The sequence below is a fragment of the Modestobacter versicolor genome, assembly GCF_041028285.1.
In the GTDB taxonomy this organism is placed as follows: Bacteria; Actinomycetota; Actinomycetes; order Mycobacteriales; family Geodermatophilaceae; genus Modestobacter; species Modestobacter versicolor_A.
Map to the genome: position 1 here is coordinate 622,425 of NZ_JABGDB010000002.1, position 55,094 is coordinate 677,518.

General features: G+C 75.0%; 56 protein-coding genes (2 of these 56 cut by a window edge). 25 read left to right on the top strand and 31 right to left on the bottom strand.

Translation table 11 applies throughout. The features are described from left to right. Positions 1-60, bottom strand: partial view of an FAD-binding oxidoreductase gene (locus HL054_RS09360; RefSeq protein ID WP_369138670.1) — the start only. It extends 1,392 nt beyond the left edge of the window; 60 of the gene's 1,452 nt are visible here — the first part of the coding sequence; it begins with the start codon at positions 58-60; its stop codon lies beyond the left edge, outside the window. A 290-nt stretch (positions 61-350) separates the two neighbouring features. On the opposite strand from HL054_RS09360, the gene HL054_RS09365 reads away from it, so the two are divergent. Continuing rightward, positions 351-1,220, top strand: a complete 870-nt coding sequence (locus tag HL054_RS09365; protein ID WP_369138671.1) for a leucine-rich repeat domain-containing protein — start codon at positions 351-353, stop codon at positions 1,218-1,220. Between the two features lie 33 nt (positions 1,221-1,253). On the opposite strand, the gene HL054_RS09370 is transcribed toward HL054_RS09365, so the two are convergent. Together HL054_RS09370 and HL054_RS09375 are read right to left on the bottom strand one after the other, a co-directional pair. Continuing rightward, positions 1,254-2,465, bottom strand: a complete 1,212-nt coding sequence (locus HL054_RS09370) for a cytochrome P450 (RefSeq protein ID WP_369138672.1) — start codon at positions 2,463-2,465, stop codon at positions 1,254-1,256. A gap of 58 nt (positions 2,466-2,523) precedes the next feature. Further along, positions 2,524-3,498, bottom strand: a complete 975-nt coding sequence (locus tag HL054_RS09375) for a PDR/VanB family oxidoreductase (protein ID WP_369138673.1) — start codon at positions 3,496-3,498, stop codon at positions 2,524-2,526. Between the two features lie 97 nt (positions 3,499-3,595). Here HL054_RS09375 and HL054_RS09380 point away from each other — a divergent pair, with 97 nt between their 5' ends. The 5 genes from HL054_RS09380 (at position 3,596) to HL054_RS22330 (ending at position 8,314) form a co-directional block, all read left to right on the top strand. After that, positions 3,596-4,378, top strand: a complete 783-nt coding sequence (locus tag HL054_RS09380; RefSeq protein ID WP_369138674.1) for an IclR family transcriptional regulator — start codon at positions 3,596-3,598, stop codon at positions 4,376-4,378. A gap of 9 nt (positions 4,379-4,387) precedes the next feature. Next, positions 4,388-5,164: an alpha/beta fold hydrolase gene (locus HL054_RS09385; RefSeq protein ID WP_369138676.1), complete on the top strand. Its 777-nt coding sequence runs from the start codon at positions 4,388-4,390 to the stop codon at positions 5,162-5,164. A gap of 151 nt (positions 5,165-5,315) precedes the next feature. After that, positions 5,316-6,716, top strand: coding sequence for a hemolysin family protein (locus HL054_RS09390; protein ID WP_369138678.1), 1,401 nt, complete (start codon positions 5,316-5,318; stop codon positions 6,714-6,716). After that, positions 6,713-7,729: a hemolysin family protein gene (locus tag HL054_RS09395; protein WP_369138679.1), complete on the top strand. Its 1,017-nt coding sequence runs from the start codon at positions 6,713-6,715 to the stop codon at positions 7,727-7,729. Before HL054_RS09390 ends, HL054_RS09395 begins: the two co-directional genes overlap by 4 nt. Positions 7,730-7,945: 216 nt before the next feature. Further along, entirely contained in the window at positions 7,946-8,314 is a 369-nt protein-coding gene (locus HL054_RS22330) for a helix-turn-helix domain-containing protein (RefSeq protein WP_440347928.1), read from the top strand. Between the two features lie 66 nt (positions 8,315-8,380). Here HL054_RS22330 and HL054_RS09405 read toward each other — a convergent pair whose 3' ends face one another. Continuing rightward, positions 8,381-8,812 (bottom strand): VOC family protein, encoded by a 432-nt coding sequence (locus HL054_RS09405; RefSeq protein WP_369138680.1) that lies wholly within the window; start codon positions 8,810-8,812, stop codon positions 8,381-8,383. Positions 8,813-8,925: 113 nt separating this feature from the next. Here HL054_RS09405 and HL054_RS09410 point away from each other — a divergent pair, with 113 nt between their 5' ends. From HL054_RS09410 to HL054_RS09425, 4 genes are read left to right on the top strand one after another with little or no spacing between them, the layout of a single operon-like run. Next, on the top strand, positions 8,926-9,906 hold the full coding sequence (locus tag HL054_RS09410; protein WP_369138681.1) for a helix-turn-helix transcriptional regulator: 981 nt from the start codon (positions 8,926-8,928) through the stop codon (positions 9,904-9,906). Between the two features lie 26 nt (positions 9,907-9,932). Further along, entirely contained in the window at positions 9,933-11,045 is a 1,113-nt protein-coding gene (locus HL054_RS09415; protein ID WP_369138682.1) for a DUF2332 domain-containing protein, read from the top strand. A 27-nt stretch (positions 11,046-11,072) separates the two neighbouring features. Beyond that, a complete protein-coding gene (locus tag HL054_RS09420; protein ID WP_369138683.1) occupies positions 11,073-11,660 on the top strand; it encodes a TetR/AcrR family transcriptional regulator in 588 nt (195 codons plus the stop codon). A gap of 42 nt (positions 11,661-11,702) precedes the next feature. Continuing rightward, positions 11,703-12,305 carry an NAD(P)H-dependent oxidoreductase gene (locus HL054_RS09425; RefSeq protein WP_369138684.1) on the top strand — a complete coding sequence of 201 codons (603 nt, stop codon included), beginning with the start codon at positions 11,703-11,705 and terminating at the stop codon, positions 12,303-12,305. Here the strand turns inward: HL054_RS09425 and HL054_RS09430 are convergent. Then, entirely contained in the window at positions 12,252-13,067 is an 816-nt protein-coding gene (locus HL054_RS09430; protein WP_369138685.1) for a DeoR/GlpR family DNA-binding transcription regulator, read from the bottom strand. The genes HL054_RS09425 and HL054_RS09430 overlap by 54 nt on opposite strands. Positions 13,068-13,132: 65 nt before the next feature. Here HL054_RS09430 and HL054_RS09435 point away from each other — a divergent pair, with 65 nt between their 5' ends. Together HL054_RS09435 and HL054_RS09440 are read left to right on the top strand one after the other, a co-directional pair. Beyond that, the gene (locus tag HL054_RS09435) at positions 13,133-13,522 is read left to right on the top strand and encodes a DUF4406 domain-containing protein (protein ID WP_369138686.1); all 390 of its coding nucleotides are present in this window, start codon (positions 13,133-13,135) and stop codon (positions 13,520-13,522) included. Further along, positions 13,519-15,036, top strand: a complete 1,518-nt coding sequence (locus HL054_RS09440; protein ID WP_369138687.1) for a phenylalanine--tRNA ligase beta subunit-related protein — start codon at positions 13,519-13,521, stop codon at positions 15,034-15,036. Before HL054_RS09435 ends, HL054_RS09440 begins: the two co-directional genes overlap by 4 nt. Before the next feature lie 35 nt (positions 15,037-15,071). On the opposite strand, the gene HL054_RS09445 is transcribed toward HL054_RS09440, so the two are convergent. The 3 genes from HL054_RS09445 to HL054_RS09455 are packed head-to-tail and all read right to left on the bottom strand — an operon-like array spanning position 15,072 to position 17,988. After that, positions 15,072-15,851, bottom strand: coding sequence for an ABC transporter ATP-binding protein (locus HL054_RS09445; RefSeq protein WP_369138689.1), 780 nt, complete (start codon positions 15,849-15,851; stop codon positions 15,072-15,074). A 17-nt stretch (positions 15,852-15,868) separates the two neighbouring features. Continuing rightward, a complete protein-coding gene (locus HL054_RS09450; protein ID WP_369138690.1) occupies positions 15,869-16,933 on the bottom strand; it encodes a FecCD family ABC transporter permease in 1,065 nt (354 codons plus the stop codon). A 5-nt stretch (positions 16,934-16,938) separates the two neighbouring features. Further along, on the bottom strand, positions 16,939-17,988 hold the full coding sequence (locus HL054_RS09455; RefSeq protein ID WP_369138691.1) for an ABC transporter substrate-binding protein: 1,050 nt from the start codon (positions 17,986-17,988) through the stop codon (positions 16,939-16,941). Positions 17,989-18,182: 194 nt separating this feature from the next. On the opposite strand from HL054_RS09455, the gene HL054_RS09460 reads away from it, so the two are divergent. Further along, positions 18,183-18,827, top strand: a complete 645-nt coding sequence (locus HL054_RS09460) for a dihydrofolate reductase family protein (RefSeq protein ID WP_369138692.1) — start codon at positions 18,183-18,185, stop codon at positions 18,825-18,827. A gap of 10 nt (positions 18,828-18,837) precedes the next feature. Here the strand turns inward: HL054_RS09460 and HL054_RS09465 are convergent, their stop codons facing one another. Continuing rightward, entirely contained in the window at positions 18,838-19,260 is a 423-nt protein-coding gene (locus tag HL054_RS09465; protein ID WP_369138694.1) for a winged helix-turn-helix transcriptional regulator, read from the bottom strand. Positions 19,261-19,298: 38 nt separating this feature from the next. Between HL054_RS09465 and HL054_RS09470 the strand changes: the two genes are divergently transcribed. Together HL054_RS09470 and msrA are read left to right on the top strand one after the other, a co-directional pair. Further along, positions 19,299-20,261 (top strand): oxidoreductase, encoded by a 963-nt coding sequence (locus HL054_RS09470; protein WP_369138695.1) that lies wholly within the window; start codon positions 19,299-19,301, stop codon positions 20,259-20,261. Positions 20,262-20,342: 81 nt separating this feature from the next. Continuing rightward, on the top strand, positions 20,343-20,858 hold the full coding sequence (gene msrA, locus HL054_RS09475) for a peptide-methionine (S)-S-oxide reductase MsrA (protein ID WP_369138696.1): 516 nt from the start codon (positions 20,343-20,345) through the stop codon (positions 20,856-20,858). Positions 20,859-20,913: 55 nt separating this feature from the next. Here the strand turns inward: msrA and HL054_RS09480 are convergent, their stop codons facing one another. The 4 genes from HL054_RS09480 to HL054_RS09495 all read right to left on the bottom strand — a co-directional run bounded on the left by HL054_RS09480 (position 20,914) and on the right by HL054_RS09495 (position 23,535). Continuing rightward, the gene (locus HL054_RS09480) at positions 20,914-21,531 is read right to left on the bottom strand and encodes a dihydrofolate reductase family protein (RefSeq protein WP_369138697.1); all 618 of its coding nucleotides are present in this window, start codon (positions 21,529-21,531) and stop codon (positions 20,914-20,916) included. After that, on the bottom strand, positions 21,531-22,016 hold the full coding sequence (locus HL054_RS09485) for an SRPBCC family protein (protein WP_369138698.1): 486 nt from the start codon (positions 22,014-22,016) through the stop codon (positions 21,531-21,533). Before HL054_RS09485 ends, HL054_RS09480 begins: the two co-directional genes overlap by 1 nt. Further along, complete coding sequence (locus HL054_RS09490) at positions 22,013-22,360, bottom strand: ArsR/SmtB family transcription factor (RefSeq protein WP_369138700.1); 348 nt, start codon at positions 22,358-22,360, stop codon at positions 22,013-22,015. The genes HL054_RS09485 and HL054_RS09490 overlap by 4 nt, the downstream gene beginning before the upstream one ends. A gap of 134 nt (positions 22,361-22,494) precedes the next feature. Further along, on the bottom strand, positions 22,495-23,535 hold the full coding sequence (locus HL054_RS09495) for an NAD(P)-dependent alcohol dehydrogenase (protein ID WP_369138701.1): 1,041 nt from the start codon (positions 23,533-23,535) through the stop codon (positions 22,495-22,497). Between the two features lie 156 nt (positions 23,536-23,691). Here HL054_RS09495 and HL054_RS09500 point away from each other — a divergent pair, with 156 nt between their 5' ends. Then, the gene (locus HL054_RS09500; protein ID WP_369138702.1) at positions 23,692-24,576 is read left to right on the top strand and encodes a helix-turn-helix transcriptional regulator; all 885 of its coding nucleotides are present in this window, start codon (positions 23,692-23,694) and stop codon (positions 24,574-24,576) included. 111 nt (positions 24,577-24,687) lie between these two features. On the opposite strand, the gene HL054_RS09505 is transcribed toward HL054_RS09500, so the two are convergent. The 3 genes from HL054_RS09505 to HL054_RS09515 form a co-directional block, all read right to left on the bottom strand. Beyond that, positions 24,688-25,218: an MFS transporter gene (locus HL054_RS09505; protein ID WP_369138704.1), complete on the bottom strand. Its 531-nt coding sequence runs from the start codon at positions 25,216-25,218 to the stop codon at positions 24,688-24,690. A gap of 83 nt (positions 25,219-25,301) precedes the next feature. Then, positions 25,302-25,520, bottom strand: coding sequence for a hypothetical protein (locus HL054_RS09510; RefSeq protein ID WP_369138705.1), 219 nt, complete (start codon positions 25,518-25,520; stop codon positions 25,302-25,304). 105 nt (positions 25,521-25,625) lie between these two features. Next, positions 25,626-26,564, bottom strand: a complete 939-nt coding sequence (locus HL054_RS09515; protein WP_369138706.1) for a LysR family transcriptional regulator — start codon at positions 26,562-26,564, stop codon at positions 25,626-25,628. A 104-nt stretch (positions 26,565-26,668) separates the two neighbouring features. Here HL054_RS09515 and HL054_RS09520 point away from each other — a divergent pair, with 104 nt between their 5' ends. From HL054_RS09520 to HL054_RS09540, 5 genes are read left to right on the top strand one after another with little or no spacing between them, the layout of a single operon-like run. Next, positions 26,669-27,661, top strand: a complete 993-nt coding sequence (locus HL054_RS09520) for a cyclase family protein (protein ID WP_369138707.1) — start codon at positions 26,669-26,671, stop codon at positions 27,659-27,661. 15 nt (positions 27,662-27,676) lie between these two features. Then, positions 27,677-28,807, top strand: coding sequence for an FAD-dependent oxidoreductase (locus HL054_RS09525; RefSeq protein ID WP_369138708.1), 1,131 nt, complete (start codon positions 27,677-27,679; stop codon positions 28,805-28,807). 18 nt (positions 28,808-28,825) lie between these two features. Next, the gene (locus tag HL054_RS09530) at positions 28,826-29,779 is read left to right on the top strand and encodes a VOC family protein (protein ID WP_369138709.1); all 954 of its coding nucleotides are present in this window, start codon (positions 28,826-28,828) and stop codon (positions 29,777-29,779) included. Positions 29,780-29,792: 13 nt separating this feature from the next. Continuing rightward, on the top strand, positions 29,793-30,767 hold the full coding sequence (locus tag HL054_RS09535; RefSeq protein ID WP_369138710.1) for a fumarylacetoacetate hydrolase family protein: 975 nt from the start codon (positions 29,793-29,795) through the stop codon (positions 30,765-30,767). Positions 30,768-30,787: 20 nt separating this feature from the next. Continuing rightward, positions 30,788-31,963 carry an alpha/beta hydrolase family protein gene (locus tag HL054_RS09540; RefSeq protein ID WP_369138711.1) on the top strand — a complete coding sequence of 392 codons (1,176 nt, stop codon included), beginning with the start codon at positions 30,788-30,790 and terminating at the stop codon, positions 31,961-31,963. Between the two features lie 803 nt (positions 31,964-32,766). Here the strand turns inward: HL054_RS09540 and HL054_RS09545 are convergent. From HL054_RS09545 to HL054_RS09555, 3 genes are all read right to left on the bottom strand, one after another. Beyond that, on the bottom strand, positions 32,767-34,440 hold the full coding sequence (locus tag HL054_RS09545; protein ID WP_369138712.1) for a CocE/NonD family hydrolase: 1,674 nt from the start codon (positions 34,438-34,440) through the stop codon (positions 32,767-32,769). 49 nt (positions 34,441-34,489) lie between these two features. Continuing rightward, positions 34,490-35,887: a hypothetical protein gene (locus HL054_RS09550; protein ID WP_369138713.1), complete on the bottom strand. Its 1,398-nt coding sequence runs from the start codon at positions 35,885-35,887 to the stop codon at positions 34,490-34,492. Between the two features lie 104 nt (positions 35,888-35,991). Further along, positions 35,992-36,819: a PaaX family transcriptional regulator C-terminal domain-containing protein gene (locus HL054_RS09555; RefSeq protein ID WP_369138714.1), complete on the bottom strand. Its 828-nt coding sequence runs from the start codon at positions 36,817-36,819 to the stop codon at positions 35,992-35,994. Positions 36,820-36,958: 139 nt separating this feature from the next. Between HL054_RS09555 and HL054_RS09560 the strand changes: the two genes are divergently transcribed. Next, a complete protein-coding gene (locus HL054_RS09560; RefSeq protein WP_369138715.1) occupies positions 36,959-37,876 on the top strand; it encodes a hypothetical protein in 918 nt (305 codons plus the stop codon). Between the two features lie 43 nt (positions 37,877-37,919). Here the strand turns inward: HL054_RS09560 and HL054_RS09565 are convergent, their stop codons facing one another. The 6 genes from HL054_RS09565 to HL054_RS09590 all read right to left on the bottom strand — a co-directional run bounded on the left by HL054_RS09565 (position 37,920) and on the right by HL054_RS09590 (position 42,958). Next, complete coding sequence (locus HL054_RS09565) at positions 37,920-38,849, bottom strand: NADP-dependent oxidoreductase (RefSeq protein WP_369138716.1); 930 nt, start codon at positions 38,847-38,849, stop codon at positions 37,920-37,922. Positions 38,850-38,914: 65 nt separating this feature from the next. Continuing rightward, positions 38,915-39,769: a helix-turn-helix domain-containing protein gene (locus HL054_RS09570; RefSeq protein ID WP_369138717.1), complete on the bottom strand. Its 855-nt coding sequence runs from the start codon at positions 39,767-39,769 to the stop codon at positions 38,915-38,917. A gap of 74 nt (positions 39,770-39,843) precedes the next feature. Next, on the bottom strand, positions 39,844-40,599 hold the full coding sequence (locus tag HL054_RS09575) for an amino acid ABC transporter ATP-binding protein (RefSeq protein WP_369138718.1): 756 nt from the start codon (positions 40,597-40,599) through the stop codon (positions 39,844-39,846). Further along, the gene (locus HL054_RS09580; protein ID WP_369138719.1) at positions 40,596-41,264 is read right to left on the bottom strand and encodes an amino acid ABC transporter permease; all 669 of its coding nucleotides are present in this window, start codon (positions 41,262-41,264) and stop codon (positions 40,596-40,598) included. Before HL054_RS09580 ends, HL054_RS09575 begins: the two co-directional genes overlap by 4 nt. Continuing rightward, positions 41,261-42,046, bottom strand: coding sequence for an amino acid ABC transporter substrate-binding protein (locus HL054_RS09585; RefSeq protein ID WP_369138720.1), 786 nt, complete (start codon positions 42,044-42,046; stop codon positions 41,261-41,263). Before HL054_RS09585 ends, HL054_RS09580 begins: the two co-directional genes overlap by 4 nt. A gap of 147 nt (positions 42,047-42,193) precedes the next feature. Continuing rightward, entirely contained in the window at positions 42,194-42,958 is a 765-nt protein-coding gene (locus HL054_RS09590) for an SDR family oxidoreductase (RefSeq protein WP_369138721.1), read from the bottom strand. 101 nt (positions 42,959-43,059) lie between these two features. Here HL054_RS09590 and HL054_RS09595 point away from each other — a divergent pair, with 101 nt between their 5' ends. Then, positions 43,060-43,908 carry a helix-turn-helix transcriptional regulator gene (locus HL054_RS09595; RefSeq protein ID WP_369138722.1) on the top strand — a complete coding sequence of 283 codons (849 nt, stop codon included), beginning with the start codon at positions 43,060-43,062 and terminating at the stop codon, positions 43,906-43,908. 69 nt (positions 43,909-43,977) lie between these two features. On the opposite strand, the gene HL054_RS09600 is transcribed toward HL054_RS09595, so the two are convergent. From HL054_RS09600 to HL054_RS09625, 6 genes are all read right to left on the bottom strand, one after another. Next, positions 43,978-44,727 (bottom strand): alpha/beta fold hydrolase, encoded by a 750-nt coding sequence (locus HL054_RS09600; RefSeq protein ID WP_369138723.1) that lies wholly within the window; start codon positions 44,725-44,727, stop codon positions 43,978-43,980. A gap of 133 nt (positions 44,728-44,860) precedes the next feature. After that, the gene (locus tag HL054_RS09605; protein WP_369138725.1) at positions 44,861-47,569 is read right to left on the bottom strand and encodes an ATP-binding protein; all 2,709 of its coding nucleotides are present in this window, start codon (positions 47,567-47,569) and stop codon (positions 44,861-44,863) included. Positions 47,570-47,969: 400 nt separating this feature from the next. Next, positions 47,970-49,463 carry a HAMP domain-containing sensor histidine kinase gene (locus HL054_RS09610; RefSeq protein ID WP_369138726.1) on the bottom strand — a complete coding sequence of 498 codons (1,494 nt, stop codon included), beginning with the start codon at positions 49,461-49,463 and terminating at the stop codon, positions 47,970-47,972. After that, positions 49,460-50,161, bottom strand: a complete 702-nt coding sequence (locus HL054_RS09615) for a response regulator transcription factor (RefSeq protein WP_369138727.1) — start codon at positions 50,159-50,161, stop codon at positions 49,460-49,462. The genes HL054_RS09610 and HL054_RS09615 overlap by 4 nt, the downstream gene beginning before the upstream one ends. Positions 50,162-50,221: 60 nt before the next feature. Further along, a complete protein-coding gene (locus tag HL054_RS09620; protein ID WP_369138728.1) occupies positions 50,222-51,088 on the bottom strand; it encodes a hypothetical protein in 867 nt (288 codons plus the stop codon). Then, the gene (locus HL054_RS09625) at positions 51,085-52,008 is read right to left on the bottom strand and encodes an ATP-binding cassette domain-containing protein (RefSeq protein WP_369138729.1); all 924 of its coding nucleotides are present in this window, start codon (positions 52,006-52,008) and stop codon (positions 51,085-51,087) included. The genes HL054_RS09620 and HL054_RS09625 overlap by 4 nt, the downstream gene beginning before the upstream one ends. A 478-nt stretch (positions 52,009-52,486) precedes the next feature. Here HL054_RS09625 and HL054_RS09630 point away from each other — a divergent pair, with 478 nt between their 5' ends. Together HL054_RS09630 and HL054_RS09635 are read left to right on the top strand one after the other, a co-directional pair. Next, positions 52,487-54,682, top strand: coding sequence for an MMPL family transporter (locus tag HL054_RS09630; RefSeq protein WP_369138730.1), 2,196 nt, complete (start codon positions 52,487-52,489; stop codon positions 54,680-54,682). A gap of 82 nt (positions 54,683-54,764) precedes the next feature. Next, a protein-coding gene (locus tag HL054_RS09635; RefSeq protein ID WP_369138731.1) for a hypothetical protein crosses the window boundary here: on the top strand, positions 54,765-55,094 show its 5' portion. 237 nt of this gene lie beyond the right edge of the window; only the first 330 of its 567 coding nucleotides appear in the window; the start codon lies at positions 54,765-54,767; the stop codon falls past the right edge of the window.

Genomic DNA, 55,094 nt, shown 5'->3' on the forward strand with positions numbered 1-55,094 from the left:
GGCGAGCTCGGCGGCGAGGGCGGCCGGGGTGGTGGCGGTGCGGTGCTGCAGGGCGGTCATGGGTGTCGCGCTCCGTGCGATCGGTGTGCGGTGGGTGTGCCGTGGTCGGTGTCCCGTGGTCGGCGCCCAGCACAGCGGGAGCCGCTGAGAACCCGCTGAGAGACCACCGAGCCCGGCGAGCCGCCGCCCGTCGGCGGCCGGGAGGTGGTGGTCTGGCGGGTAGAGCCCTGCCCACAGGTGTGGGCAGGGCTCTACTCCCGGGACCCCCTGCACCGGGGCGCTCCCGGCCCCGCCGTCCAGGAGGTACGACCATCGCCAGCACCGCCGCCCGGCCCGCCGCCCGCTTGGCCGTGGCCGGCGCCGCCCTGACCCTGCTCACCGCGTGCGGCTCGGCCGGCGACGAACCGGACCGGTCGCTGGCGCAGCTGTTCCCCGACGCCGCCCTGGCCGCGTGCGTGGCCGGCGCCGCCGGCCTGCCCGAGGTCGGTCCGGGCGTCTCCGTGGCGGAGCTCGGGGAGGTCACCGAGCTGCACTGCTCCGGGCAGACCTCGGCGCGCGGACCCGTCCGCTCGCTCGAGGGCCTGCAGGAGCTGCGGTCGCTGACCGTCCTGGACGCGCCGTTCAACGAGATCACCGACCTCACCCCGCTGGCGGGACTCCCCCGGCTCGGCACGCTGACGCTGACGGACAACGCGATCAGCGACCTCACGCCGCTGGCTGGTCTCGAGCTGTTCGACCTCGGCCTGTCGCAGAACCCGGTCACCGACCTGACGCCGCTGGCCGGCACCTCCACACTCCGGGCCCTCGGCGTCGCGGCCGCGCAGCTCACCGACATCGGCCCGCTGGCCGGTCTCGACGCGCTGGGCGAGCTGGACCTCTCCGGCAACGCGATCGTCGACGTCGCGCCGCTGGCCGGGCTGCCCACCCTGGACACCCTGCGGCTGGCGCAGAACCAGGTCGTCGACCCGACCCCGCTCGGGACCGTCCCCACGCTGCTGCGGCTGGACCTCTTCGGCAACCGGATCGCCGACGTGCGCGGGCTGGCCGCCGCGCCGCTGCTGCAGGAGCTGCAGCTGGGGGCCAACCCGGTGACCGACCTGACTCCGCTGCTGCAGGTCCGGTCGCTGGTCAACCTCGGGCTGGACGAGACCGACACCTCCCGGGTGACCGGCATCGACCAGCTGCTGGCCGCCGGCGTCTCCGTCAACGGCCTGGCCTGAGGGCCGGGCGCCCTCGCCGCGCCCGGCCCGGGCTCAGCCGACGGTCAGCCGGACCGGCAGGCTGCCCCAGGCGCGCAGGGTGTTGTTGTGGTGCCGCTGCGCCGGCCCGGCGAGCTCGATGGTGCGCACCCGCCGGGCCAGCGCGGTCAGCACCGCCTCTGCCTCCAGCCGGGCGACGTGCTGGCCGACGCACTGGTGCAGGCCCATGCCGAAGCCGACGTGGCCGGAGGGGTCACGGCCGAGGTCGAACCGGTCCGGGTCGGTCCAGCGCCGGGGGTCGCGGTTCGCCGCGGCCAGGAACATCAGGACCTTCCGACCAGCGGGGACGACGGTGTCGCCGAGCCGCACGTCGGTGGTCGTGGTGCGGAAGAACGTCTGGACCGGCGACTCCCAACGGATCGTCTCGTCGAAGGCCACCCGGGCCAGCGACGGGTCGGCGGTCAGCCTCGCCCACTGGTCGGGGTTGGTGGCCAGGGCGTACAGGATCGCCGAGATGGCGTGCACGGTGGTGTCGACACCGGCGGTGAGCAGCGAGCGGACCACGAGCGGCGCCTGGTTCGGGGTGATCTCCCCGCGGTCGGCAGCCGCCCAGATGGCCGCGCCGAAGCCGTCGTCGGTGAGCGCCTCGCGCAGGCACTGCTGCCCGACCCACGCCGACAGCTCGGCCACCCGCGGGGCACCCTTCGCCACCAGGTCGTTGGCCGGGCCGAAGGCGTTGAACGCGTGGTCGCCGTAGGGCAGCAGGTTCTCCCGCCCGTCCTTGCCGATCCCCACCGCGTCGGGGAAGACCCGCAGCGGGAACGCCTCCGACAGCGTCGGGACGGCGTCGAACTCGGTACCGGCGGCCAGCACCTCGTCGACGAGCTGCTCGGCGTCCTCGGCCCACCCGTCGCGCAGCTGCCGCAGCGCCCGCGGGCCGAGCACCTTGCCCAGCACCCGGCGGGGCGCGTCGTGCCGCGGCGGGTCCGCCTCCAGCAGCAGGCTCGGTGGCCGCCACGGCTCCTCGGTGCGGAAGTTGGACAGGCCGACGCCAGCGCCGGACTCGAACTCCTGCCAGTCGACCAGGGCCGCGTGCACGTCGGCGTACCGGGCGACGGCGAAGACGTCGTACCGGCTCAGGTACACCAGCGGACCCGCCTCCCGGAGCTGCTCGTGCATCGGGAGCGGGTCCTCCAGCACCTCGTGGCTGAACGGGTCCACGTCCAGGACCGGCACATCGGTGAGGGGGCTGGGCGCGAGTGTCATGGTCGGCTCCGGGAGGTCGGCGGTCGAGGGGCGGACGGACGGGGCGGCTTGCACGGGGTCAGAGGTCGAGGACGAGGCGGTCGCTGCAGGAGCGGGAGACGCACGGGTACATGCAGTCGCCGGCGGCCCGCTCCTCGTCGTCCAGCAGCGAGTCGCGGTGGTCGGGCACGCCGGCCAGGACGGTCGTCTCGCAGGTGCCGCAGGTGCCCTGCCGGCAGGAGGACAGCACGTCCACCCCGGCCCCGGCGAGCGCCTCGAGCACCGTGGTGTCCGGCGTGACGGTGACGCTCCGCCCGGAGCGGTGCAGCTCCACCTCGAAGGCGGCGGTGCGCACCGGGGCGCCCTGCTCGGCGGCGACGAACCGCTCGGTGCGGAGCGCGCGGGCCGGCCAGCCGGCGCACGCGGTGCCCATCGCGGTCAGGAGCGGGCCGGGCCCGCAGGCGTAGACCGGCGTCCCCGGCCGCGGGGCGCCGAGGAAGCCGGGCAGGTCGAGCAGCCCGAACTCGTCCTGCGGCCGCACCTGCACCCGGTCGCCGTAGGGCGCCAGCTCGTCCAGGAACGCCATCGAGCTGCGCGTCCGGCCGCCGTAGAGCAGCTTCCAGTCCGCGCCGAGCAGCTCCGCCTGCGCGATCATCGGCAGCACCGGGGTGATGCCGATGCCGCCGGCCACGAAGAGGTAGGACTCCGCCGGCACCAGCGGGAAGTTGTTGCGGGGGCCGCCCAGGCCGACCACGTGCCCGGGCCGGAGCTGCTCGTGCACGTAGCTCGACCCGCCACGGCCGGCCGGCTCCAGCAGCACGCCGACCCGGTAGGACGAGGCGTCCCACCGGTCGCCGCAGAGCGAGTACTGCCGGGTCAGGCCGTTGTCCAGGGTGAGGTCCACGTGCGCGCCCGGCGTCCAGTCCGGCAGCCGGCCGCCGTCCGGGGCGGCGAGCGTCAGCGTCACGACGCCGTCGGCCACCTGCACCTTGTCCTGCACCTGCACCACCGCGCGGTCCGTCCCGCGGGCGCTCCGCTGCTCCACTCCGAGCACGCCGACCTCCTCGTCGTCGGCTCCCAGCGTGCGGTCCGGTCCCGGTCGGGCAGTAGCTCCTTCTCAATGGACGAGAGACCGGTGTCACACTGCTGGCATGGCGCGGACCCCGACCGGCGAGTCGGTGCTGGCCCGCGCCGTCCGGGTGCTGGACGCCTTCACCGCCGACGAGCCGGTGCTCACCGTCGGCGAGGTCGCCCGCCGCAGCGGCCTGCACGTCGCGACCGCCTCCCGGCTGGTCATCGAGCTCGCCGCCCACGGGCTGCTGGAGCGCACCGCGGACCGGCGGGTCCGGGTGGGGGTCCGGCTCTGGGAGCTGGGCGCGCGGGCCTCGCACTCGGTCTCCCTGCGGGACGCCGCGATGCCCTTCCTGGAGGACGTGCACGCCGTCGTCGGCCACCACGTCCAGCTCGGGGTGCGCGACGGCGAGGACGTGCTCTTCCTCGAACGGCTCAGCGCCCGGGACGCCGTCATCAACTTCTCCCGGACCGCCGGCCGGCTGGCGCTGCCCACCTCCTCCTCCGGGCTGGTCCTCCTCGCGCACGCGCCGCCGGAGCTGCAGGAGCGCGTGCTGGCCGCGCCGCTGCGCCCGGTCACCCCCGCCGGGTTCCGCACCGCCGCCCAGCTCCGGACGGCGCTGGCCGAGGTGCGCCGCAGCCACGCCGCCGTGCTGGACGGCCACCAGCACCCCCACGCGACCGGCGTCGCCGTGCCGGTGCGCGACGGCGCCGGCGCGGTGGTCGCCTCGCTGTCGGTGATCGTGCCCAACGACGGCCGGGGCGCCGGCCTGGTCCCGCTGCTGCTGGCCACCGCGCTGGGCATCTCCCGGACGCTGGGGCGACCGGCCGGGACCGTTGTCGGGGCGCCGCCGCGCCGCTAGCGTGCGGCGATGGAGGTCCGGGCGGGTCGGGTGCTGGTGCACTGCGCGGCGCACGGGGCCGGGCGGCCGGTGCTGGTGCTGCACGGCGCCGGCGTCGACCACCGGGAGGCCGAGGCCTGCTTCGAACCGCTGCTGCGCGACGTGCCGGGGTTGCTGCGGGTCTACCCCGACCTCCCCGGCTCCGGCCGCACCGCCGCCCCGCCGACGCTGGGCAGCGCGGACGACGTGCTGGCCACGCTGCTCGCGTTCGCCGACGCGGTCGCCGGCGCCGGCCCCTGCCTGCTGGTCGGGCACTCGGCCGGCGCGTACTTCGCCGCGGCGATGGCGGCGCGGCGCCCGGACCGGGTCGCCGGCCTGGCGCTGGTCTGCCCGCTGCTGCCCGGGGTGCGCGACGTCCCCGAGCACCGCGTCGTCGCGGGACCCGGCGGCCTCGGGGACGACGGGTTCGCCGGCTACTTCGTCGTCCAGACCCCGGAGATGCTGGACCGCTACGAGCGGTTCGTCGCCCCGGCCGCGGCCCTGGTCGACGAGGCGGCGATGGAGCGGATCGGTGCCCGGTGGGAGCTCAGCGGCGACGACCCGCCGTACCCCGGCCCGACCCTGGTCGTGGCGGGACGGCTGGACTCGACGGTCGGGTACGCCGCCGCCGTCGACCTGCTCGGGTCCGCGCCGCACGCCTCGCTGGCCGTGCTGGACGACACCGGCCACGCGCTGCCGCACGAGCAGCCCGAGCTGCTGGGCGCGCTGCTCGCGGAGTGGCTGCGGCGCGTCGAGCGCGCGGGCTGACGCCCCCGCCCCGGAACCGGAGGGCCGGGGAACGCGTTGAGCGGGTCCACGGCCGGGACCTCCGCGCCGCCACCTCGACCAGAAGAGACATGAGCGCAGACCACATAGCCCGGGCCACGCACCTCCGATCCGCCGAGGCGGTGCGTGGCCGATGACGACGCTGCTCTCGCTCCTGCTCGGTGTGCTGGTGGTCCTGCTGATCACCGCCGTCACCGGGTACTTCGTGGCCCAGGAGTTCGCCTACATGGCGGTCGACCGCTCGGCGGTCGGCGCCCGCGCGGCCACCGGCGACGCCGCCGCTGAGCGCACGCTGGCGATCACCCGCCGGACCTCGTTCATGCTCTCCGGTGCCCAGCTGGGGATCACCGTCACCGGGCTGCTGGTCGGCTACGTCGCCGAACCGCTGATCGGCCGGTCGCTGGGCACCCTATTGGGCGGGGTCGGCATCCCGACCGCGGTGGGCGTCGCGGTCGGCGCGGTGCTGGCCCTGCTGTTCTCCACCGTGGTGCAGATGCTGTTCGGCGAGCTGTTCCCGAAGAACCTCGCGATCGCCCGCTCCGAGCCGGTGGCCCGCTGGCTGTCCCGGTCCACGGCGCTGTACCTGACCCTGTTCGGCTGGCTGATCTGGGTGTTCGACCAGTCGTCGAACCTGCTGCTCCGCGCGCTGCGCATCGAGCCGGTGCACGACGTCGAGCACGCCGCCACCGCCGCCGACCTCGAGCACATCGTCGAGGACTCCCGGGCCAGCGGTGACCTGCCGGTCGAGCTGTCGATGATGCTCGACCGGATCCTCGACTTCCCGCGCCGCGACGTCGAGCACGCGATGATCCCCCGCTCCCGGGTGGACACCGTCACCGACACCGACACCCTCGGCCGGGTGCGCGAGCTGATGGCCACCGGGCACTCCCGCTACCCGGTGCTCGCCGCGGACACCCAGGACGTCGTCGGCGTCGTCCAGCTCGCCGACCTGCTCAGCACCACCGAGCCCGACACCGCACCGGTCACCCGCATCGCCCGGCCGCCGCTGGTCGTCTCCCACCTCACCCCGCTGCCCGACGCGCTGCGGCAGCTCGGGCAGAGCAAGAACCAGCTGGCCTGCGTGGTGGACGAGTACGGCGGCTTCGCCGGGGTGATCACCCTGGAGGACTTCGCCGAGGAGCTGGTCGGGGAGATCACCGACGAGCACGACGCGAGCACCCCGGAGTACGTGCCGGTGGAGGGCGACGGGATCTGGGAGATGCCCGGCGACGTGCACGTCGACGAGGTCGAGCGGGCGCTGGGCACCGACCTGCCGCGCGGTGACTACGAGACCGTCGCCGGCCTGGTGATCTCCGCCCACGGCGGGCTGCCGGACGAGGGCACCCACCTGGTGGTCGAGCTGCCGGCCGACCTCGGCGACCTGGCCCACGAGGGCGAGCCGGAGCCGCGGTTCCTGCACGTGGACGTGCTGGCCGTGGAGCGGCACGTGCCCTCCCGGGTCCGCCTCCACCTGCCCGACCACGCCGTCACCGTCGCCACCGGCGGCACCCGTCCCGAGGAGGCGACCCGATGAGCGACCCGTGGGTGGTGCTGGCCGCCACCGTCGCGATCGTGGGCCTGAGCGCGTTCTTCGTGGCCGTCGAGTTCGCGCTGATGGCCGCCAAGCGGCACCGGCTGGAGGACGCCGCGGCCACCAGCCGGTCGGCCCGGGCCGCCCTGCGCAGCTCCTCGGAGCTGACCCTGCTGCTGGCCGGCTCCCAGCTGGGCATCACCGTGTGCACGCTGGCGCTGGGCGCGGTCACCAAGCCCGCGGTGCACCACTGGCTCACCCCGCTGTTCGAGGGCTGGGGGCTGCCGGCGGTCGCCGCCGACGTGGCCGGTTTCGTGCTCGCCCTGGCGGTCGTCACCTTCATCCACCTCGTCGTCGGCGAGATGGCGCCCAAGTCCTGGGCCATCGCGCACCCCGAGCGGTCCGCGACCCTGCTCGCGCTGCCGATGCGCGCGTTCATGACCCTCACCCGCCCGCTGCTGCGCATGCTCAACGGCGCCGCCAACGCGCTGGTCCGCCGGGTGGGGGTGGAGCCGGCCGACCAGGTCGCCGTCGGCCACACCCCTGACGCCCTGCGCCACCTGGTCGAGCACTCGACGAACGTCGGCGCGCTGGACGCCGGCTACTCCGCCCAGCTGTCCGGCGCCCTGGAGATGGAGCACCTGACCGTGCGGGAGATGGTCCGCGCCCGGGCGCTCACCGGCGTCCGGGCCGGCGCCACCGTCGGCGAGGTGCGGCAGGCCACCCGGGACTCCGGCCACCTGCGGATCCTGACCGGCATCGAGGGGTCGCGGCCGACCGGCGTCGTGCACGTGCGCGACACCCTCACCGCCGCCGACGACGTGCCCGCCGCCGGGTTCGCCCGGCCCGTCTTCACCCTGGACGCCGGCAGCACGCTGCACGCGGCGCTCAAGGAGATGCGGGAGACGCGCAACCACCTGGCCGTGGTCACCGACGGGGACGACGTCGTCGGCGTGCTGACGCTGGCCGACGTGCTGCGGCGGCTCTTCCCCCAACCGGCCCCCGCGGTGGCCTGAGCCGCGTCCCGGTACTCGCCTGTCACCTCGGCTTTCCCATCCGGCACGCCACGCGCACGGTCAACATCTGACGAAGCGGACCAGTTCGTCTCGTCTGCCCGTGTACTCGCGTAGCCGTGACCTCCCCGTTACCGTCAGTCGCAACACGAAAGCGCACCGTCCCTGGCCCGCGAGCCGGCCCGGCGCCCCGTGTCCCGCCTTCGAGAGGAACCCACCGTGACCCTGCCCCAGCGCTCCCCCGCTCAGGCCCTCCCCCGCTCGAGCTCGTTCGCCCAGCGCCCCTACGCCCGGCCCGCCGTCCCCGGCCAGCCCGGCCAGCGCCCGCTCGGCGTCCGCCCGGCGGCGCACCCGGCGCCGGCACAGCCGATGGCCGCCCGCCCGGTGCTCGAGCGCCCGGCCCCGCGCCCGGCGGTCAGCTTCCTGACCGTGATGGAGGTGGCGGACATCATGCGCGTGTCGAAGATGACGGTGTACCGCCTGGTCCACGGTGGCGAGCTCGCCGCGGTCCGGGTCGGCCGGTCCTTCCGGGTCCCGGAGACCGCCGTGCGCCAGTACCTGGCCGGCGCCCGCACCGACGTCGCCTGACGCACCGCCCGCCTCTCCGGCGGGCCGGGCCGGGAGCAGCTGAGCCGCCGCCCCCGGCCGGGTGGCTCAGCCGTTGTAGGGCGGCAGGACGTCGAGCACCCAGGTCACACCGAAGCGGTCGGTGACCATGCCGTACAGCGGGGCGTAGCCGGCCGGCCCCAGGGCCGTGCGCACCGTGCCCCCCTCCGCCAGACCCGCCCAGTACCGGGTGAGCTCCGCCGGGTCGTCGCCGCGCACCGAGACGTAGACGGCGTCCGTGCCGGGGTCGTGCGGCCGCCCCGGCGGGACGTCGAACGCCATGACCGAGAACCCACCGGGCGCCCGGACGCCGCCCCACTTGAGCTGCCCGGGCACCGCGCCGTCGGCGGCGTCCTGCTCGTCGCCGCCCTGGGCGAAGGTGAAGGCCATGACCTCGCCGCCGAAGACGGTGGCGTAGTGGTCGAGTGCCGCGCGGGCCTGGCCGCGGAAGTTCAGGTGCGTGGTGGTCGTGACGCTCATGTCGGGCTCCTCGCCTCGGATGTCCTCCCGCCGGCGGTGCTCGCCGGCGGCACGACCCACCCTGACGGGCGAAGCGGACAGGTCCTGTCCGCTTCTGCGAGCATCCTCAGGACATGAGCGGACCATCGTCCCGGTTGCTGGCACTGCTGTCCCTGCTGCAGGCGCGCCGCGACTGGCCGGGGTCGTTGCTGGCCGCCCGCCTCGAGGTCACCCCGCGGACGGTGCGCCGGGACGTCGACCGGCTGCGCGCGCTGGGCTACCCGGTCCGGGCGACCAAGGGCCCCGACGGCGGCTACCGCCTCGACGCCGGCTCCGAGCTGCCTCCGCTGCTCTTCGACGACGAGCAGGCCGTCGCGCTCGCCGTCGCCCTCCAGGCCGCCGCGGCCAGCGGTGCCGCGGTCGGCGACGCCGCGGCCCGCGCCCTGGTCACCGTCCGCCAGGTCATGCCGGCCCGGTTGCGCCACCGCATCGACAGCGTGCAGGTGACCACCGTGCCCGGCCGTGCGAGCGCCACCGCGGTCGACCCGTCGGTGCTGACCGCGCTCACCGCCGCGGTCCGGGCGCGCGAGGTGCTGCGCTTCGACCACGCTGCCGGGCCCGGCGACGGCACGGGCACCGGCGGCCCCACCCCGCCGCGCCGGGTCGAACCGCACGCCACGGTGCTCCGCGCCGGGCGCTGGTACCTCCTCGCCTACGACCTGGACCGGGACGACTGGCGGACGTTCCGCGTCGACCGGATGACCCCGCGGGTCCCCACCGGTCCGCGGTTCACCCCGCGCGACCTGCCCGGCGGGGACGTCGCCGCCTTCGTCGACGCCCGGTTCGCCGGCTCGACCGGCACCGGCACGTGGCCCTGCCGCGGCGTCGTCGAGCTCGACCTGCCCGCCGCCGACGTCGCGCCGTTCGCCCTGGACGGCGTGGTCGAGGCGCTCGGCCCGGACCGCTGCCGGCTCACCCTGGGCAGCTGGTCGTGGGTCGCGCTGGCCGCCACGCTCGGCCGGTTCGACACCCCGGTCCGGGTGCTCGGGCCGCAGCCGCTGCGGGACGCCTTCGGCACCCTCGCCGCCCGGTGCGCCGCGGCGGCGGGCAGCTGACCCACCGGGACGGGCAGGCTGTGCCGGTGGCCCCGACCCGCACGCTCGCCGACGTCTACCGGACGGCCGGGAGCTCGCCGCTGGAGCAGCAGGTCGCCGCGGCGGTGGGCGGCTCCGCCGGGGCGCTGCGCGCGATCGGGTCGATGCCGGCACGCTGCCGGCGTCCGGCCGTCGTCCTCGCCGCGCTGCACGACCTCGCGCTCTCCGGGCGGGCCCCGGCGCTGGCGGCGGCATGCTCCGCGGCGGACGGGCACGCGGCCGCCGCGGCCGCGGTCGACACCCTGGTCCGGCAGGCCGACGAGGTCGCCGCCGTCGCCGGACGCCGTCGGCCGCAGGCCCTCGACGCCGTCCGCTGCGCGGTGCTGTACCCGGCCGTCGCGGAGGCGGCGCACCGGACCGGCGCGACGTCGGTCGGGCTGGTCGACGTGGGCTCGGCAGCGGGGCTGGACACCCAGCTCGACCGGGTGGGCACCCGCTACGACGCGGCGACCGTGCTGGGCGACCCGCGCTCCCCCGTCCAGCTGTCGGCCTCGGTCGTCGGCGGCGTGCCGGTGCCGGCCCGGGCCGTGCCCGAGGTCGTCGCCCGGACCTCGGTGGGCCCCGACCCGGTCGACGTCACGGACCCGGACGACGTCCGCTGGCTGCGCGCGTGCGTGCCGCCGGACCGGCCGGAGCGGACCGCCGCCCTGGACGCGGCGATCGCGCTGGTGGCCGGCGCCCCGCCGCGGCTGGTCCGGGGCGACGTCCTCGACCGGCTGGCCGACGCCGTCCGCGGGGTCCCCGCAGGGGCGCTGCCCGTGGTCACCACCACCTGGGCGCTGTCCCGGCTGCCGGTGGCGCGCCGGCCGGGGTTCCTGCGCCTGCTGGCCGAGGCGGCCGCCGACCGGACGGTCGCGTGGGTGTCGGTGGAGGGCGTCGGCGTCGCGCCGTCGGTGCCGACCCTCGGCGACCGCCCCGCGTCGGGGCACAGCATCGTCGGGCTGACGGTCGCCGACCGGTCGGGGACGCGCGCGGAGGTGCTGGGCCGCTGCTGGTCGCGCGGCCGGACGCTGTCCTGGCTGGTCAGAGCCGAGCCGCCGACCACCGTCTCGCTGCCGGGCACGACCGCCCGCACTGACGCGCCCGGCTACCCTCGGTAGCTCCAGCCACGTGCAGCGGGAGGGGCGATGACCGACCGGCCGACGACCTCCCCGCGCCGTCGCCTCTCCCAGCAGGACCGCCACGCCCAGCTGCTGGCGGTGGCCCGCGAGCTGGTCCGCGACGAGGGCACCGACCTGCTCACGCTCGGCCGGCTGGCCGAGCGCGCCGGGGTCACCAAGCCGGTGGTCTACGACCACTTCGGCAACCGGGCCGGTGTCCTCGCCGAGCTGTACCGCGCCTTCGACGCACGCCAGCACGCGGTGCTCGACGCCGCCCTGGCGGAGACCGAGCAGACGCTGCCGGCGGTGGCAGCGGTCGTCGCCGGGGCCTACGTCGACTGCTGCCTCGCCGAGGGCCGCGAGCTGGCCGACGTCGTCTCGGCGCTGAGCGGTTCGGCGGTGCTCGACCAGCTCCGGCAGGACGCCGAGGACGGCTACCTCGCCAAGTGCAGCGCAGCCCTCGAGCCGTTCGCCGGCCCGGTCGACCCGGCCGGTCTGCGCGCGGTGGTCGGCGCCGGCGACGCCCTCGCCCGGGCCGCGCTCACCGGTCGGATCGACGGCGACCAGGCCCGGCAGACGCTTGCCCGGGTGATCCAGGCCGTCGTCCCGGCGTAACCTACTACCGGTAGCTTGTCGTCGAGCAGTCCGGAGCCGTCGGTGCACACCCTGGTCGTCCTCGCCCATCCCGACCCGTCCTCGCTGACCTCGGCCGTGGCCGGTCAGCTCGAGAACGCGCTGCGACCCTCCTCGGTCGAGGTCGCCGACCTGGCGGCGGAGGGCTTCGACCCCCGCTTCACCCTGGCCGACCGCCGCGCCTACACCGACGGCGCCGACCTCCCGGACGACGTCCGGCGCGAGCAGCGCCGGCTGGACCGGGCGACGGACCTGGTGCTGGTCTTCCCGGCGTTCTGGTGGTCGATGCCCGCGCTGCTCAAGGGGTGGGTCGACCGGGTCTTCGTCAGCGGCTGGGCCTTCGACCACTCGCCCCGCGACCCGGGCGCCGGCCTGCAGCCGAGGTTGCAGCGGCTCACCACGCACCTGCTGCCGGTCGCCGGCGCCGACGCCGGCGCCTACGACCGGCACGGCTACGAGCAGGCCCTGCGGACGCAGGTCGAGCACGGGATCGTCGAGTACTGCGGCAGCCGGCGGGGGTGCACGGCGTTCGTGCACGACTCCGAGCAGGACGACCGGGCGGCGACCCAGCGGTCAGTGGACGCCGCGGTGCGCGCGATCGCCACGGCCGTCACCGCCGGGCGCTGACCGGCCGCCGGCCCGGACGATCGGCACGCCCATCCGCAGCAACCGCGCGACGACCTCGTCGTCGTCGGGCACGTCGGTGACGATGCCGGCCACGGCGTCCAGCGGCAGGACCGCGAACCGGGACGCGGCGCCGATCTTCTCGCTGCTGGCCAGCACGTAGGTGTCCGCGGCGCGCCTCGCCAGGGTGCGCTTCATGGCGGCCTCGTCGGCGTCGCCCGTGGTCAGGCCGCTGTCGGGGTGCACGCCGGTGACCCCGAGGAGGAACAGGTCCGCGTGCACCGCGTCGGCCGCCTCGACCGCGGCCGCCCCGCAGGCCACGGCCGAGTGCTTGAACAGCCGCCCGCCCAGCACGTAGACCTCCACCGTCGGGTGGTCGACGAGCGCGGCCGCGACGGTGGGGCTGTGCGTGACGACGGTCGCCTCGAGGTCGCGCGGGAGCGCGTGCACGACGGCGAGCGCGGTCGTGCCCCCGTCGAGGACGACGGTCGTGCCCGGCTCGACCAGCTGCGCCGCCGCGGCGGCGACGCGGGTCTTGCTGTCCACGGCCACGCCCCGGCGGGTGCCGTAGTCGGCGACCGCGGGCGAGGCGGGCACCGCGCCGCCGTACACCCGTTGGCACAGCCCGGCGGCGGCCAGCTCGCGGAGGTCCCGCCGCACGCTGTCCTCGCTCACCGCCAGCTCGGCCGCGACGTCCTTGGCGATCACCCGGCCGTCCCGGCGCAGCCGGTCGAGCAGCAGGTCCCGGCGTTCGGGTACGAGCACGCATCCTCCTCCGACGTCTGCAAGGTGCTTCCGATTATTGCACGTTTGTGCCTAGTCTGTCGCCCATGACGACGACCTCACGACCGATGCTCATCCTGATCGCCGGCCCGTACCGCTCGGGCACCGGCGGCGACCCCGCCCTGATGGCCGCGAACCTCGCGGCGCTGGAGAAGGCGGCATGGCCGGTCTTCCGCGCGGGCCACGTGCCGATGATCGGCGAGTGGGTCGCCCTCCCGGTGCTGCGCAGTGCCGGGGCCGGCATCGACGACCCCCTCGCGGCCGAGGTGCTGTACCCGACGGCCGAGCGGCTGCTCGCCCACTGCGACGCCGTGCTGCGCCTGCCCGGCGAGTCGACCGGAGCCGACCAGGACGTCGCCCTCGCCCGGCAGCGGGGGCTGCCGGTGTACCACCGCGTCGAGGACGTGCCCGGGCACCTCGGTCGGGACGCGGCGTGAACGCGCCGGCCCGCGCGACGACGACGCCGGGCACGCCGGGCACGCCGGGCGTCGACGTGCCGGACGCCCGCGGCCGGACCGGCCTGGACCGGGTGGGCCGGCACGTCACCGGCAACCCCGACGTCCGGGTGGTGGACGTCGAGGTGCTGGCCGCCGCCTGGCACGTGCTCCGCCGCACGACCCTCGAGGTCAGGGGCCGGGACGGGCACTGGCGGACGCAGCAGCGGGAGACCTACGACCGGGGCAACGGCGCGACCGTGCTGCTCTACGACGCCGAGCGCAGGACGGTGCTGCTGGCGCGCCAGTTCCGCTGGCCGGTGTACGTCAACGGGCACCCCGACGGGCTGCTGCTGGAGACGGCCGCCGGGCTGCTGGACGACGACGACCCGGCGACGGCCATCCGCCGCGAGGCGGCCGAGGAGCTCGGCGTCGTCGTCGGCGAGCTGGAGCCGGTGTTCGAGGTGTGGATGAGCCCCGGCTCGGTCACCGAGCGGCTGTCCTTCTTCGCGGCGCCCTACTCCCCCGGGTCCCGGACCGGCGCCGGTGGCGGGCTGGCCGACGAGGGCGAGGACATCGAGGTGTGCGAGCTGCCCTTCGACGAGGCGCTCGGCCGGGTCGCCGACGGACGGATCGCCGACGCGAAGACGATCATGCTGCTGCAGTGGGCGGCCCTGTCCGGCCCGTTCGCCGCTCCCCGCGGGCCGCTGACGCGCGGATCCCACGAGGGGACTGCCACGATGCCCCTCGTGCAGCCCTCCGGAGCGGACCACGGACCCCAGCAGAGCGGTGCCGGCCGCGCGCCGGACGACCCGCGGGCCTGGCTGGCCGCCGCCTCCGTCGACCCCGCGGTGGTGGCCCTGCGACCGGACTACCGGGCACTGCTGGTCACCGCGGACGGTCTGCGCGGCGGTCCCAGCGACGAGGTCAGCGAGGGCGTGCTCGCCGCCGCGGAGGACGTCGCCCGGCGGTCGCTGGCCGGACGGCCGCCGGAGCAGTTGCCGCACCTCGCCGCCTGGCGCGAGGCCTACCGGGCCTTCGGCGCAAAGCCGCAGCGCACCCGCCCCAGCGTGGAGGCCCTGCTGCGCCGGCTGGACACCGGCGGCCTGCCCCGCGTCGACCGCCTCACCGACGTCTACAACGCCGTCTCGATCGCCCACCTCCTGCCCCTCGGCGGTGAGGACCGCGATGCCTACGCCGGCCCGCCGCGGCTGGTCCGGGCCACCGGGCAGGAGGACTTCGACACCACGGCCGGCGGCGAGCCCGTCGTCGAGCACCCGGACGCCGGCGAGGTCGTCTGGCGCGACGACGTGGGCGTCACCTGCCGCCGCTGGAACTGGCGCCAGTGCGTGCGCACCCGGATCGAGGCCGGCACCACCCGCGCGGTGTTCGTCCTCGACGCGCTGGACCCGCTCACCGACGACGCCCTCGACGCCGCGGCGGACGCCCTCACCGCCGCCCTGCTCGCCCTCAGCCCGGACGCCGTCGTCCACCGGGACCGGCCGCCGACGCGCTGAGCCGAGCGTCTCGGGACGGTGGTCGGGCCGGCCGGTCAGTCCCGTCCGGGTCTCGCGCCGGCGTCCAGCTCCGGCACGCCCGGCTCGAACACCACCGACGGACGCCCGCGCTCACCGACGTGCACCCGCGCCCGGACCCCGTACACCTCGCCGATGAGCTGGGCCGTGAGCACCTCGGCCGGCGCCCCACCGGCGACGGCCCTCCCGCCGGCCAGCACGACGATCGAGTCGCAGAAGGTGGCCGCCAGGTTCAGGTCGTGCAGGGCGATGACGCTGGTGACCGGCAGCCGCTGGACCAGGGACAGCAGTTCGAGCTGGTGCCGGATGTCGAGGTGGTTCGTCGGCTCGTCCAGCAGCAGCTCGCGCGGTTCCTGCGCGAGCGCCCGGGCGATGTGCACCCGCTGCCGCTCCCCGCCGGACAGCGTGTGCCAGAGCCGGTCGGCCTTGTCGGTCAGCCCGGTGTGCTCGAGCGCTGCGGTGACGGCCGCCTCGTCGCGGGAGGCCGACGAGCCGAAGAACCCGCGGTGCGGGATGCGTCCGAGCCGCACGACGTCCCGGACCCGGATGTCGGTGTCGGTGTGGGCGTGCTGGCCGACCACCGCGACCGCGCGCGCGACATCGCGCCGGGTGAGCGTGCGCAGCTCCTGGCCGTCGAGGGAGACGACACCGTCGTCCGGCCGGGCCGTGCCGGCGAGCAGGCGCAGCAGGGAGGACTTCCCCGAACCGTTGGGGCCCAGCAGTCCGACCGTCGCGCCGGGAGCAGGTGCCAGGGTCACGTCGTCGACGACCAGCGCGCCGCCTCGTCGCCATGCCACCCGCCGCGCCTCGAGGGTCACAGCACCCGCCGCCTGCGGAGCAGGATCAGGACGAACGCAGGGACGCCGATCAGTGCGGTCCCGACCCCGACGGGCAGCGGCGTGGGCTGGAACGCCACGCGGGAGACCGCGTCCACCCACACCATGAAGACCGCGCCGACCAGGACGGTGGCCGGCAGCAACCGGGCGTGGCGCGGGCCCACCAGGAAGCGGGCGGCGTGCGGGAGGACCAGGCCCACGAAGCCGATGGCGCCGGCGATGCTGACCAGCGTCGCGGTGATCACCGCGGTGAGCGCGAGCAGCAGCATCCGCGTCCGGGTGACGTGGATGCCGAGGGAGTCCGCGACGTCGTCGCCGAAGGAGAACGCGTCGAGCGCGTGGGTCTGGCGCAGGCACCAGACCGTGCCGGCGCACACCACGGCCGCGCACAGCACGACGTCGTCCCAGCGCACGCCCTCCAGCGAGCCGAGCAGCCAGAACATCACCCCCCGCGTCTCGTCGGAGTCGGCGAAGGCGAAGATCACGAACGACGTCAGCGCGGAGAAGAACTGCGTGCCCGCCACGCCGGCCAGGATCACGCGGTCGGTGCCGCCCCCGGACAGCCCGGCCAGGAGGACGACCAGTCCGAACGCCAGCAGCGCGCCGACGAAGGCGCCGCCGGAGAGGCCGAGCACCGAGCCGCCCAGGCCGAGCACACCGATCACGACCGCGCCGGTGGACGCACCGGAGGAGATGCCCAGCAGGAACGGGTCGGCCAGCGGGTTGTGCAGGAGCGCCTGCAGCACGGCGCCGCAGACACCCAGGCCCGCACCGCACGCGGCGGCGGTCAGCGCCCGCGGGAGCCGCTCCTCCCACACGATCGCGTCCTTCACCGCCCGGACCGGGACGTCGGCGAGGCCGACGTGGTTGAGCAGGACGTCGCGGATGTTGACCAACGACACGTCGGCGGGGCCGAGAGTGATGGCACCCGCGATCGAGAGGACCACGGCGGCGAGGCCGGCCACGACCAGGAGCAGGCCGCCGGCACCCCGCCGGCGCGGTGCCGCGCCGACGACGTCCTCGGTGCCCAGGAGCGCGGGCACCGCGCTCAGGACGTCGTCCCGAGCTGCTCGAGCCCGTCGGCGAGCTTCTCGAGTCCGTCGACGAACCGGATGGACGGGTTCATCTCCGCACCGTGCAGGGCGATGTACCGCTCACCGCGGACCGCCTGCATGGTGCTGGTGAGCGGGTCGGCGGCGAGGAAGGCCTTCTTGTCCTCCAGCCGGTCACCGGGGAACCGGTCGCGCAGCAGGTCCCCCAGCACGAGCACCTCCGGGTCGCGCTCGACGACGGTCTCCCAGCCGACCGCCGGCCAGTCCTCGTCCAGGTCGGCGAAGACGTTGCTCGCCCCGACCGTGGCGGCGAGGAGGCTCGCGGAACCGAACCCGCCGGCGACGTAGGGGCTCTTGGTGTCGGCGAACCAGAACGCCATGGTGACGTCGCTCTGGCCGATCCGGTCGGTCGCCGCGGCGGCACGCTCCTGCAGCTCGGCGATCAGGTCCTCGCCGCGGGACGGCACGTCGAACACCTCGGAGAGCTCGCGGATCTCCTGGTAGAGGGAGTCCACGTCGAGCAGCCGGGTGCGCGTGCCCCCGCCGTTGATGCTCTGGCCGGCCTCGCAGTCGGTGGGCGAGAGGTACGGCTCGATGCCGGTCTCGGCGAACCGGGCGCGCTCGGCCACCCCACCGGTGGCGAAGTGGCGGCCGAAGGAGGCGGTGACCAGGTCCGGGTCGGCGCCCAGGACCGCCTCGTAGCCCGGCGCGTTGTCGGCCAGCCGGGGCACGGAGTCGTTGGCCTCGGCCAGCTCGGGCAGCACGGGGTCGGTCCACGACGCGGTCCCCACGACGCGGTCCTCGAGCCCGAGGGACAGCAGGATCTCGGTGGACCCCTGGTCGAGCGAGACGACGCGCTGCGGCGGGGCGTCGATGGTCAGCTCCATGCCGCAGTTGTCGACTACCAGCGGGTACTCGGTGACGCCCTCTCCCCCGTCGGCGGCCGCCGCCGGTGCCACCGGCTCGGAGGCACCGCAGGCGGTGAGGGCGCAGGCGGAGGCCAGCGCGACGGCCGCGGCACGGCTCCAGCGGGAGGGCGTGTTCATGTGCGGGGTCCTTCGTCGGTGGTCGGGGCTCGCCGGGACCGCGGGTCGACGGCGGACGTCCGGGGGCTGAGCGTTGGCTAACCTAACTCATCCCGTGCGGCGTTCGGCGACCCGGGCGGGGCCGGCGCCGCAGCGATGAGTCCGGGTGGCCCCGGCAGTCCTGTCCGGGACGACCACCTACCCCGGGAGCTGGCATGGGCCTCATCCAGATCGAGATGTTCGCGACCCTCGACCTCGTCGGGCAGGCGCCCGGCGGTCCTGAGGAGGACCCGGAGGGGTTCCCGTTCGGCGGCTGGCAGGCACCGCTGCTGGACGACGTCGCCGGCGCCCAGGTGCAGGACTCGTACGCGGGCACCGACGCCCTGCTGCTGGGCCGGCGGACCTACGACATCTTCGCCGCGTACTGGCCGCACCAGGAGGACGGCGCGGACGACGCCATCGCCACGCTGTTCAACCGCATCCCGAAGTACGTGGCCTCCCGCGGCCGCCCCGACCTGTCCTGGGCCGGGTCGACGCAGCTCGGGCCGGACCTGGCCGCGGCGGTCCGCGAGGTCCGCGACCGGCACGAGCACGTCGCCGTCGTCGGCAGCCTGGACCTGGTGCAGACCCTGCTCCGCGAGCAGCTGTTCGACCGGCTGCACCTGTGGGTGCACCCGATCGTGCTGGGCGTCGGGAAGAAGGTGTTCGCCGGCGGTGCGGTGCCCACGAACCTCACCCTCCTGGAGCCACCCGTCGCCTCCCCCAGCGGCACGGTCTTCCTCCGCTACGGGATCGGCGCCGGCACGCCCGCGACCGGCGACATGGCCGCGCCCGACCGCGGCGTCCGGCCCGCCGGCTGACCGGCCGGGGTCAGGCGGTGGCGCTCTCGTGCGCCGCACGGGAGGCGAGCACGTCGTCCATGTGCGTCTCGGCCCACTCCTTGACCCCGCGCACCAGCTGGTGCAGCGACAGCCCCAGGTCGGTCAGCTCGTAGGAGACCGTCACCGGCACCGTCGGCGTCACCGTGCGGGTGAGCAGCCCGTCCCGCTCCAGCGAGCGCAGCGTCTGGGTGAGCATCTTCTGGCTGACGCCGGCGAGCCGGCGGGCGAGCTCGGAGAAGCGCAGCGCGCGAGGCCCGGCGCCACCCGGTCCGCCACCGAGCGCGCACAGCACCAACGCGACCCACTTGTCCGAGATCCGGTCGAGCAGCTGACGGCTGGGGCAGGCGGCCAGGAACGCGTCGTACTCCGCCTTGGCCTGCGCCCGCTGCTCGGCCGCCGTCGTCGTCGCCATGTCCTGCTCCAACCCGTGGGTGACCTACGCACCTGCAGGTGCCTACTTCCCTCCGGGAAGTTACCCGGTCAGGGTGGGGGCCGGCCGTCCGGCCACCAGCTCTCGACGACAGGCAGGGACATGACCACGCTCTCCACCTCGCTCCCGGCGGCACCTGGTCCCTCGGCGACCTGACCGTCACCCGGTTCGGCTACGGCGCCATGCAGCTCGCCGGGCCGTGGGTGATGGGCCCGCCGGCCGACCGCGAGGGCGCGCTCGCGGTCCTCCGCGCGGCCGTCGACCTCGGCATCACCCACGTCGACACCAGCGGCGCCTACGGGCCGCACGTCACCAACCAGCTGATCCGCGAGGCCCTGCACCCCTACCCCGACACGCTGCACGTGGTCACCAAGGTCGGCGCGACGCGGGACGCGCAGGGCGGCTGGCCGCCGGCGCGGCGGCCCGAGGACGTCCGCCGCCAGGTGCAGCAGGACCTCGACACCCTCGGCCTCGACGTCCTCGACCTGGTGCACCTCCGCCTCGGGGACGCTGACGGACCGCAGCCCGGGTCGCTCGCCGAGCCGTTCGAGGCGCTGGCCGACCTGCAGCGGCAGGGCCTGGTGCGGCACCTCGGCGTCAGCAACGCGACCGCCGACCAGGTGGCCGAGGCGCGGTCGATCGCCCCCGTCGTGGCCGTGCAGAACATGTACAACCTGGCCTCCCGCCGGGACGACGACCTGGTCGACCTGCTGGCCGCCGACGGGATCGCCTTCGTGCCCTTCTTCCCGCTCGGCGGCTTCACCCCGCTGCAGTCCGCGACGCTCTCGGCGGTGGCCGCCCGGCTGCACGCGACGCCGATGTCGGTCGCGCTGGCCTGGTTGCTGCAGCGCTCACCCAACGTGCTGCTCATCCCCGGCACCTCGTCGGTCGACCACCTGCGCCAGAACGTCGCCGGCGCCGGGCTCACGCTCACCGCGGCCGACGTCGCCGAGCTGGACCGGATCGGCCGCCCGCTGCCCTGACGGGGGAAGCAGCTGCCGGGGTCGTGGTGTTGTCCTGGCGTGCTCGGCACAGAATCGTGCTCGACACAGAGGGAGGCACACGTGACCACTGAGACCGCTGTCCTTGCCGGAGGCTGCTTCTGGGGTGCGCAGGACCTGCTGCGCAAGCGCCCCGGGGTCGTCTCGACCCGGGTCGGCTACTCCGGGGGCGACACGCCCAACGCCACGTACCGCAACCACGGGGACCACGCCGAGGCGGTCGAGATCGTCTTCGACCCCGAGGTGATCTCCTACCGGGAGCTGCTGGAGTTCTTCTTCCAGATCCACGACCCGTCGACGCGGGACCGGCAGGGCAACGACGTCGGCCGCAGCTACCGCTCGGCCGTCTACTACACCAGCGACGAGCAGCGGCAGGTCGCCCTGGACACGATCGCCGACGTCGACGCCTCGGGTCTGTGGCCCGGCCCGGTCGTCACCGAGGTGGAGCCGGCCGGCGCCTTCTGGCAGGCCGAGGAGGAGCACCAGGACTACCTGCAGAAGATCCCGTTCGGCTACACCTGCCACTACGTGCGGCCGGACTGGGTGCTCCCGCGCCGCGGGGCGCAGGCCGCCCGCTGACCACCTCCCCGGGCGGCTCCCGGTCCACCGGGACGCCGCCCGGGGCTCCCGGCGGTCAGCGCTGCCGGACGGCGTAGGTCAGGTGGGTCACCCGCCGGCTCGACTCGGCGTGGACCTGCGCCAGGCCCAGCCGGCCGGCGTCGACGCCGTCGAAGAGGCGGATGCCGGAACCGAACAGCACCGGTGACACCGCGACCGTGAACTCGTCGACGAGGCCGGCGTCCAGGTACTGATCGATCATCGCGCCGCCGCCGGCGATCCGGACGTCCCGGTCGCCGGCGGCCTCGCGGGCCCGGTCGAGCGCGACCCGGGGGTCGTCGACGAAGTGGAAGGTCGTCCCGCCCTGCCGCGGCCAGGGGTCCCGCGGCCGGTGCGTCACGACGAACACCGGGGCGCGGAACGGCGGGTCCTCCGGCCAGGCGTGCTCACCGGCGTCTAACATCCGCCGGCCCATGACGCTCGCGCCGGTGCGCTCGAACGTCGCCCGCACGATGTCGTCGTCGCGGCCCTCCTCGCCGCCCTCGCCGAGCCCCAGGCGCTCCCGGAAGGACCGCAGCGGGAAGACCCACGCCTGCAGCTCCCGCCACTGGGCCCCCATGAGCTCGCCGAGGGAGGCGGGCGCGATGAACCCGTCCAGCGACATCGACACGCTGGAGAAGACCTTCCCGGCCATCAGCTCCCCGCCCCCTCGGCGAGCGTCCCGGTGACGTAGTCCGCCAGGTGGGCCAGGGTCTGCCGGCCACCCTCGACAGCGTGGTACCGCTCCACCGCCTCGTCGCGCGCCGCCCGGGTGGGGAACACCGTGCGCATCTCCAGCCGGGTGGTCGCGCCGTCGGCCGCGAAGCTGAGCACCGACTCGAACGCGTCCGGGTCGCCCGGGGACTCCCCGTGCAGCAGCACGATCCGCTCCGGCGGGGTGATCTCGGTCCAGCAGATCCACTCGGGGTAGTCGGTGCCGTCCGGTCCGTGCATCACGAAGACCCACTCCCCGCCGACGCGGAACTCGAACGCCCGGGTCGTGGTGGTGAACCCCTCCGGCCCCCACCACCGCGACAGGTGCCGCACCGCGGTGAACGCCTCGAAGACCAGCTCGCGCGGCGCACCGATGGCGCGGGAGACCACGACCTCCCGGTCGGCCGTCGCGGACGGCGCGCTCATCGCTGCTCCTCCTGCCGGGCCTGCTCCAGGTCCCGCACGTAGGCGTCCAGCCGGTCGAAGCTGGCGTGCCAGAACCCCTCGAAGCCGCCGGTCCACTCGTGCACCGGTCGCAGGCCGCGGGCGTCGAGGCCGTACAGCCGTTGCCGGCCGGCCCGCCGGTCCCGCACCAGCCCGACCTCGCGGAGCACCCGCAGGTGCTTGGAGGCCCCCGGCTGCGTCGTCCCCAGTTCGCGGGCCAGCTCGGTCACCGGCCGCTCCCCCGCCCGCAGCAGCACCAGGAGGTCCCGGCGCTGCGGCTCGGCGATCGCGTTGAACACGTCCGACGTCGTCGCTGCTCGTGCCATGCCGGAAACCTATACCCATATGGGTATGGGTCACCAGGCGTTCGGCTGCACAACGTGGACGACGAACGGCAGCCGGGCGGCCGGGGCGGCGGGCGAGGCCACCGGTCCGGCCGACGGGCTCAGCTGTCCAGCGGTCACCCCAGGGTCGCGGCGTCGATGACGAACCGGTACCGGACGTCGGAGGCGAGCACCCGCTCGTAGGCCTCGTTGACCTGGTCGGCGCGGACGACCTCGACCTCGGCACCGATGCCGTGCTCGGCGCAGAAGTCGAGCATCTCCTGCGTCTCGGCGATGCCCCCGATCATCGAACCGGCGAACGTGCGGCGCCCGCCGATCAGCGACATCACGTCCAGGCTCAGCGGCTCCGGCGGAGCCCCGACGTTGACCAGCGCGCCGTCCACCGCCAGCAGCGACAGGTGGGCGTCGACGTCGATCGGCGCGCTGACGGTGTTGACGACCAGGTCGAACCGGCCGGCCAGGGAGGTGAACGTGTCCGGGTCGCTGGTGGCGAAGTACTCGTCGGCACCCAGCCGCAGCCCGTCCTCCTGCTTCTTCAGCGACTGCGACAGCACGGTCACCTCCGCACCCATCGCGTGCGCCAGCTTGACGGCCATGTGCCCCAGCCCGCCGAGTCCGACGACGGCGACCCGCCTGCCCGGCCCGGCACCCCAGCGGCGCAGCGGCGAGTACGTCGTGATGCCGGCGCACAGCAGCGGCGCGGCGGCGGCCGGGTCGATGCCCGCAGGCACCCGCAGCACGAAGCCCGCGTCGACCACCACGTGCGTGGAATAGCCGCCCTGGGTCGTCGTCCCGTCGCGGTCGGTGGCGGCGTAGGTGCCGACCATGCCGTCGAGGCAGTACTGCTCGTTGCCGGCCAGGCAGTTCGTGCAGTGCCCGCAGGAGCCGACCATGCAGCCGACGCCGACCCGGTCGCCGACCCGGTGCGTGGTCACGTCCGCCCCGACCTCGGCGACGACACCGACGATCTCGTGGCCGGGGACGACCGGGAAGGGCTGCGGGCCCCAGTCGCCGTTGACGGTGTGTATGTCGGAGTGGCAGATGCCGGCGTACTCGATGGCGACCAGGACGTCGTGCGGGCCGACGTCCCGGCGCTCGATGGTGGTGGCGGCCAGGGGCTGGCCGGCCGCGGGTGCGGCGTAGGCGTGGACGCGCATGGGGGGTGCTCCTCCGGTGTGGGGTGGCCCGGCGGGCCGGGTGCTGCTGGTGCCGGGGACCACGGAACCCCGCGGAGAGCGCTCGTGGGAGGGCGGGTCTGTGGGGGGTACCAGCTCGACCTCCCAGCGGCGGCGGACCGCCGTACCGTCGACCGGGTGGACAACCGCTCGGACATCCGCGACTTCCTGACCACCAGGCGCGCCCGGATCACCCCGCAGCAGGCCGGTCTGCTGCCCGGTGGCGGCCGCCGGCGGGTGCCCGGCCTGCGCCGCGAGGAGGTCGCCGTCCTGGCCGGGGTGAGCACCGACTGGTACACGCGGCTGGAGAAGGGCCACATCGCCGGCGTCTCGGAGGACGTGCTGGCGGCGGTGGCCCGCGCCCTGCAGCTGGACGAGGCGGAGCGGGTCTACCTGCTCGACCTGGCCCGCGCCGCCCGGCCGACCCGCACCCCCCAGCGACGCAGCCGTGCGGCGATCGAGCCGCGGGTGCAGTGGATGCTCGACTCGATGACCGGCTCCGCCGCGTTCGTCGCCAACGGCCGGCTGGACATCGTGGCCACCAACACCCTCGGGCGAGCGCTGCACGCACCGATGTTCGACGGCCCGCGGCGGCCGGCGAACTTCGCCCGCTTCCAGTTCCTCGACCCGCAGGCGCGCGACTACTACCCGGACTGGGCCGGGGCGGCGAACGTCACCGTCGCCCTGCTCCGCGCCGAGGCCGGCCGGCGACCGCACGACACCCAGCTGCGCGAGCTCGTCGGCGAGCTGTCGACGGTGAGCGACGAGTTCCGGACCCGGTGGGCCGCCCACGACGTGCGCATCCACCACAACGGCGCCAAGCAGTTCCGGCACCCCGTCGTCGGCGGGCTCGACCTCACCTACTGCACCCTCGAGCTGCCCGCCGGCCACCCCGGCCTCCGGCTGACCATCTACACCGCCGAGCCAGGGACGCCGTCCGAGGACGGCCTCAAGCTGCTGGCCAGCTGGGCGGCCACCCGCTCGACCGGCGACGAGCCCGCCCCGGTGTCCGACAGGCCCTGACGCCTCCCCGTCGGGCTGCGCGGGCGTCAGCCCGGCCGGTGCAGGCCCGTCAGCACGAGGGTGGCCTGACGACGCTGGCGGTGACCGGCGCCGGCACAGTCCGCCGGCGGCTCAGCCCCGTACGTCCACCGGTGCCCGCCGGGTCGACCGGACGGCTGCGGCTGCGGCCACCGCGACGACGCCGAGGACGACGAGCGCCGAGCCCAGCCCGTCGATCGCGTCGGACAGCGCGAGCACGACCAGCAGGCAGACCCGGCTGGCCACGATCAGCTCCAGCGAGGGCAGCCACAGCGGCGCCGTGCCGACGACGGCGTAGACCACCAGGGCGGCGACGAGCAGCCGCTTGCGGCCGACCCGGTCGACCACCCGCCCGGCGAACGGTGCGGTCAGGCCGATCACCAGCGCCGGCGCGGTGAGCACGACGGGCGTCAGCGCCTGCACACCGGGGGTGCCGGCGAAGGCGTCCTCGATGGCGGGCAGGACGGGGGCCAGCAGCACTGCTCCCAGCACACCCAGGCAGCTGGACAGCAGCAGCACCAGGGCCTGCGCACGGCCGGCGGGACGGCCGGTCGCCGGGTCGACGGCGACCTCGCCGGCCAGCGGCTCCGCGGCGAGCGGGGAGGGACTCACGACTTCCGACACGGGCGTCTCCGTTGACGGGGTGCCGGCTCCGGTGCCGGCACCACTGGAGCGGAAGTGTCAGGACCGCGCCGTCCGAGCGGAGATCACTTCTCCTGGGGGCGGGGATCAGCGCCGTGGACACCGGTGGCCGCCGGGGTGACCAGGGCGTGCCCCTGTACGCACCCGAGCACGGCCAGCCCCTGGAGCACCCGCTCCAGCAGCCGGGGACGACGGCCGACGAGATCGCCGGTCAGCGGGTCGAGGGCGAACTCGGCCCGCATCGGGGCGACGATGGCCAGGAAGCTCGCAGTTGCCTCGGACACGGGGGGCCTCCGTCCGGACGGGCAGGTCGCCGGTGACCTGCAGCACACCGGGCAGTCTGCGAGGTGCGCCGCCGGTTGGGAAATCGGCGTCGCTGACACCGCCCATCAACCGGGTTGATGCACCTCGGCGGCCGGCCCGACGGCCTGGGCCGCGGCGCGGGCGATGACGTCGCGCAGGTACCGGTGCTCCGGGTCGTCGTCCAGTGCGGGGTGCCACCACATCGCCTCCACGAGCTGCCCGGCCTCGAAGGGGCAGGGCAGGGCTCGGATGCCGGCGCCGAGCGGCAGCAGGTCGACCAGCCGGCGTTGCAGCAGCGCGATCCGCTCGCTGCCGGCGACCAGGGTGGGCACGGTGATGAAGTTCTCCGTCACCACCTGCACGTGCGGCTCGATGCCCAGCATCCGCATCTGCCGGGCGGCGGGCGTCGAGGCGGTCTGCCCGTGGTAGGTCAGCACCCAGGGCAGGGAGCGCAGGTGGTCGACCGTCAGGCCCTCGTCCACCACCGGGTTGTCGGCGGACACCACGCACACCCACTCGTCGCGGTACAGGTCCTGGTGCGACAGGTCGGTGACGAAGCCGTGCGGGAGCAGCATGACGTCGCCGCCGAGCAGCACCTGCTCGGCGCGCTCCACCATCGCCGGCGAGTGCGGGGTCAGCCGCAGCCGGGTGTGCGGCGCCTCCTCGGCCAGCAGCGACGCCAGCGTGTCCCCCAGCACCACGACGACGTAGTCGCTGACCAGCGCGGTGAACTCCCGGGTGGACGAGGAGGGGTCGAAGTCGGGCTGGGCGTCGAAGACGCGTTCGGCGCCGGACAGCGCCACGCGCACCAGGTCGCGCAGCTGGAGGGCCAGCGGGGTGAGCCGGTACTCGTTGCCCACCCGGGTGAGCAGCTCGTCGCCGAAGTGCCGGCGCAACCGGCCCAGCGACGCCGACAGCGCCGGCTGGCTGAGCCCCATCTGCGCCGCTGCCCGGGTCACGCTGCGGCGCTGGAGCAGGGCGTCCAGGGACACCAGCAGGTTGAGGTCCAGCCGGGCCAGGTTCATGGCCGGAGTATCCACTGCACTGATGCCCGGCATCAGGAGCTTCGTCTTCCCTGATCCTCTTGGGTCATCGAACGTGGTCCACGTCTCTTCGAGGAGGAACTGACGTGCCGCTGCCGGCCGAGCTCGACCGCACCGACCCCGAGGCCGCCATCGCGCTCGCCGCCGGGCGGAACTCCAACTGGGGCCGCTGGGGCGCCGACGACGTGCTCGGCACGCTGAACTTCCTCACCGAGGACAAGCGGGTCGAGGGCGCCGCCCTGGTCCGCCGCGGGGTGAGCTTCTCCCTCGCCCAGTCCTTCGACATGGACGGCCCGCAGAAGGGCTGGCGGCGGCGCACCAACCCCGTCCACACCATGCTGGACACCGGCACCGACGCCGAACGCGGCGTGCAGGGCTTCCCGCACGGCATCGGCGGCGCCGACGACGTCATCTCCATGCCGCTGCAGGCCTCCACCCAGTGGGACGGCCTCGGGCACATCTTCGACCACGGCAACGCCTGGAACGGCCGCCGCGCCGGCGACGTCGTCACCAGCGACGGCGACAAGGTCACCGGCATCCAGACCGCCGCCGCGCACATCGCCGGCCGCGGCGTCCTGCTCGACGTCGGCCGGGTCATCGGCCACTCCATCGGTACCGACGGCGAGCTCCCCGATGGGTTCGCCATCACCACCGAGCACCTGCAGGCCACCATCGCCGCGCAAGGCGAGTCGGCCCGGGTCGGCCGCGGCGACCTGCTGTGCGTCCGCACCGGCCGGCTCGCCCGCGCCCGACGGGAGGGCTGGGGCGACTACGCCGGCGGGGACTCCCCCGGCCTGTCCTTCACCACCGCCGACTGGCTGCACGACACCGAGATCGCCGGGATCGCCACCGACACCTGGGGCTTCGAGGTCCGGCCCAACGAGTTCGACGTCGCCTTCCAGCCACTCCACCAGGTCTGCATCCCCAACATCGGGCTGTTCCTCGGCGAGATGTGGGACCTCGACGCCCTCGCCGCCGACTGCGCCACCGACGGCCAGTGGGACTTCTTCCTCACCGCCGCCCCCCTGCCCGTGACCGGCGCCGTCGGCGCCCCGGTCAACCCCATCGCCGTCAAGTGACGAAGGAGTCCTGACATGCCCGCAGTCGACAACGTCCTGGTCGTGGGGGGTGGCCTCGCCGGGACGGCGACCGCCGTCCACCTCGCCGCCCGTGGTGTGGCCGTCGACCTGGTCGAGATCAAGCCGGACGTCGCGGCGCTGGGGTCCGGCATCACCCTGCAGGGCAACGCGCTGCGGGAACTGCGCTCGCTCGGGGTCTGGGAGCAGGTGCAGGCGGCCGGCTACGCCTTCGACGTCACCGGGATCCGCGCGCCCGACCCGTTCGGCACCGTGGTCGCCGAGATCCCGGACGCGAAGACCGGCGGCCCCGACCTGCCGGCCGCCCTGGGCATGCCGCGCGCCGAGCTGGCGCGGGTCCTGCTGGACCGGGCGGCCGAGGTGGGCGTGAAGGTGCGGTTCGGGACGACGTTCACCGAGCTCGCCCAGGACGACGCCGGCGTCGACGTCACCTTCTCCGACGGCTCCGCCGACCGCTACGACCTGGTGGTGGGTGCGGACGGCGTCCGGTCGTGGACCCGCCGCGCGCTGGGCGTGCACCTGGAGACCCGGTCGATCGGGATGGGCATCTGGCGCAGCTTCGGCCCGCGGCCGGCGTCGGTCACCCGCACCGACCTGTACTACGGCGGCCCGTCGTTCATCGCCGGCTACTGCCCGACCAGCGAGGACTCGCTCTACGCCTACATCGTCGAGCCGACCCAGGACCGCAGCGGGCTGACCCCCGACGAGCAGCTGGCCACGATGCGGCAGCTGTCGGAGGCCTACCACGGCCCCTGGGACGAGATCCGCGCGACGCTCACCGACCCCGCCCGGGTCAACTACACCTGGTTCGAGACGCACGTGCTGGACGCCCCGTGGAACCGCGGGCGGGTGGTGCTCGTCGGCGACGCCGCGCACACCTGCCCGCCGACCATCGCCCAGGGCGGCGCGATGGCCCTGGAGGACGCCGTCGTCCTGGCCGAGCTGCTCACCGCGCGCAGCGCCCTGGACCAGGAGCTGTGGGACGCCTTCACCGCCCGCCGCCACGAGCGCGCGCGGACCGTCGTCGAGGCCTCCAACACCCTCGCGCAGTGGCAGCTCGACCACGTCCAGGGCGACGTCCCCGGGCTCATGCGCTCCATCGCCGCCCTCACCAGCCAGCCCGCTTAGACCCGGAAGAAGACCACCATGACCGAGACCCGGCCCCAGCAGCGCCTGATCACCCACCTTCGGCACGTCGACCTGGCGGTGCCCGACTTCGACACCCAGCTCGGCTTCTACGCCGGCACCTGGGGCCTGCGGACCGAGCACACCGACGGCCGGCTGGCGTACCTGGCCGCCGAGGGCTCGCCGGAGCAGTACGTCGTCCGGCTCCGCCAGGCCGCGGACAAGCGGATCGACCTGATCTCCTTCGGCGCCGGGAGCCGGGCCGACGTCGACACCCTCGCGGCGCAGATCGCCGGCGCCGGCGTCCCGCTGGTCGGCGAGCCGGACGTGCTGCAGACCCCCGGCGGCGGCTACGGCTTCCGGTTCTTCGACAACGAGGGCCGCACCGTCGAGATCAGCGCGGACGTCGAGGCGCGCCGGCACCGGACGATCGAGGAGGGCGAGTCGATCCCGGTGCGGCTCTCGCACGTGGTGCTCAACTCCACCGACCCCGAGGGCACGGTCGCCTTCTACGAGCGGCACCTGGGCTTCGCGCTGTCGGACACGCTGATGCACCCGCGGATGGGCAACATGATGTGGTTCCTGCGCACCAACGCCTGGCACCACAGCATGGCCGTCGCCCGCGGCCCGCACGCCTCGCTGCACCACGCCTCCTTCGAGCTGCGCGGCATCGACGAGTACATGCGTGGCACCGGCCGGCTGCTGCGCGCCGGCGTGGAGAAGATCTGGGGCCCCGGCCGGCACATGGCCGGCAACAACACCTTCAGCTACTTCCTGGACCCGCACGGCAACACCGTCGAGTACACGACCGAGCTCGAGGTGCTCGACGAGGACACCTGGCACCCGCACCTCTACGACTTCAGCAACCCCGAGGTCAGCGACCAGTGGGGCACCGCGAACGCGATGAACGAGTTCGTCGCGCAGCGCTCGTTCAACGACCCGGACAAGGGCCTGTTCGTGGCCCCGCCGGTCTGAGGCGGCCGGTCCGATGCGGTTCGCCACCTGCGAGCGGGACGGGTCGACCTGGGCCGGGGTCGTCTCCGAGGCCGGCGTGCACCCGCTGCCGGCCGGGACCACGGTGCTCGACCTCGTGCGCCGTGGCCTGCCCGCGGCGCTCGAGGCGGGCTCCGCCGCGCTGGCCGGGCCGCCGGTCGCGCTGGCCGACGTCCGGCTGCTCCCGCCGCTGCAGGCGCCGACGGTGCGCGACTTCGTCGCCTTCGAGGAGCACGTCGAGGGCGTCCGGAAGGCGATCGACGGGGTCACCGGCGTCCCGCCGGAGTGGTACCAGGCGCCGACGTTCTACTTCACCAACCCCTACGCGCTCGTCGGCGCGCACGACGACGTCGCCGTCCCGCCCGGCTCGCAGCGGTTCGACTTCGAGCTCGAGGTCGCGGTCGTCGTCGGGCGGGACGGCGCCTCGCTGACGCCGGAGCAGGCCCGCGACCACGTCTTCGGCTACACCGTGCTCAACGACTGGTCCGCCCGCGACCTGCAGGCCCGGGAGATGAAGGTCAGCCTCGGCCCGGCCAAGGGCAAGGACTCCGCCACCACCCTGGGCCCGTGGCTCGTCACCGCCGACGAGCTCGAGCCCCACCGGGACGACGAGGGGTTCCTGGCCCTGGACCTGCGGGTGTCGGTCAACGGCACAGAGGTCGGCCAGGACCTGCTGTCCAACATGGGCTGGCCGTTCGAGGAGCTCATCGCCTACGCCTCCCGCGGCACCGAGGTGCGCGCCGGCGACGTGCTCGGCTCGGGCACCTGCGGCAACGGCGGCTGCCTGGCCGAGCTGTGGGGCACCCGCGGCGAGGCCGCTCCCCCGCCGCTGCGGCCCGGCGACGTCGTGGAGATGACCGTTGAGGGCATCGGCACCATCCGCAACCAGGTCGTCGCGGGCGTCGACCTGCCGGCCGTGGTCCCTGCCCGGCCCCGCCCCCGCACCCGCACCCGCACCCGCCACCGCTGACCCACCCCGAGAGGAACACCGTGTTCGAGTACTTCCCCACCGGCCCCTACACCTGGAACCTCGGCGTCGTCGCGACGCTGAACTCCGGTGGCCTGATCGACGAGGTCGACCGGGCCTGCCGGCCGATCAAGGACGCCGCGAACGCCGGGGAGGACGCCGGGACGCCGGACTTCCTGCGGGCCTGGCGGGCGCTGACCGACCAGCTGACCACGCAGGCGGAGGCGGAGGAGGAGGCCGGGCACACCCGCACCGCCGGGCAGCTGTGGTTCCGCGCCAGCAACTACCTGGCCCAGGCCGAGCGGATGCTCGCCCACTCAGACCCGGACCGGGTGCCCACCTACCGGCGGATGCTGGAGCTGGCGCAGAAGGCGTTCGAGCTGCACAGCCCCCGGGTGTCGCGGGTGGAGGTGCCCTACGACGGGACGACGCTGCCGGCCTACCTCAGCGTCGCACCGGCCGCCGACGACGACCCCGTCCCGGTCGTCGTGCTGGTCAACGGGCTGGACTCCACCAAGGAGCACATGTACGCGTCGGGCCACTGGGCGGAGCTGGCCGCCCGCGGGATCTCCTGCCTGATGCTCGACCAGCCCGGCACCGGCGAGGCGCTGCGGCTGCAGGGGCTCACCGCCCGGATCGACACCGAGGTCTGGGCCGGCGCGGCGGTCGACTGGCTGGAGCGCCGCGACGACGTCGACGCCGCCCGGATCGGCATCGCCGGCTGGTCCCTCGGCGGGTACTACGCGCCGCGGGCGGCCGCCTTCGAGAAGCGCTTCGCGCTCTGCGTGGCCTGGGGCGCCAACCACGACTGGGGGTCGGTGCAGCGTCGTCGTCGGCAGCGGGAGGGCGAGCGGCCGGTCCCCCACTACTGGGAGCACGTGCTCTGGGTCTGGGGGTTCGACGGCGACGAGGACCACCTCGACCCGTTCCTCGACTTCGCCGACGGGGTGAACCTGGAGGGCGTGGTCGAGCAGATCACCGTGCCGTTCCTCGTGGCGCACGGAGCAGCCGACCGGCAGATCCCGCTGGAGATGGCGCACCGCTCCTACGACCAGGCGGTCAACAGCCCCAGGCGCGAGCTCCGCGTCTTCACCCCGGAGGAGGGCGCGACCGAGCACATCGGCCTCGACCACCTGCCGCACGTGAGCACCTTCGTCGCCGACTGGGTGGCCGACACGTTCGCCGAGCTCGGCCGCTGACGGGGAACCCGTCAACCGACCGCTGCGGCGTTCCTCCGGGTGGAGACGACGCGGCCGCTGTTCGCCCGCGTCGCCGCACGACGTCGGCTCGGCCACGGTCCTGGTCCTGGCCTGGTCGGTCCTGCACGGCCTGGCCACCCTGCAGGCCGGCGGCCGGCTGCGCGCCGGCGGGGCCGGGGCACGGCTCGACCTGGCGCACCGCATGCTCACCGCCGGGGAGACCCGGTGACCGGCACGCTCGTCGCGGTCCTGGCCGGCCTGGCGATCGTCGCGAACGGCGTCGTCCACGGCACGGACGTCTTCGGCGCCCTCGTGCTGCGCCCCGCCGTCGCCGCGGTCGACGAGCGCACCCTCACCCAACTGCTCGGCCACGTGCACCGCGTCGCCGACCGCCGGTTCCCGGTGATCGGCGCCGTCGGCCTGGTCGCCGCCGGGGCGACGACCGTGCTCGCCGCCGCGGGCGGTCGCGGCGTCAGCGCCGCGGCGGGGTCACTGGCGACGCTCGCCCTGGTGGCGTTCCTGGTGGTCTACGGCCGGGTGAGCAAGCCGGTGAACACCGTCCTGACCGCTGCGGCGCTCGCCGACCGGGTGCCGGACGACGTCCGCGCGCTGCAGGCCCGCTGGGACTCGGTCGTCGTCGCTCGGGTGGCGCTCAGGGCACCGCCCTCGTCGCCCTGTGCGTCGCGCTCGCCGCGGCCTGAGCCCTGGCGCTCCCCGGGCCACCCGACGGACGGCCAGCGGGGACCCCACCAGGTCCCCCGATCGCGGCGGCGCAGCCGCGCAGGGCAGCGACCACGGCGGGGCTATGCCGGGGGTGTCCTCCCGAAGCGGACCCGGTCGGTGAACTCGATCTCCACCACGGAGCCACGGGCGCCGGTGGCGACGCCGATCACCCCGCTGGACCCGTCCGGCGCGAGCCGCGGGACGTCGCCGGTCATCAGGCTGATCCGTACCCGGTGCCCCGCGGTGAAGCGCCAGTGCGCCGGCTGGGTTTCGATGACGAACGTGGTCTCCTCGCCCGGCGTAACCGGCACGTCCTGCTCGTGCCCGAACCGGTGGCTGGCGCGCAGCCAGCCGGCGGCGACCTCGGTGACCCGGCCGTCCGGTGCGACGTCCATGACCTTGGCCACCAGGTTGGCGTCGCTGCCGGGCAGGGTCGCCTGGAGGGTGACCTCGGCCCGCCCGGCCAGCACCGCGTCGTGCAGCAGCGGACCGGACGTGAACGTCAGCCGTCCCTCGTCCGCCGCGGCGTTGTCGGCGGACGGGTCCGTCGGCCGCGGGCAACCGACCAGGCAGGTGGTGGCCGGACCGTCGTCCGGGTCGATGGTGAGGTCCAGGGTGCCCGGCTTGCCGGGCCGCCGGTCCAGCTCCCGGTCCGTCCCGAGCGCCAGGAGCGTGCCCGCCCCGTCGGCCGGCCAGTCGGGCAGCTCGACCCAGCGACCCCCAGCCCCCTCGACCTCGTAGCTGGTCACCGGTGCCGACGGCAGTGGGGCGTCGGGGTCCCCGCCCAGCCAGTGGTCGAACCAGGCGAGGGTGGCGCCGATCGGCAGTGGCTCGGTCTCCTGCTCCCAGGGGTCGGCGTGGGTCCAGGGCCCCATGACCAGGTGGACGTCGTCGTTCCCGGCGTCGCGCAGGCCCTCGTAGTTGCCGATGGCACCGGCGCGGAAGACGTCGAACCACCCGCCGGTGAGCAGGACCGGGACCTCGATGTCGCCGTGGTCGGGCGCCACGTCCTGGACCTGCCAGTACTCGTCGTAGGTGGGGTGGGCCGCGAAGGCGTCGAGCTGCCGCTGCGGGAAGGCCGGGTCCGCCACGGCGGGGCTGCCCACCCAGGCCCAGTCCGCGTCCGCGCGCGCTCCGCCGGGGTAGAAGATCTCGGCGTAGTTCTGCATCGGGGACACGTTAGGCGCGATCGCCGCCAGGTGTGGCGGTCGCTCCGCCGCGATCTCCAGGGTCGTCTGCCCGCCGTAGCTCGTGCCGGACGCCCCCACCCTGCCCGTGGACCACGTCTGCGCGGCCAGCCACTCCACCGCATCGGCGCCGTCCGGACCCTGGATCGGCCACCGGGCCTCGAAGCCCGGTGCCGGGGAGATCCCGGTGCCGCGGACGTCGCAGGACAGCACGGCGTAGCCCCGCTGGCTGAAGTACGCAGCGAACGCGCCCGACGCCTCCTCCTCCGCCAGGCCGTAGGGCGTGTAGCTGCGGAGGATGCCGGGGAACTGCCCGGGCGCCGGCTCGCCGCCGACAGCGGGCCGGGCGACGGTGCACCCGAGCTCGAAGCCGTCGCGCACCGGCACCTGGAGCCGTTCCACGTACGTGCCGTACACCGCGGGACGGTCGTAGCCGAACCAGTCCGGCTGCGCGGCTCCGGCAGGGACGGTGGGCTGGGCAGCCGCCGGTGGTGCCAGCGCCCCCGCCACGACCACGCCGGTGAGGGTGCCGATCACGCCGAGCCGGCGGGTCTGCCTGCCGAACATGCTTCCTCCACGGGCACTGGACAGGGGCGGCCGAGGTCAGGAGCGCGGGTCAGGAGCGCGGTCCGCCGAACAGGCCGCCCCGGTCGCCCAGCCACTCGGCCGGCCGGTAGTCGGGCAGGATCTCCGACGCGCCGAGGCCGAGGCCCTCGGCCGCGGCGTCCAGCGTGCGGGGGTCGGCCACGGATCCCCAGCGACCGGTGGAGACCCGCTCGTCGAGGGCCTCCACGGAGGCGACCAGCTCCGCCGGCGTGAACGCACAGTGACCCAGCCGGTGCACGAAGGCCTGGCGCAGCAGGCCCTTCGCGCCGGCCCGCCGCACGGTCTCCGCGTACTCCTCCTCGACCTGCACGGGAGCCAGGACGTCGTGCGTGGTGTGCAGGCTCAGGACCGGCACCTGCAGGTCCCCGGTGAGCTCGGACGTGGCGTACGCGGTCTGCAGCGCGTCCTCGTCCGGGGTCACCGACGCGGTCGCGGTGAGCCGGGCCAGGTCGGCGTCGAGGTCGAGCCCCGCCGCGCGGTACAGCGCCTCCACCTGCGCGCGCTCGTCGGCGTGCCGCAGCAGCGCCCGGTAGTCGACGCCCGCGTTCCAGGACGGGTTGCCGCCGACCGTCGCCTCGACGTCGACCCGCGCCGGGTAGGTGAAGCCGAGCGCCGAGGTGAACTGGGCGACCTGCGCGTCGACCTGGCCCTCGTGGTCGCCCGCGTCCGGCTCCGGCTGGCCCTCGGCCCAGCGGGGCAGGTGGTACAGCGCGGCGGCGAGGGCGATCCGCGCCCGGCCCGCGGGGTCGCCCTGCGCAGCCACGACGGCGTCGGTGAGCGTGCTCGCCGCGGCGTTGACGGCGGCCAGGTCTCCCCCGTAGTCGGCCAGCCGGACGGCCGTGCCCTCGGGCACGAGGAGCTGGGCGATCGCATGGGCGCCGTCGAGCTGGTAGTTCAGCAGGTCGACACCGCCGTGGACCAGCCCGCACGTGGGCAGCGCCCCGTCGATCGGCGAGCCCGGGAGCTCGGCCAGCTGCCCCGTCACCAGGCCGCCCATGGAGGTCCCGACGGCGAGCACGCGGGACGGCTGCCCGACTGCGGCGCCGAACGCGTCCAGGGTCTGCAGCTGGTCCTCGGCGGCGGTGTCCAGCGTCCAGCCGCTGCGCTCGTAGGACGAGCCGACGAGCGCGTACCCGCGGTCCAGCAGTGCCTGCCGGGTCTCGTCGTCCGGCGCGTTCTCGGCGCTGTTCGGGATGGGGGCGAAGCTGGGCCGGTAGCCGTGGCTGTACAGCAGGACGGTGCCGTTCCAGTCGGCGGGGACGTCGGCGACCCAGGCAGTCGCCCCGTCGTCCACCGTCCCCTCGACGTGCTGCGGGACCGAGGGCTCCCCGGCGGCTGCGGAGGGGACGGCGACGAACGAGACGGCCAGGGCGCAGGCCACGCCGGTGACGCGGGATCGAGGGGACATCGGTTTCCTCACGACGGGTCCGGGATGCCGCGAACGCTAGGAGGCGATCGGACGAGCGTCAACGGATCGCCCAGCTTTTCTGTGACGCAGACCACCGGCCCGGCTCACCGCCGGGACCGTGCGTCCCGCACGAGGTCGGCGAAGTCCGCCCGCGCCCGCGGTTGCAGGGACGTGAAGACGGCCCGGTGGGCGCGTGCCGATCGGTGAGCGGGCCAGTCCGCGCCCAGGTACCGCTCGGGCAGCACCGGGTCGAGCCGGAGCAGCCGGATCCAGTGCGCGCCGAGCAGCGTGAACAGGGCGACCGGGTCCCCGTCCCGGGGAAGGGGCCGCTCCCACCGGTCGAGGAACGCCTCGTGCTCCCGGCGCAGCGCGGCGAGGTCCCAGGCCCGGCGGACGAAGCGGGCGACGTCGGTGCCGGGGGTGGGCGAGGCGACGAAGCCGTCGATCTGCAGGCCCTCGACCTCGGCGCCGACAGCGACGATCGGGTCCAGGTCGACGCGGCCGGGCGCCACCCACAGCCCGTCGCGGAGGCAGCCGAAGCCGGCCCAGGAGAGCCGCGACCGCAGCCGGGACCGTAGGTCCCGCTGCGTCTCGGGGAGGGAGAAGCTCAGCAGCGTCCAGTCGGAGCTGGGCTGGTGGAACGGCTCGACCGCCTCCACCCGGTCCCGCCCTTCCCGCAGGACCGTCCGGGACGAGTCGGTCAGGCCGTAGCTGACCACCCTCCCGTCCTGCTGACGGGTCAGCAGGCCGCGCTCGGTGAGCCGGGTGAGCACCGACCTGGTGGCGTCGTCGCTGACGCCCAGGGACCCGAGCACGTCGAGGAACACCCTCGTGGGGAGGGAGTCCTCGTACTCGTCGAGGACGAGCGCGCCGCCCAGCGACAGCAGGAGCTCCTGCGGCTTGACGCGCACCTCGGCGGCGCGGTCGGTCATCCGTCCTCCCCGGTGCCGGCGTCCACCCACCCTGCCAGGCCGGCCGGGAAGTGGACACCGACCACCTGCCGTCGACCGGACCGGGGAGCCGTCCGGCGCGGCGCCACCACGGGCGCCCCGGCCGTACGCACGATGGGGCATGCCCGCCCGACCGGACGCCGTCGCCGCGCTGCCGGTCGCCCCGGGCGTGTACCGCTTCCGGGACGCCGGCGGCCGCGTGCTCTACGTCGGGCGGGCCGTCGAGCTGCGCCGCCGGGTCAGCTCCTACTGGGGCGACCTGCGGGACCGCCGGCACCTGCGCCGGATGGTGGCCCGGGTCGCCGCGATCGAGGCGCTGGTCTGCGACTCCGCGCACGAGGCGGCCTGGGCCGAACGCAACCTGCTGGAGCGGTCGATGCCACCGTGGAACCGGGTCGTCGGCGGCCTCGAGGTGCCCGTCAGCATCCGGGTGGACGCCTCGCCGGAGGCGCCGCGGTTCGGCCTCACCTCGGCACACCGGACGGCGCCGGGAGTGCGCTGCTTCGGGCCCTACCTCGGGGCGCGCAAGGCGGAGCTGGCCGTGTCCGGGCTGGAACGGCTGTACCCGATCGGCCACGCCGGCCCGGCCCGCACGGCCGGGGAGCGGGAGCTCGCGCGGGTGCGCGGCGGGCAGGCCACCCCGGTCGCGCAGCTGGCGAGCGCCGTGGGGTCGGTGCTGGACCGCGAGCCGACGGCGGTCGCCGCCGCACTGGCGGCGTTGACCGCCCGGCGCGACGCCGCGGCCGGGGCGCAGGCCTACGAGGCCGCGGCCCGGCTGCAGGCGGAGATCGAGGCGGTCGAGTGGGTCGTCGCGCCGCAGCGGGTCACCGTGCCCGTCGACGACGGCGACCAGGACGTCACCGCCTGGGGCGACGACGTCCTGGTCCGGCTGCGGATCCGGGACGGCCGCCTCCGGGCCTGGGACCAGGAAGTCTGCTCCCGGCCGGCGCCCGGCACCCGGGCGCCCGCCGGGTGGGTGCCCTTCCTGCGCCGCAACGCCGAGCTGGCCGCGCGGCTGGCAGCACTGCCGGTCCGCTGAGCCGGCCTCCTGCGTGGCGGCGACCACGTCGAGGGCGGCCGGGTCAGGGCTGGACGACGACCTTGCCCGCGATGCGACCGGCCTCGGCCTCGGCGTGCAACGCAGGCAGCTCGGTCAGCGGGATCCGGCGGGTGACCTCGACCTGCAGGTCCCCGCTCTCGACCAGGGACACCAGCTCCCCGAGGCGGTCCCGGTCGGGCAGCACGAACACGGTCGCTGCGGTGACGCCACGGGCCTCGTCACCCGGGGTCGCCATGAACGCGGTGGTGCTGACGACCTTCCCACCGTCGCGGACCAGGGCCACCAGCGTGGCGAACCGCTCGGGGTCGACGGGCGCGAGGTTGACCAGGACGTCGACCTGCTCGTCCAACGCCTCCAGCAGGTCGGTGGTGGTGTGGTCGACGACCTCGTCGGCGCCGGCCGCCCGGACCGCGGCGCTGCTGCGGGGGCTGGCGGTCGCCACGACGTGCACGCCGGCCCGCTTGGCCAGCGCGATCGCGTACTTGCCGACCACTCCCCCGGCGCCGTTGACCAGCACCCGCTGACCAGCGGTCAGCTCACCGTCGTCGAACAGCGCCTGCCAGGCCGTCAGCGCCACCGACGGCAGACCTGCCGCATCGGCCAGCGGGATGGTCGTGGGAGCCGGGACCAGCGCCTCCGCCGGGGCGACCACGTACTCCGCCGCACCCCCGTCCCGCTCCATCGGCAGGAACCCGATCACCGCGTCCCCCACCTGCAGGCCGCTGACGCCCTCCCCCAGCGCGTCGACCGTGCCGGAGACGTCATAGCCGGGCACGTGCGGCAGCACCACCGGGATCGGCAGGAACCCCCCGCGCATGCCGGCGTCCGCGGCGTTGAACGCCGAGGCCGCCACCCGCACCCGCACCTGACCCGCGCCGGGAGTGGGCTGGTCGACGTCCTCGTAGCGCAGGACCTCCGGACCGCCGACCTCGTGGAAACGCACTGCCTTCATCGCGCTGTACCTGCTCTCGTGCCGTTGGGGTGCTTGCACGCCCAACGTGGCAGGTCCCGGCGGGATCAACCTGGGCCGGCTTGGCCCACCTCGACGACCGCCCGGCCGTCGGCCGCGCCGACCACCTCCGCCAGCCGGGCGGCATCCCGCGAGCCCGGCGCGGCGGTCAGCATGACCGCGGCCAGGTCGTCGCCGGGGATCGCGAGCAGGTTCCCGACGAGCGTGACGGAGTCCCCGTCCGACTGGGTGAACGTCGCGCTGCTCTCGTACGCCGCCACCGGTCGCGGTTCCCGCCACAGCGTGTCGAACCGCCGGCTCCGGGTCCGCAGCTCGTCGACGAGGGCGGCGAGGGACGCGTCGCCGGGGTACCGCAACAGCGCGGCCCTCAGCTGGGCCGCCTGGATCGTCTCGTGCCTGGCCGCGTCGGGTTCGGGCTGCTGGAAGGCGGCGAACGGGTGGCAGAAGATGCGCCAGGCCACGTTCCACTCCCAGCGGTCCCCGGGGAGGTCCCAGTGCTCCAGGGCCAGGAACCCGCTGTTGACCGCGACGACGTTCATCGCCGCATCGGTGACGATCATCGGCGTGTCGGAGAACCGCTCCAGCAGTCGCGTCGCGCCCGGCCCCAGGTCGGTCGGCACCTGCCCGTCCGCGGCCGCGTACCCGGCGAGCGCACTCAGCCGCTCGTAGTCCGCCCGGCTCACCTGCAGGGCCCGGGCGATCGCCTTCACCACACCGGCCGAGGGATGGCTCCGCCCCTGCTCCAGGCGGCGGACGTAGTCCGCGGACGTCCCGGCGAGCTCGCCGAGCTCCTCCCGGCGCAGCCCGGGCACCCGCCGGCCGCCGGCCGGCAGCCCGACCGATGCCGGGTCCGTGCCCTCCCGCAGGCGACGCACCGCTGCGCCGAAGTCATGCCGCTCCACGGCGCCAGTCTGCCGTGCGGACCCGCCCGGGACGGTGGTGGCCGGCGTCGGGCAGCCCCGCGGCCACCGTGCGGTCAGAGCGGGTCGAGCAGCCGCTGCAGGAACTGCCGGGTCCGGGCCTCGCGCGGCTCGACGAGCACTTCGGACGGCGGGCCCTGCTCGACCACCACGCCGCCGTCGAGGAACAGCACCTGGTCGGCCACCTGGCGGGCGAAGCGCATCTCGTGGGTGACCACGACCATCGTCCAGCCCTCGGCGGCCAGCGACTGCATCACCTGCAGCACCTCGCCGACCAGCTCGGGGTCGAGGGCGCTGGTCGGCTCGTCGAACAGCACCACCTGCGGCCGGGTGGCCAGGGCCCTGGCGATGCCGACGCGCTGCTGCTGCCCACCGGACAGCTGGACCGGGAAGGCGTCGGCCTTGTCGGCCAGGCCCACCCGGCTCAGCAGCGCCCGGGCCTCCTCCCGCGCCTCCGCGCGCGGCCGGCCCTGCGCGAAGACCGGCCCGGAGGTCACGTTGTCCAGCACGGTCATGTGCGGGAACAGGTTGTGCGCCTGGAACACCATGCCGCTCTGGTCGCGCAGCCGGGCGATCGCCCGGGTGTCGGGCCGGTTCGCGCAGTCGAGCTGGACGTCGCCGATGCGGACGGTCCCGGACTCCGGCATCTCCAGCCCGTTGAGGCTGCGCAGCACCGTCGTCTTGCCCGAGCCGGACGGCCCGATCAGGCAGGTGACCGACCCCGACTGCACCGTGACGTCGATGCCGCGCAGCACGTGGTTGTCGCCGAAGGACTTGACCAGCCCGCGGGCCTCGAGCAGCGGGGCGCTCATGCGGCCACGTGCCGGGACAGCCGGGTCTCCAGCCGGGTCTGACCGAAGGAGAGCACGAGGCACACCACCCAGTAGTAGACGGCCGCGACGCCGTAGAGCGTGAAGTACTCGAAGGTCTGCCCCGCGATGACCTGGGCCTGGCGCAGCAGCTCGGTGACCAGGACGACCGAGACCAGCGAGGTGTCCTTGACCAGCGAGATCAGCGTGTTGCTCAGCGAGGGGACGGCGATGCGGGCGGCCTGGGGCAACACCACCCGACGCAGCGTGGTCGCCCGCCCCATCCCGACGGTCATCGCCGCCTCCCACTGCCCGCGCGGCACCGCGAGGATGGCGCCCCGCACCGCCTCGGAGGCGTAGGCCCCGACGTTGAGCGTCAGTCCGATGATCGCGCTCGGCCACGGGTCGATGGTGATGCCGAAGGACGGCAACCCGAAGAAGATGATGAACAGCTGCAGCAGCAGCGGCGTGCCGCGGATGACCGAGACGTAGAACCGGGCAGGCGCCGACACCAGCCGGTTGCCCGACAGCCGCATGAGCGCGACGAGGACGGCCAGGGCCAACCCCAGCACGAAGCTCACCGCTGTCAGGGGCAGCGTCCCGCGCAGCAGCTCCCGGCCCAGCGGCCAGAGGCTGCTGCGGACCAGGTCCCAGTCGATCGCGCTCACTCCGCGCTGACGTCCTCGCCGAAGTACTCCTCGGAGATCTCGGCCAGGGTGCCGTCGGCGCGCAGCGACTCGAGGGCCTCGTCCACCTGGGCCTGCAGGTCGGTGCTGTCCTTGCGGAAGGTGAAGGCCGACCGGCTCGGGTCGTCGATCTCGGCGGCGATCTTCACGTCCTCGTCACCGGTGGTCTTCTGGTACTCCAGGAAGGCCAGGCTGTCGTTGACGGTGACGTCGACGCGCTCCTGCTTGAGCAGCGTGATCGCCTGGGTGAAGCCCTCGACGGCCTCGATCTGCGCCCCGGCCCCGGTGGCGACCTCGGCGAAGTTGCTGGTGGTCGACTGCGCACTGGTCTTGCCCGCGATGTCGGCCAGCGAGCTGACGCTGGTGTCGTCGGCCCGCGTGATGACGACGCCGTTCGAGTAGGTGTACGGCGTGGAGAACAGGTACTTCGCCTCGCGCTCGGGGTTGACGCCGATCTGGTTGGCGATGACGTCGTACCGGTCGGCCTCCAGGCCGGCGAAGATCGCGTCGAACTGCGTCTCGCTGAACTCCACGTCCATGCCCAGCTCGTCGCCGACGGCCTCGGCCACCTCGACGTCGTAGCCGGTCAGCTCGTTGCTGTCCGGGTCGTGGAAGGAGAACGGCGCGTAGGTGCCCTCGGTCGCGACGCGGAGCACGTCGTCCGAGCCGCCGGCGCTGCCGCCCGCGTCGTCGGAGCCGCCGCCGCAGGAGGTCAGCAGCAGGGCAGCGGTGAGGGCAACGGTGACGGACAGGCGCGTGCGCACGGTGGGGCTCCGGGTTCATCGGGTCGGGTCTGGGGCGTCCGGCAGGGACTCCCGCCGCCTGGGGGAACCGCGCCCGCACGGAGGAGCATTCCGCCGGGTGTCCAGACGCACAACACGACCGGCCGGTCGGGCCGAGGGCCCCGGACGTCAGTCGCCGTGCGGGTCGAGGTGGTTGAGGGTCGCGACGACGTGGTCGTAGTCGCCGCGCGCTTCGCCGTACCGGAGGAACTTCACGTTCTCCACCTGGATCTCGCGCGCGTCCGGCTGGGTGCGGATCAGCTCGGTGACCTCGTCGACGAAGTCGGCGAGGGGCATGGCGAAGTCGCTCTCCTCCTGACCCGGCATCAGCGCGGTGCGCACCGACGGCGGTTCGAGCTCGACCACCGCCACGCTGGTGCCCGCCAGCTGGAGCCGGAGGGACTCGCTCAGCATGTGGACCGCGGCCTTGGTGGCGTTGTAGCTGGGCGTGATCCGCAGCGGGGCGAACGCCAGCCCGGAGGAGACGGTCATGATCGTCGCGGCGGGCCGGGACAGCAGGTGCTCGACGAACGCCCCGATGAGCCGGATCGGACCGAGCAGGTTGGTCGTGACCGTCTCCTCGGCCGTGGCCAGGAAGCCGCCCGGGGTGGTCCAGTCCTCGGCCCGCATGATCCCGGCCATCGTGATGAGCACGTCGAGGTCCGGGTGCTCGGCCAGCACCTGACCGGCGGCGCGCTGGATGCTCACCGGGTCGGTGGTGTCGACCTGCACGGCGTGCAGGCCGGGGTGCTCGGTCGTGATCTGCTCCAGCAGCGCGGCGCGCCGCCCGCCGACGACGACGGTGTTGCCCTCCTCGTGCAGCCGCAGCGCCAGGGCCAGGCCGATGCCGCTGGTCGCGCCGGGGATGAAGACGGTGTTCCCCGCGATGTCCATGTCCTCAGCGTCGGCCGGGTCGGGACCGCGTGGCAGAGCGCGGTGATCGGGGGACCGCCGGTCCCTGGCTGCGGCAGGCGTGCAGCGGCGACACTGGTCGGGTGGACCGCGACGACCTGGCCGACTTCCTCGTCCGGCGCCGCAGCGGCCTCCAGCCGGCGGACGTGGGGCTGAGCGAGGGCGCGCGCCGGCGCACCCCCGGGCTGCGGCGGGAGGAGGTCGCGCACCTCGCCGCGATGTCCACCGACTACTACACGCGGCTGGAGCAGCGGCGCGGACCGCAGCCGAGCACGCAGATGCTCGCCTCGCTCGCGCGCGCCCTCCGGCTGACCGAGGACGAGCGCGCGTACCTGTACCGGGTCGCCGGGCACGCTGCCCCCGACCGGGTCGGCGGGGGCGACCACGTCGCCCCGGGCCTGCTGCGCGTCCTCGACCGGCTCACCGACACCCCGGCGCTCATCCTGACCGCGCTGGGCGAGACGCTCGTGCAGAACGGCCCGGCCCGGGCGCTGTTCGGCGACGTCAGCCACCTGACCGGCCTGGAGCGCAGCGGCATCTACCGCTGGTTCGTGCACCCCGAGCGGGAACGGGCGTGCTACCCGGCGGCCGACCACGCCCGGCAGAGCCGGGCCCAGGTCGCTTCGCTGCGGGCCGCGTACGGGTCGATGGGCGCGGCGTCCCAGGCCGGTGAGCTGGTCCGCGTGCTCACCCGGACGAGCCCCGAGTTCGCACAGCTGTGGGACGCCCACGAGGTGGGCCGGCGGTTCGAGGACCACAAGGTGCTCCTGCACCCCGAGGTCGGCCCGATCGAGGTCGACTGCCAGGCGCTGTTCACCGAGGACGAGTCCCAGGTGCTGCTCGTGCTCACCGCTCCCCCGGGCACCGACGCCGCGAGCAGGCTCGCGCTCCTCGCCGTCCTCGGCACGCAGGCCTTCGCGCCGGAGAGCTGATCCGGGTCGCCGTCCGCGCGCCCGCTCCGGCTGGGTCCCGGAGCGGGCGGGACGGCGTGCCTCGGCGTCTCAGCCGGCGGTGGCGCGGGCGGCCTCGACGACCAGGTCGGCGACGGCGCCCGGCCGGGACACCGCCACCGCGTGGGAGGCGTCGATCTCGACGGCCGTGGACTGCGCGCGCTCGGCCATGAAGACCTGCGCCTCGGCCGGGACGGCGAGGTCCTGCCGGGTGACCAGGGTCCAGGACGGGATGGTCCGCCAGGCCGCCGCCGTCGCCTTCTCCTCCAGCGCCTCGCTGGTGATCGGCCGCTGCGTCGCGGCCATCAGCTCGGCGACCTCCGGGGGCACGTCCGCGGCGAAGACCGGCCGGAACCTGTCCGGCTGGATGTACAGGTCGGTGACGGTGCCGCCCTTGCCGTCGGGGACGGGGACCGGGTCCAGCGCGGACCCCAGCTCGTTGCCGGGGAACCTCCCGGCCAGCTCGCCGGTGCTCTCGCCCTCCGCCAGCAGGAAGCTGGCCACGTAGACCAGCGCGCGGACGCCGGGGTGCCCGTCGGCCGCCACGCTCATCACCGAGCCGCCGTAGGAGTGTCCGGCCAGCACGATCGGGCCGCTCACCCGGTCCAGGACGCTGCGCAGCTGGCCGGCGTCCTCGCGCAGGCCCCGGAGCGGGTTGGCCACGGCGACGACCGGGTAGCCCTCCCCCCGGAGCTGCTCGATCACCCCGTTCCAGCTCGCCGACTCGGCGAACGCGCCGTGCACGAGCACCACCGTGGGCTTCTCCTCGGCCGCCGGGCTCGCGTCGGTGTCGATGGTCATCGTCGTTCCTCTCGGTCGGCAGCGACCGGGGCGACCGGGGTGGCCGACTCAGCGCTGGTGGACCGACCGTAGGAAGCGGTGCCCCGGTCCCGCGTACGTCAGATGACCGTTCCGCCGACGGTGGACCGGCCGGTCACGGACCGATCGCGGCGCGCAGGGCGACGCGGGAGGTGATGCCCAGCTTCGGGAAGATCCGGTGCAGGTGCGTGCCGACCGTCCGGTGCGAGAGGTACAGCCGCGCGCCGATCTCCCGGTTGGTCAGGCCCTCGGCGGCCAGCTGCGCGATCAGCAGCTCCTGCGGGCTCAGCTGCTCGCGGGCCTCCGGGGTGCGCGGCCTGCTCTGCTCCCCCGAGGCCCGCAGCTCCTGCCGCGCCCGGTCGCCCCAGGCAGCAGCGCCCAGGGCGTCGAAGGTGTCCCGCGCGGCCCGCAGCGGGGCACGGGACTCTGCCGCCCGCCGGCACCTCCGCAGCCAGGCCCCGTGAGCCAGCTGCAGGCGGGCACGGGCGAAGGGCCAGGCACCCAGGTCCGCCGCCAGGGCGGCTGCGAAGAGCCCCTCGGCCTCGTGCTCGGGGGCCAGCAGCGCCCGGCCGTACCGCAGCCCGACGTGCAGCACCGGCGACGGCGTGCGCGCCGCGATCGCCTCGAGGTCGGCCACGATCGGCTCGACCTCGGCCCGGTGCCCGCTGTGGACGGCGGCCTCCACCAGGTCGGCGACGGCGAAGCTGTGCACCACGGGGTGGTGGGCCGGGTCGGCGGGGTCGGCGAGGCGGCGGAGCTGGTCCCAGGCGGCCTGGTGCCGCCCCTCGTCCAACGCGGCCACGCCCCGGGCGAACTGCACGAGCGCCAGCACGGCGTTCGAGTCGACCTGCAGGCCCAGCCGGGCCGCCTCGGCGAGGCGTGGCTCCACGTCCTCGCCGTCGTGGAGCGCCCCGACCACCGACTGGACCACCAGGGCGACGGCGCCCATCAGCGGCTGGGCGGAGTCGGCGGCGAGCCGGGCGGCCTCGTCGGCGGCCGTGGCGGCCAGGTCGAACCGCCCGGCGTTGAGCGCGCTCCACGCCTGCACGGCGAGCACCCGGCCCAGGAGTCCGAGCCGGCCGTCGGCCCGGAGGCCCGCCAGCGCCGACGTCAGGAACTCCACGGCCAGCGGGAGGTCACCCACGACGCTCGCCGCGAAGCCGGCGGCTCGGGCCTGCGCCGGGTCGAGCGGACCGTCGGACAGCGCGCGCAACCGCTCGAGAGGCACCGCCCCGCGGTCGAACGGCGCCACGTAGCAGAGCACCTCGAGCACGAGCAGGTCGTCCGGGTCGAGCGCCTGCTCGACGACCTCGACGAGGCGGGCGCGTGCCTCCGCGCCGGGGTCGGCCCACCAGCACCGCAGCGACGCAGCCTGGAGGAACCTCAACGCCTGGTCGGCCCGGCCGTCGGCGGCGGCCGCGGCGGCGACCTCGGTCAGCATCCGGGTGCCCGCACGGACGTCGTGGATGCCCTCCTCGAACCCCTCCCGGATCACCGTCATGCCGGCCCGCTCCCGGGCGGGGACGTCGAGGGCCGCGGTCTCCTGCAGGAGTCGGTCGACGACGTCCGGGCGCCCCCACTCGAAGGCCAGCTCGGCCGCCCGCAGGTAGCGCCGCATCCGTTCCGCCGGGTCGGCGGTGAGCCGGGCGGCGCGCTCGAGCGCCGCCTGCGCCGCTGCGACGCCACCGCGGCGCTGGGCGCGGGCCGCGGTGTCCTCCAGCTCGGCGGCGACCTCGTCGTCCGGCACGTCGGAGGCGACCGCCCGGTGCCAGACCTGCCGGTCGCCGCCGCGCACCGTCCCGGCCAGCGCGAGGTGGGCGCGCTGCCGCTCGGCCAGGGTGGCCCGCTGGCGGATCGCGTGACGGACCAGCGGATGGCGGAAGGTCAGCCGACTGCCGTCGGCGCTGAGCAGCCCGACCTCCACCGCCGGGGTCAGCGCCTCCGCGGTCACCTCGTCGCCGCGGAGCGCGGACGCAGCGGCCAGGACCTCGCCCAGGTCGCCTTCGTCGTCCAGGGCGGCGACCAGCAGCAGGTCCCGGGTCGCGCCGGCCAGCCCGGGGAGGCGGGCCGCGAAGGCGTGCTCCAGCCGGGCGGTCAGCGTCAGGGGTGCGCCGTCGTCCCCCGCGCCCTCCAGGGGCAGCTCCACGAGCGCGAGCGGGTTGCCCGCGGCCGCGGCCAGCAGGCACCGGCGTCCGGCCGGGTCGAGCTGCGGTGCCCGCCGCGCGAGGACGCCCTCGGCGGAGCGGGGGTCCAGCCGCTGGAGGTGGTGCTCGTGCAGCGCCGGGCCGGCGAGGACGGGCGGGAAGCCGTCGCGCTGGGCCGCCACCAGGACCACCGCCTCCGACTCCAGCCGCCGCGCGACGAAGCCGAGGACGTCGGCGCTGGGCCGGTCGAGCCAGTGGGCGTCGTCGACCACGAGCACGAGCGGCTGGTCCGCGGCGCTGTCGCTGATCAGGGTCAGGGCCGCCAGCCCGATCAGGAAGAGCTCCGGTGCCGCGTCGTCGGTCATGCCGAACGCCGCCTTCAGCGCGCGCCGCTGCGGGACGGGCAACGCGGGGAGGCGGCCGAGCAGCGGCCGTACCAGCTGGTGGAGGCCGGCGAACGGGAGGGTCGCCTCGGACTCCACGCCGGCGGTGCTCAGCACCCGCAGTCCGTGTCCGGCCGCGGCCTGGCACACGTGGTGGAGGAGGGCGGACTTGCCGATGCCGGCCTCGCCACGGACCAGGACGGCGGCGCCGCGGTGCGGCACGTCGCGGAGCCGCTGGTCGAGCGCGTCGATCTCCGCGTCCCGGCCCACCAGGCCGGCTGTCGTCTCCGCGCCCATCAGCCCCATCCCGTCCGGCTGCCGCGCGGTCCGTGGTCATCGTCGACGTCGGCAAACTAGTGCACGCCGCACCCCCGGTGGAGGTCGGCGGCGACGGCTCCGTTGCCGATCCGGCGGAGCGCTCCTGGCCGTGCCACCGGTGCGTCACTGCGTCGTGGCGTCCTGGCCCACCACGTCACGACGCCGGGCAGACCAGAGTCGGGCTGCCGAGGCGAGCCGGTCGTCGTGCTCTGGTCGTCGTGCTCCGGTCGTCGACCGACTCGGTCCCGCCCCGGACGGATCCGGTGTGGTCATGGACCCACGGTGCACCCTCCCGCGGGGGGAGGGGCAACTGCCTCGGCGGCCCGAGGTCAGCGGGCGGACCGCGGGGAGCCGGTCGCTCGACGCCGCGCTGCCTCCCTCAGTCCTCGGCCGGCTGCGGCGCCTGGGTGTGCAGGGGCAGGCGGACGCGGAACACGGCGCCGGCACCGGGAGCGGTGTCGATCTCGACGCGCCCGTGGTGGGCTGCCACCAGCGAGTGGACGATGGCCAGTCCCAGACCCGCACCACCTCCACCGGCCCGCCCGCGGGCGTCGTCGGCGCGGTAGAAGCGGTGGAAGACCCGGGCGGCCTGCTCCGTGGTCATCCCCGGCCCGTCGTCGGCGAGTTCGAGGACCGCCTCGCCGGCGGAGGTGCCGACCCCGATCCGCACCCGCGTGCCGGGCGGCGTGTGGGCGACGGTGTTGCCGACGAGGTTGGAGGTGACCTGCCGCAGACGCGCCTCGTCGCCGAGGACGGGGGCGCTGCCCGGCGGACCGCCGCTAGGACCGGTCAGCGTGACCGTCCGTCCGGGGTCGAGGACGCGCAGGTCGTGCAGGGCGTCGGCGGCCAGGGTGCGGAGGTCCATCGGGCTGAGCCGAAGCGGCAGCCCGCCGCCGGCGTCGTCCCCGTCCAGGCGGGCGAGCAGCAGCAGGTCCTCGACCAGCCGGGCGAGCCGGGCCGCCTCGCGCTCGATCCGGGCCATCGCGGTGTCCACGTCGCCGCGCTCGGGCATGCCGCTCATCCGGTAGAGCTCGGTGTAGCCCTTGATGCCGAACAGCGGCGTGCGCAGCTCGTGACTGGCGTCGGCGACGAAGCGCCGCATGCGGTCGGCGGTGGCGGCGCGTGCTGCGTCCCCCGCTTCGATCCGGTCCAGCATGCCGTTGAGCGCGGCGGACAGCCGCCCGAGCTCGGTCCGCCCGGGCGCCAGCTCCGGTACCCGCGGCGCGAGGTCACCGTGGGCGATGGACGCCGCCGTCGTCTCCACCAGGCGCAGCGGGCGCAGCCCCGCGCGCACGGCGAACCACGCCGCCCCGGCGACCAGGACGACCACCACGGCGTCGATCGACAGGGCGAGGAAGCCGAGGTCCCGGAGCGTCCCGTCGGTCTCCGCCATGGACACGGCGACGACGACGGTGCCCCCCTGCGCGGGCGTGGCCACCACGCGCCAGGCGTGGCCACCTGCCTGGGCCGGGGCCTCGAACGGCCGCTCCCCGCGCGCCTCGGCCGCCGCCGCGTCCAGGGTGGGCAGTTCGGGCGGGCTGCCGGTGGCCGGCCGGACGACCTGCTGCACCGTGCCGTCCGCGCGGAGCACCACAAGGTGCACGTCTCCGGTCAGCGCCCCTTCCACGGCGCTGCGCACCTGCGGCGTCGGGGCTCCCGGTGCCAGGAGGACGACCGGCGGCTGCGCCGCCAGTGCGGCGGCTGCCTGGAGCCGGGCGTCCAACTGGTCCACCAGGCTGCGCTCCAGCAGGACGGAGAGCGCGGCGGTGCTGCCCAGCAGGGCCGCAAGCACCAGCAGCAGGGTGATCACCAGGAGCCGCGCGCGCAGCGAGAGCCGGTGGGTCCAGCGCTGCCGCCCCGGCGGTGCGCTCACGACCGGGGCCGGTGCAGCAGGTAGCCGGTGCCGCGCACGGTGAGGAGCAGCGTCGGGTCGCCCGGGTCGATCTTGCGGCGCAGGTAGCTGATGTAGGTGGCGACGATGCTGTCGTCGCCACCGAAGTCGTAGTGCCAGACCAGCTCGAGCAGCTGGGGCTTCGACAGCACCTGCCCGGCGTGCTCCATCAGGACGCGGAGCAGGCTGAACTCGGTGCGGGACAGGTGGACGGGCTGCCCGGCCCTGGTCACCTGGTGGCTGTGGGTGTCCATCTCCAGGTCGCCCACGACCAGCCGGCCGTCCTCCGGGCTGCCCCCCGTGCGGCGGAGCACGGCCTGGATGCGCAGCACGAGCTCCTCGAGGTTGAACGGCTTCGTGACGTAGTCGTCTCCCCCGGCCCGCAGTCCGCTGATCCGGTCCTCGGGTGCATCGCGCGCGGTGAGGAAGAGCACCGGGGGGAAGGCCACCCCGGCCGCCGGGTGCCGCTCGCGCATCCGGCGCAGGAGCTGGAAGCCGTCGACGTCGGGCAGCATGACGTCCAGCAGGACCAGGTCGGGGCGCTGGTCCTGGACGGCGGCCAGCGCCGCCGACCCGGTCGCGACCGCGAGCACCTCGAACCCGGCGAGCCGGAGGCTCGCCGACAGCAGTTCACGCAGCGTGGGCTCGTCCTCCACGACCAGCAGGCGCTGTGCGCTCATCTCGTCCCCGTCCTCGATCGTGTGCCCCGGGCCAGAGTCTGGCCCGGTGTCCCGGACCCGCTAGGCGTCGCGCTTGCCGAACACGACGAACCCCACCGCCAGCAGCACCGCGACAGCTGCCGCCATGAGCCCCAGCCCGGCCCACGGCCCGAGCAGGTCGGGGTCGCGGTAGCCGGTGACGACCTGCCCGCCGGCCATCGGCGGCCAGTACCTCGACACCCAGTCCCCGAGCGTCCCGGGCAGGGCGGGCGCGAACGCCTGGACGATGAGCATGACGCCGAACAGCGTGGTCACCGTCGCCGTCGTGCTGCGGATGACGGTGCCGATCGCCAGTCCGAGGAGCGTCGCGAGGGTCAGGTACAGGCTGCCGCCCATGATGCCGCGCAGCGCCAGGCCGTCGGAGAGCGCCAGGTGCGGGGCACCCTGCCCGGCCAGTGACGCCTGGCCGATGACGAAGCCGGTGGCGGACACGAGCAACCCGACCGGCAGGGCCACCCCCGCCAGCACCAGGGCCTTGGCGGCCAGGACCCGGGCCCGGTGCGGCACGGAGGTCAGCGTGCCGACGATCGTGCGGGCTCCGTACTCGGAGGTGATGACCAGCCCACCCAGCAGACCGAGTGCGATCTGCGCCAGCAGGTACCCCATCAGGCTGATGGCCAGGGGGTCGAAGGTGGCCTGCTCCGCAGCCGTCAGGCGTGCGTGGTCGCCGCCGGCGGACGACCCGTTGAGCGCGGCGAGCCCGGCGGTGGACGCCAGGGTGCCGAGCACCACGAACAGGCTCGAGCGCATCGTGCGGATCTTGACCCACTCGGAGTGCACGGCATGCCGGAACCGTGCCCGCTCCGCCGGCTGCTCGGAGGCGACCGTCCCCTCCCGGGCCCGGGTGTCGTCGGCGCGCACGGTGGACCCGGTCGTCGTCGCGCTCATCGGGTGGGCTCCGCGTCCGAGCGGTACTCCTGCGCGTCCCGGGTCAGGTCCATGAACGCCTGCTCCAGCGACGGCTGGCGGGAGGTGAGCTCGTGCAGTTCCAGTCCGGCGGCAGCCGCCAGCGCACCGATCTCCGCCGCCTCCAGACCCGTCACCAAGAGTCCGGGACCGCCGTCGACGTCGTCGACGCGCACGCCCGCCCGGCCGCCCAGCAGCCGGCGCAGCACCTCGACCTGCGGGCTGCGGACCACGACCTGACGGTCGGAGTGCGCCGCGATGAAGTCCTCCATCGACGTGTCGGCGATGAGCCGACCCCGTCCGATGACGATGAGGTGGTCGGCGGTCAGCTCCATCTCGCTCATCAGGTGGCTCGACATGAGCACGGTGCGTCCCTCGGCGGCCATCCGCCGCATGAGGGAGCGCATCCACACGATGCCCTCGGGGTCCAGCCCGTTGAGCGGCTCGTCGAAGATGAGCACCGGCGGGTCGCCGAGCAGTGCCGCGGCGATACCGAGCCGCTGCCGCATCCCCAGCGAGAACGTGCCCGTCCGGCGCCGGCCGACCGACTGCAGACCGACCTCGTCCAGCACCTCCGCCACGCGCTCCCGCGGGATGCCGTTCCCGGCGGCGAGCGCCAGCAAGTGGTGGTGGGCCCGTCGGCTGGGCAGCACCGCACCGGGGTCCAGCAGCGCCCCCACCGATCGCAAGGGCGTCGGCTGGGCGACGTAGAGCCGCCCGTCCACGGTGGCGGTCCCCGAGCTGGCCGCGTCCAGCCCGAGGACCATGCGCATCGTCGTGGACTTCCCGGCGCCGTTGGGACCGAGGAAGCCGGTCACCTGCCCGGACGGGACGGCGAAGCTCAGGTGGTCGACGGCGAGGACGTCGCCGTACCTCTTGGTGAGCTCGTGCACTTCGATCATCGCGACTCCCGGTCCGGTGCGCCCGTGGTGCACACGAGGACCGCGTGCGGCACCGACGGTCGCGCGCCCGGATGGGCACCCGGTGCACGGACATGGGAACTCCATGGGAGAGCGGCCCTGGCCGCCCCGGGACCACCGGGCGCGCCGGCCCCGCCGTGCCGGACTCACAGCGGACTCTCCGACGCGACGGCCGCGACCGGCAGGCGTGCCGAGGCGAGCGGACGCAGCCGGTGAGGTCCGTGTGAGTCCCGCGGGTCGCTGAGGTCAGGGCGCCGTCCCCGGTGGCCGGGTGGGCCGCCGTTCCCATGCGGGACCCAGAGACGTCCACGGACGGCCCATGGAGAGGCGTGACCGTCGAGCTGCGCACGCGGTAGCCGGGAGCGACCAGCACACCGGTACCGCACCACGACCGAGGGGCACCGACATGGCACACCTGCTGCACCGACTGGGATCGTTCTCGGTACGACACCGACGACTGGTGGTCATTCCCTGGCTGATCGGCATCGTCGCGCTCAGCGCCGGCGCCATCGGCATCTCCAAGCCCTTCTCCGACGGGTTCAGCGTCCCGGGCACCGAGTCGCAGGACGCCATCGAGCTGATCGAGGCACGCACACCGGGAGCGGACATCGACGCCGCATCCGGGCGGGTAGTCTTCGCCGCACCGGACGGCGAGTCGCTCGACACCGGAGCCGGTCGCACCGCCGTCGAGCGGTCCCTCGGCGCGATCGGTCAGGTGCCCGGGGTCGCCGCGGTCACCGATCCGTACGCCTCCGAGGCCGTCTCCACCGACGGCGGTACCGCCTACGCGGACGTCGACTTCAGCATGCCGGCTGCCGAGATCGCGACGGAGCAGACCGACGGGGTCGCGGCTGCCGTGCAACCGGCCACGGACGCCGGGCTCCGGGTGGAGGTGGGCGGCGACGCAGCCGCAGCGCCCGCGGAGGCCCCGATCGGGGAGGTCCTCGGCATCGTCGTGGCGGCCCTCGTGCTGACCATCACGTTCGGCTCGGTCGTCGCGGCCGGCCTGCCCCTGCTCACCGCGGGGCTGGGCGTCGCCGTCGGGATCATGGGCGCCCTCGCCGCGACCGCCTTCACCGACCTGGACAGCAACACCACCACGCTGACCCTGATGCTCGGCCTGGCCGTGGGCATCGACTACGCGCTCCTCGTGCTCACCCGCCACCGCGCGCAGGTCCGGGCGGGCATGGACATCGGCCCCTCGATCGCCAGGGCGGTCGCCACCGCCGGGTCAGCGGTCGTGTTCGCCGGGACGACGGTCGTCATCGCCCTCGTCGCGCTGCTCGTGACCGGCATCCCGCTGCTGCAGCAGATGGGCCTGGCCACCGCCTTCACCGTCGCCGTCGCGGTGCTGGTGAACCTGACGCTGGTCCCCGCGCTCCTGGCCGTCATGGGCCGCCGCGCCGTCCGCGGCAAGGTCGTGCTGGAGACCGACGGTGCGGCCGCCGCGGAACGCCCCACGATGGGGGCGCGCTGGATCGCGCTGGTCATGAAGCACCGCGTGCTCGCCATCGTCGTCCCGGTGGTCGCCCTGGGTGCCCTGGCCGTCCCCGCGCTGGACATGCGGCTGGCCCTGCCCGGGGACAGCGCGCTGTCCACCGAGACCACGCAGCGGCAGGCCTACGACCTGCTCAGCGAGGGCTTCGGTCCCGGGTTCAACGGACCCCTCACGGTCGCCACCGTCCTCCCCGACGGTGTGGGCGGCGAGACGGCAGCCGCTGAGGTGGCGGCGCAGCTCGGCGGGATCGACGGGGTCGCTGCGGTGTCCCCGCCCCAGGTCGACCCCGGGGGCGACCTGGCGCTCATCCGGGTCGTCCCGACGACCGGCCCGACCGACCCAGCCACGGCGGACCTCGTGCGCAGCATCCGCGACGCAGCCGGCGGCATCGAGTCGGCGACGGGGACCGAGGTCCTGGTCACCGGTCAGACCGCGGTCGAGATCGACGCCTCGCAGAAGATGGCGGACGCGCTGGTCCCCTACCTCGCCGTGATCGTCGGCCTGGCCCTGCTCGTCCTGCTGCTCGCCTTCCGCTCCGTCCTGGTCCCCGTCACCGCCCTCGCGGGGTTCCTCCTCACGATCGCAGCCACCTTCGGCGCGGTCGTGTCGGTGTTCCAGAACGGGTTCGCAGCCGACCTGCTGGGCGTCGACCAGACCGGACCGCTGGCCAGCATCCTGCCCGTCGTCATGATCGGCGTCCTCTTCGGACTGGCCATGGACTACCAGATCTTCCTGGTCTCCCGCATGCGTGAGGAGGTCGGGCACGGAGCCACCCCGCCCGACGCCGTCCGCGACGGGTTCCGGCACGGCGCCCGCGTCGTGACCGCCGCCGCCCTGATCATGACCGCCGTCTTCTCCGGGTTCATGATCCCGGACGACCCCATCATCAAGTCGGTCGGCTTCGCCTTCGCCCTCGGCGTGCTCATCGACGCCTTCGTCGTGCGGATGACGCTCATCCCCGCCGTGATGCTCCTGATGGGGCGGCGCGCCTGGTACCTGCCCGGCTGGCTCGACCGGGTGCTGCCGGACGTGGACCTGGAAGGTGCCGCGATGGAGGCCGGGTCCTCCGCGGCACAGCCTCCCCGGGAAGCCGAGCTCGCGTCCTCCGGCTCCGGGACGTCGCCCGGGACCAGCGATGGCGGCCATGACCGGCGCTGACCGCTCGACGTCCGGGGCACCGGGCCACCCCGGTGGTCCCCGGTCCGCGGGAGCCGGCCACATCCGGCAGCAGGGCTGTCCGGTGAAGTGGTACGCGGACGCCCCCGGCATGCGGGCCCGCCAGGTGGTCGCTGACGTGCTGGTCGTCCTCTGGTGCCTGACGAGCACCCGGGTCGCCGTGGCGACGAGCACCGGACTGCGTCAGGTCCAGGAGCCGACCGAGCGCCTGCAGAGCGCCGGCGACCTGCTCGCCGACGGCCCCGGCCCCATCGGGGACGCCGGAGAACGGCTGGCAGCGGCGGGGACGAAGGCGCACGAGGCGATCGGGCGGGCCTCGTTCGTCTTCGGGCTGGTGGTCGCCGTGGCGTTGATGGGCTGGGTCGCTGCCCGGTGGGTGCCGCGCCGGGTCCAC

What these genes read in the sequence shown, in the direction of transcription:
- HL054_RS09370 (WP_369138672.1), bottom strand. Translation starts at nt 2,465, where the DNA reads ATGACACTCGCGCCCAGCCCCCTCACCGATGTGCCGGTCCTGGACGTG.
- HL054_RS09380 (WP_369138674.1), top strand. Translation starts at nt 3,596, where the DNA reads ATGGCGCGGACCCCGACCGGCGAGTCGGTGCTGGCCCGCGCCGTCCGG.
- HL054_RS09385 (WP_369138676.1), top strand. Translation starts at nt 4,388, where the DNA reads ATGGAGGTCCGGGCGGGTCGGGTGCTGGTGCACTGCGCGGCGCACGGG.
- HL054_RS09390 (WP_369138678.1), top strand. Translation starts at nt 5,316, where the DNA reads ATGACGACGCTGCTCTCGCTCCTGCTCGGTGTGCTGGTGGTCCTGCTG.
- HL054_RS09395 (WP_369138679.1), top strand. Translation starts at nt 6,713, where the DNA reads ATGAGCGACCCGTGGGTGGTGCTGGCCGCCACCGTCGCGATCGTGGGC.
- HL054_RS09405 (WP_369138680.1), bottom strand. Translation starts at nt 8,812, where the DNA reads ATGAGCGTCACGACCACCACGCACCTGAACTTCCGCGGCCAGGCCCGC.
- HL054_RS09410 (WP_369138681.1), top strand. Translation starts at nt 8,926, where the DNA reads ATGAGCGGACCATCGTCCCGGTTGCTGGCACTGCTGTCCCTGCTGCAG.
- HL054_RS09420 (WP_369138683.1), top strand. Translation starts at nt 11,073, where the DNA reads ATGACCGACCGGCCGACGACCTCCCCGCGCCGTCGCCTCTCCCAGCAG.
- HL054_RS09435 (WP_369138686.1), top strand. Translation starts at nt 13,133, where the DNA reads ATGACGACGACCTCACGACCGATGCTCATCCTGATCGCCGGCCCGTAC.
- HL054_RS09455 (WP_369138691.1), bottom strand. Translation starts at nt 17,988, where the DNA reads ATGAACACGCCCTCCCGCTGGAGCCGTGCCGCGGCCGTCGCGCTGGCC.
- HL054_RS09460 (WP_369138692.1), top strand. Translation starts at nt 18,183, where the DNA reads ATGGGCCTCATCCAGATCGAGATGTTCGCGACCCTCGACCTCGTCGGG.
- HL054_RS09465 (WP_369138694.1), bottom strand. Translation starts at nt 19,260, where the DNA reads ATGGCGACGACGACGGCGGCCGAGCAGCGGGCGCAGGCCAAGGCGGAG.
- HL054_RS09480 (WP_369138697.1), bottom strand. Translation starts at nt 21,531, where the DNA reads ATGGCCGGGAAGGTCTTCTCCAGCGTGTCGATGTCGCTGGACGGGTTC.
- HL054_RS09485 (WP_369138698.1), bottom strand. Translation starts at nt 22,016, where the DNA reads ATGAGCGCGCCGTCCGCGACGGCCGACCGGGAGGTCGTGGTCTCCCGC.
- HL054_RS09490 (WP_369138700.1), bottom strand. Translation starts at nt 22,360, where the DNA reads ATGGCACGAGCAGCGACGACGTCGGACGTGTTCAACGCGATCGCCGAG.
- HL054_RS09495 (WP_369138701.1), bottom strand. Translation starts at nt 23,535, where the DNA reads ATGCGCGTCCACGCCTACGCCGCACCCGCGGCCGGCCAGCCCCTGGCC.
- HL054_RS09515 (WP_369138706.1), bottom strand. Translation starts at nt 26,564, where the DNA reads ATGAACCTGGCCCGGCTGGACCTCAACCTGCTGGTGTCCCTGGACGCC.
- HL054_RS09525 (WP_369138708.1), top strand. Translation starts at nt 27,677, where the DNA reads ATGCCCGCAGTCGACAACGTCCTGGTCGTGGGGGGTGGCCTCGCCGGG.
- HL054_RS09530 (WP_369138709.1), top strand. Translation starts at nt 28,826, where the DNA reads ATGACCGAGACCCGGCCCCAGCAGCGCCTGATCACCCACCTTCGGCAC.
- HL054_RS09535 (WP_369138710.1), top strand. Translation starts at nt 29,793, where the DNA reads ATGCGGTTCGCCACCTGCGAGCGGGACGGGTCGACCTGGGCCGGGGTC.
- HL054_RS09545 (WP_369138712.1), bottom strand. Translation starts at nt 34,440, where the DNA reads ATGTTCGGCAGGCAGACCCGCCGGCTCGGCGTGATCGGCACCCTCACC.
- HL054_RS09550 (WP_369138713.1), bottom strand. Translation starts at nt 35,887, where the DNA reads ATGTCCCCTCGATCCCGCGTCACCGGCGTGGCCTGCGCCCTGGCCGTC.
- HL054_RS09555 (WP_369138714.1), bottom strand. Translation starts at nt 36,819, where the DNA reads ATGACCGACCGCGCCGCCGAGGTGCGCGTCAAGCCGCAGGAGCTCCTG.
- HL054_RS09560 (WP_369138715.1), top strand. Translation starts at nt 36,959, where the DNA reads ATGCCCGCCCGACCGGACGCCGTCGCCGCGCTGCCGGTCGCCCCGGGC.
- HL054_RS09565 (WP_369138716.1), bottom strand. Translation starts at nt 38,849, where the DNA reads ATGAAGGCAGTGCGTTTCCACGAGGTCGGCGGTCCGGAGGTCCTGCGC.
- HL054_RS09575 (WP_369138718.1), bottom strand. Translation starts at nt 40,599, where the DNA reads ATGAGCGCCCCGCTGCTCGAGGCCCGCGGGCTGGTCAAGTCCTTCGGC.
- HL054_RS09590 (WP_369138721.1), bottom strand. Translation starts at nt 42,958, where the DNA reads ATGGACATCGCGGGGAACACCGTCTTCATCCCCGGCGCGACCAGCGGC.
- HL054_RS09600 (WP_369138723.1), bottom strand. Translation starts at nt 44,727, where the DNA reads ATGACCATCGACACCGACGCGAGCCCGGCGGCCGAGGAGAAGCCCACG.
- HL054_RS09605 (WP_369138725.1), bottom strand. Translation starts at nt 47,569, where the DNA reads ATGGGCGCGGAGACGACAGCCGGCCTGGTGGGCCGGGACGCGGAGATC.
- HL054_RS09615 (WP_369138727.1), bottom strand. Translation starts at nt 50,161, where the DNA reads ATGAGCGCACAGCGCCTGCTGGTCGTGGAGGACGAGCCCACGCTGCGT.
- HL054_RS09620 (WP_369138728.1), bottom strand. Translation starts at nt 51,088, where the DNA reads ATGAGCGCGACGACGACCGGGTCCACCGTGCGCGCCGACGACACCCGG.
- HL054_RS09625 (WP_369138729.1), bottom strand. Translation starts at nt 52,008, where the DNA reads ATGATCGAAGTGCACGAGCTCACCAAGAGGTACGGCGACGTCCTCGCC.